The 54,560-nt window shown below is 71.1% G+C and carries 57 protein-coding genes (2 of these 57 only partly in view); 20 read left to right on the top strand and 37 right to left on the bottom strand.

Annotated elements, in window-relative coordinates:
- From C2L59_RS31945 to C2L59_RS31920, 6 genes are all read right to left on the bottom strand, one after another.
- Nucleotides 1-1,052, bottom strand: partial view of an FAD-dependent oxidoreductase gene (locus C2L59_RS31945; RefSeq protein WP_103353251.1) — the 5' portion only. Its footprint begins 376 nt before the window's first position; the window shows 1,052 of its 1,428 coding nt (coding positions 1-1,052); its start codon is at nt 1,050-1,052; its stop codon lies off the left edge, out of view.
- Nucleotides 1,049-3,097: a molybdopterin oxidoreductase family protein gene (locus C2L59_RS31940; protein WP_103353250.1), complete on the bottom strand. Its 2,049-nt coding sequence runs from the start codon at nt 3,095-3,097 to the stop codon at nt 1,049-1,051. Before C2L59_RS31940 ends, C2L59_RS31945 begins: the two co-directional genes overlap by 4 nt.
- A gap of 195 nt (nt 3,098-3,292) precedes the next feature.
- Nucleotides 3,293-4,090 carry a TIGR02569 family protein gene (locus C2L59_RS31935; protein WP_103353249.1) on the bottom strand — a complete coding sequence of 266 codons (798 nt, stop codon included), beginning with the start codon at nt 4,088-4,090 and terminating at the stop codon, nt 3,293-3,295.
- A gap of 87 nt (nt 4,091-4,177) precedes the next feature.
- A complete protein-coding gene (moeZ, locus tag C2L59_RS31930) occupies nt 4,178-5,353 on the bottom strand; it encodes an adenylyltransferase/sulfurtransferase MoeZ (RefSeq protein WP_103353248.1) in 1,176 nt (391 codons plus the stop codon).
- Nucleotides 5,354-5,447: 94 nt separating this feature from the next.
- Complete coding sequence (locus C2L59_RS31925) at nt 5,448-6,620, bottom strand: DUF3152 domain-containing protein (RefSeq protein WP_103353247.1); 1,173 nt, start codon at nt 6,618-6,620, stop codon at nt 5,448-5,450.
- Nucleotides 6,621-6,701: 81 nt separating this feature from the next.
- Nucleotides 6,702-7,715 (bottom strand): alpha/beta fold hydrolase, encoded by a 1,014-nt coding sequence (locus tag C2L59_RS31920; RefSeq protein WP_103353246.1) that lies wholly within the window; start codon nt 7,713-7,715, stop codon nt 6,702-6,704.
- Nucleotides 7,716-7,792: 77 nt separating this feature from the next.
- On the opposite strand from C2L59_RS31920, the gene C2L59_RS31915 reads away from it, so the two are divergent.
- Nucleotides 7,793-8,419: a TetR/AcrR family transcriptional regulator gene (locus C2L59_RS31915; protein WP_103353245.1), complete on the top strand. Its 627-nt coding sequence runs from the start codon at nt 7,793-7,795 to the stop codon at nt 8,417-8,419.
- Between the two features lie 85 nt (nt 8,420-8,504).
- Here C2L59_RS31915 and C2L59_RS31910 read toward each other — a convergent pair whose 3' ends face one another.
- Together C2L59_RS31910 and C2L59_RS31905 are read right to left on the bottom strand one after the other, a co-directional pair.
- Nucleotides 8,505-9,398, bottom strand: coding sequence for an alpha/beta fold hydrolase (locus C2L59_RS31910; protein ID WP_103353244.1), 894 nt, complete (start codon nt 9,396-9,398; stop codon nt 8,505-8,507).
- On the bottom strand, nt 9,395-10,303 hold the full coding sequence (locus C2L59_RS31905; RefSeq protein ID WP_199199352.1) for a diiron oxygenase: 909 nt from the start codon (nt 10,301-10,303) through the stop codon (nt 9,395-9,397). The genes C2L59_RS31910 and C2L59_RS31905 overlap by 4 nt, the downstream gene beginning before the upstream one ends.
- Before the next feature lie 54 nt (nt 10,304-10,357).
- On the opposite strand from C2L59_RS31905, the gene C2L59_RS31900 reads away from it, so the two are divergent.
- Both C2L59_RS31900 and C2L59_RS31895 read left to right on the top strand, forming a co-directional pair.
- The gene (locus C2L59_RS31900) at nt 10,358-11,125 is read left to right on the top strand and encodes a TetR/AcrR family transcriptional regulator (protein ID WP_103353242.1); all 768 of its coding nucleotides are present in this window, start codon (nt 10,358-10,360) and stop codon (nt 11,123-11,125) included.
- The gene (locus tag C2L59_RS31895; RefSeq protein ID WP_103353241.1) at nt 11,122-11,439 is read left to right on the top strand and encodes a DUF4873 domain-containing protein; all 318 of its coding nucleotides are present in this window, start codon (nt 11,122-11,124) and stop codon (nt 11,437-11,439) included. Before C2L59_RS31900 ends, C2L59_RS31895 begins: the two co-directional genes overlap by 4 nt.
- 2 nt (nt 11,440-11,441) lie before the next feature.
- On the opposite strand, the gene C2L59_RS31890 is transcribed toward C2L59_RS31895, so the two are convergent.
- The 3 genes from C2L59_RS31890 to C2L59_RS31880 all read right to left on the bottom strand — a co-directional run bounded on the left by C2L59_RS31890 (nt 11,442) and on the right by C2L59_RS31880 (nt 12,999).
- Nucleotides 11,442-11,891, bottom strand: a complete 450-nt coding sequence (locus C2L59_RS31890) for a pyridoxamine 5'-phosphate oxidase family protein (RefSeq protein ID WP_233223792.1) — start codon at nt 11,889-11,891, stop codon at nt 11,442-11,444.
- A 122-nt stretch (nt 11,892-12,013) separates the two neighbouring features.
- Entirely contained in the window at nt 12,014-12,244 is a 231-nt protein-coding gene (locus C2L59_RS31885) for a DUF3107 domain-containing protein (RefSeq protein WP_013223016.1), read from the bottom strand.
- A 119-nt stretch (nt 12,245-12,363) separates the two neighbouring features.
- Nucleotides 12,364-12,999, bottom strand: a complete 636-nt coding sequence (locus tag C2L59_RS31880; protein WP_199199361.1) for a ferritin-like fold-containing protein — start codon at nt 12,997-12,999, stop codon at nt 12,364-12,366.
- Nucleotides 13,000-13,247: 248 nt separating this feature from the next.
- On the opposite strand from C2L59_RS31880, the gene C2L59_RS31875 reads away from it, so the two are divergent.
- The gene (locus C2L59_RS31875) at nt 13,248-15,032 is read left to right on the top strand and encodes a DEAD/DEAH box helicase (protein ID WP_103353239.1); all 1,785 of its coding nucleotides are present in this window, start codon (nt 13,248-13,250) and stop codon (nt 15,030-15,032) included.
- Nucleotides 15,033-15,057: 25 nt separating this feature from the next.
- Nucleotides 15,058-16,371: a hypothetical protein gene (locus tag C2L59_RS31870; RefSeq protein ID WP_199199351.1), complete on the top strand. Its 1,314-nt coding sequence runs from the start codon at nt 15,058-15,060 to the stop codon at nt 16,369-16,371.
- Nucleotides 16,372-16,677: 306 nt separating this feature from the next.
- Here the strand turns inward: C2L59_RS31870 and C2L59_RS50470 are convergent, their stop codons facing one another.
- From C2L59_RS50470 to C2L59_RS31835, 7 genes are all read right to left on the bottom strand, one after another.
- Nucleotides 16,678-17,496, bottom strand: a complete 819-nt coding sequence (locus C2L59_RS50470) for a hypothetical protein (RefSeq protein ID WP_370444800.1) — start codon at nt 17,494-17,496, stop codon at nt 16,678-16,680.
- Nucleotides 17,497-17,508: 12 nt separating this feature from the next.
- A complete protein-coding gene (locus tag C2L59_RS31860) occupies nt 17,509-18,360 on the bottom strand; it encodes a PD-(D/E)XK nuclease family protein (protein ID WP_199199360.1) in 852 nt (283 codons plus the stop codon).
- Between the two features lie 146 nt (nt 18,361-18,506).
- Nucleotides 18,507-20,969: an alpha-L-rhamnosidase C-terminal domain-containing protein gene (locus tag C2L59_RS31855; protein WP_103353238.1), complete on the bottom strand. Its 2,463-nt coding sequence runs from the start codon at nt 20,967-20,969 to the stop codon at nt 18,507-18,509.
- 123 nt (nt 20,970-21,092) lie between these two features.
- Nucleotides 21,093-21,713 carry a MarC family protein gene (locus C2L59_RS31850; RefSeq protein WP_103353237.1) on the bottom strand — a complete coding sequence of 207 codons (621 nt, stop codon included), beginning with the start codon at nt 21,711-21,713 and terminating at the stop codon, nt 21,093-21,095.
- Nucleotide 21,714: 1 nt separating this feature from the next.
- The gene (locus C2L59_RS31845; protein ID WP_103353236.1) at nt 21,715-22,587 is read right to left on the bottom strand and encodes a PHP domain-containing protein; all 873 of its coding nucleotides are present in this window, start codon (nt 22,585-22,587) and stop codon (nt 21,715-21,717) included.
- Nucleotides 22,588-22,625: 38 nt separating this feature from the next.
- Nucleotides 22,626-23,186 (bottom strand): PH domain-containing protein, encoded by a 561-nt coding sequence (locus tag C2L59_RS31840; protein WP_003095467.1) that lies wholly within the window; start codon nt 23,184-23,186, stop codon nt 22,626-22,628.
- Between the two features lie 20 nt (nt 23,187-23,206).
- Nucleotides 23,207-23,380 (bottom strand): hypothetical protein, encoded by a 174-nt coding sequence (locus C2L59_RS31835; RefSeq protein ID WP_003095463.1) that lies wholly within the window; start codon nt 23,378-23,380, stop codon nt 23,207-23,209.
- Between the two features lie 187 nt (nt 23,381-23,567).
- On the opposite strand from C2L59_RS31835, the gene C2L59_RS31830 reads away from it, so the two are divergent.
- Nucleotides 23,568-23,981, top strand: a complete 414-nt coding sequence (locus C2L59_RS31830; protein WP_103353235.1) for an NUDIX hydrolase — start codon at nt 23,568-23,570, stop codon at nt 23,979-23,981.
- On the opposite strand, the gene C2L59_RS31825 is transcribed toward C2L59_RS31830, so the two are convergent.
- A complete protein-coding gene (locus tag C2L59_RS31825) occupies nt 23,982-25,076 on the bottom strand; it encodes a DUF2332 domain-containing protein (protein ID WP_103353234.1) in 1,095 nt (364 codons plus the stop codon).
- Between the two features lie 7 nt (nt 25,077-25,083).
- Nucleotides 25,084-25,587: a MaoC family dehydratase gene (locus C2L59_RS31820; protein WP_103353233.1), complete on the bottom strand. Its 504-nt coding sequence runs from the start codon at nt 25,585-25,587 to the stop codon at nt 25,084-25,086.
- A 417-nt stretch (nt 25,588-26,004) separates the two neighbouring features.
- Here C2L59_RS31820 and corA point away from each other — a divergent pair, with 417 nt between their 5' ends.
- The 3 genes from corA (at nt 26,005) to C2L59_RS31805 (ending at nt 28,756) form a co-directional block, all read left to right on the top strand.
- On the top strand, nt 26,005-27,087 hold the full coding sequence (gene corA, locus C2L59_RS31815) for a magnesium/cobalt transporter CorA (RefSeq protein ID WP_103353232.1): 1,083 nt from the start codon (nt 26,005-26,007) through the stop codon (nt 27,085-27,087).
- Nucleotides 27,088-27,269: 182 nt separating this feature from the next.
- Nucleotides 27,270-27,917, top strand: a complete 648-nt coding sequence (locus C2L59_RS31810) for a metallophosphoesterase (RefSeq protein ID WP_103353231.1) — start codon at nt 27,270-27,272, stop codon at nt 27,915-27,917.
- Nucleotides 27,917-28,756, top strand: coding sequence for a chromosome partitioning protein ParB (locus C2L59_RS31805; RefSeq protein WP_103353230.1), 840 nt, complete (start codon nt 27,917-27,919; stop codon nt 28,754-28,756). Before C2L59_RS31810 ends, C2L59_RS31805 begins: the two co-directional genes overlap by 1 nt.
- On the opposite strand, the gene C2L59_RS31800 is transcribed toward C2L59_RS31805, so the two are convergent.
- Entirely contained in the window at nt 28,753-29,496 is a 744-nt protein-coding gene (locus C2L59_RS31800; protein WP_103353229.1) for a hypothetical protein, read from the bottom strand. The genes C2L59_RS31805 and C2L59_RS31800 overlap by 4 nt on opposite strands.
- Entirely contained in the window at nt 29,496-29,978 is a 483-nt protein-coding gene (locus C2L59_RS31795) for a SigE family RNA polymerase sigma factor (protein WP_103353228.1), read from the bottom strand. Before C2L59_RS31795 ends, C2L59_RS31800 begins: the two co-directional genes overlap by 1 nt.
- Nucleotides 29,979-30,158: 180 nt before the next feature.
- Between C2L59_RS31795 and C2L59_RS31790 the strand changes: the two genes are divergently transcribed.
- From C2L59_RS31790 to C2L59_RS31780, 3 genes are read left to right on the top strand one after another with little or no spacing between them, the layout of a single operon-like run.
- Entirely contained in the window at nt 30,159-30,995 is an 837-nt protein-coding gene (locus C2L59_RS31790) for a CPBP family intramembrane glutamic endopeptidase (protein WP_103353227.1), read from the top strand.
- Nucleotides 30,992-32,143 (top strand): sensor histidine kinase, encoded by a 1,152-nt coding sequence (locus tag C2L59_RS31785; protein WP_103353226.1) that lies wholly within the window; start codon nt 30,992-30,994, stop codon nt 32,141-32,143. The genes C2L59_RS31790 and C2L59_RS31785 overlap by 4 nt, the downstream gene beginning before the upstream one ends.
- Entirely contained in the window at nt 32,140-32,799 is a 660-nt protein-coding gene (locus C2L59_RS31780; protein ID WP_103353225.1) for a response regulator transcription factor, read from the top strand. The genes C2L59_RS31785 and C2L59_RS31780 overlap by 4 nt, the downstream gene beginning before the upstream one ends.
- A 37-nt stretch (nt 32,800-32,836) precedes the next feature.
- On the opposite strand, the gene C2L59_RS31775 is transcribed toward C2L59_RS31780, so the two are convergent.
- Nucleotides 32,837-34,336 carry an MFS transporter gene (locus tag C2L59_RS31775; protein ID WP_103353224.1) on the bottom strand — a complete coding sequence of 500 codons (1,500 nt, stop codon included), beginning with the start codon at nt 34,334-34,336 and terminating at the stop codon, nt 32,837-32,839.
- A gap of 118 nt (nt 34,337-34,454) precedes the next feature.
- On the opposite strand from C2L59_RS31775, the gene C2L59_RS31770 reads away from it, so the two are divergent.
- Complete coding sequence (locus C2L59_RS31770) at nt 34,455-35,120, top strand: TetR/AcrR family transcriptional regulator (protein WP_103353223.1); 666 nt, start codon at nt 34,455-34,457, stop codon at nt 35,118-35,120.
- 75 nt (nt 35,121-35,195) lie between these two features.
- Here C2L59_RS31770 and C2L59_RS31765 read toward each other — a convergent pair whose 3' ends face one another.
- Entirely contained in the window at nt 35,196-35,390 is a 195-nt protein-coding gene (locus C2L59_RS31765) for a PspC domain-containing protein (protein ID WP_003095420.1), read from the bottom strand.
- A 286-nt stretch (nt 35,391-35,676) separates the two neighbouring features.
- On the opposite strand from C2L59_RS31765, the gene C2L59_RS31760 reads away from it, so the two are divergent.
- A complete protein-coding gene (locus C2L59_RS31760) occupies nt 35,677-36,540 on the top strand; it encodes a hypothetical protein (protein ID WP_103353222.1) in 864 nt (287 codons plus the stop codon).
- Nucleotides 36,541-36,547: 7 nt separating this feature from the next.
- Here C2L59_RS31760 and C2L59_RS31755 read toward each other — a convergent pair whose 3' ends face one another.
- The 6 genes from C2L59_RS31755 to C2L59_RS31730 all read right to left on the bottom strand — a co-directional run bounded on the left by C2L59_RS31755 (nt 36,548) and on the right by C2L59_RS31730 (nt 42,938).
- A complete protein-coding gene (locus tag C2L59_RS31755) occupies nt 36,548-37,723 on the bottom strand; it encodes an ABC transporter ATP-binding protein (protein WP_103353221.1) in 1,176 nt (391 codons plus the stop codon).
- 2 nt (nt 37,724-37,725) lie between these two features.
- Nucleotides 37,726-38,565: a carbohydrate ABC transporter permease gene (locus C2L59_RS31750; protein WP_103353220.1), complete on the bottom strand. Its 840-nt coding sequence runs from the start codon at nt 38,563-38,565 to the stop codon at nt 37,726-37,728.
- Complete coding sequence (locus C2L59_RS31745; RefSeq protein WP_103353219.1) at nt 38,565-39,536, bottom strand: carbohydrate ABC transporter permease; 972 nt, start codon at nt 39,534-39,536, stop codon at nt 38,565-38,567. Before C2L59_RS31745 ends, C2L59_RS31750 begins: the two co-directional genes overlap by 1 nt.
- Nucleotides 39,533-40,855 (bottom strand): ABC transporter substrate-binding protein, encoded by a 1,323-nt coding sequence (locus tag C2L59_RS31740; RefSeq protein ID WP_103353218.1) that lies wholly within the window; start codon nt 40,853-40,855, stop codon nt 39,533-39,535. The genes C2L59_RS31745 and C2L59_RS31740 overlap by 4 nt, the downstream gene beginning before the upstream one ends.
- 245 nt (nt 40,856-41,100) lie before the next feature.
- Complete coding sequence (locus C2L59_RS31735) at nt 41,101-41,628, bottom strand: general stress protein (protein WP_199199359.1); 528 nt, start codon at nt 41,626-41,628, stop codon at nt 41,101-41,103.
- Nucleotides 41,629-41,741: 113 nt separating this feature from the next.
- Nucleotides 41,742-42,938: an acyl-CoA dehydrogenase family protein gene (locus tag C2L59_RS31730; RefSeq protein ID WP_103353216.1), complete on the bottom strand. Its 1,197-nt coding sequence runs from the start codon at nt 42,936-42,938 to the stop codon at nt 41,742-41,744.
- 175 nt (nt 42,939-43,113) lie between these two features.
- Between C2L59_RS31730 and C2L59_RS31725 the strand changes: the two genes are divergently transcribed.
- Nucleotides 43,114-43,836 (top strand): DUF4190 domain-containing protein, encoded by a 723-nt coding sequence (locus tag C2L59_RS31725; RefSeq protein WP_103353215.1) that lies wholly within the window; start codon nt 43,114-43,116, stop codon nt 43,834-43,836.
- Here C2L59_RS31725 and C2L59_RS31720 read toward each other — a convergent pair.
- Complete coding sequence (locus C2L59_RS31720; RefSeq protein ID WP_103353214.1) at nt 43,833-44,705, bottom strand: SPFH domain-containing protein; 873 nt, start codon at nt 44,703-44,705, stop codon at nt 43,833-43,835. The two genes, C2L59_RS31725 and C2L59_RS31720, sit on opposite strands and share 4 nt — an antisense overlap.
- A 92-nt stretch (nt 44,706-44,797) precedes the next feature.
- Between C2L59_RS31720 and C2L59_RS31715 the strand changes: the two genes are divergently transcribed.
- Genes C2L59_RS31715 through C2L59_RS31700 form a run of 4 tightly spaced genes read left to right on the top strand, consistent with a single transcriptional unit; the run spans nt 44,798 to nt 48,646 of the window.
- Nucleotides 44,798-45,709 (top strand): aminoglycoside phosphotransferase family protein, encoded by a 912-nt coding sequence (locus C2L59_RS31715; RefSeq protein WP_103353213.1) that lies wholly within the window; start codon nt 44,798-44,800, stop codon nt 45,707-45,709.
- A 10-nt stretch (nt 45,710-45,719) separates the two neighbouring features.
- Nucleotides 45,720-46,997: a magnesium transporter MgtE N-terminal domain-containing protein gene (locus tag C2L59_RS31710; protein WP_103353212.1), complete on the top strand. Its 1,278-nt coding sequence runs from the start codon at nt 45,720-45,722 to the stop codon at nt 46,995-46,997.
- Nucleotides 46,990-47,490 carry a DUF1003 domain-containing protein gene (locus C2L59_RS31705; RefSeq protein ID WP_103353211.1) on the top strand — a complete coding sequence of 167 codons (501 nt, stop codon included), beginning with the start codon at nt 46,990-46,992 and terminating at the stop codon, nt 47,488-47,490. The genes C2L59_RS31710 and C2L59_RS31705 overlap by 8 nt, the downstream gene beginning before the upstream one ends.
- Nucleotides 47,491-47,500: 10 nt before the next feature.
- Nucleotides 47,501-48,646 (top strand): Mrp/NBP35 family ATP-binding protein, encoded by a 1,146-nt coding sequence (locus C2L59_RS31700; protein WP_199199350.1) that lies wholly within the window; start codon nt 47,501-47,503, stop codon nt 48,644-48,646.
- 255 nt (nt 48,647-48,901) lie between these two features.
- Here the strand turns inward: C2L59_RS31700 and C2L59_RS31695 are convergent, their stop codons facing one another.
- The 5 genes from C2L59_RS31695 to sigE all read right to left on the bottom strand — a co-directional run bounded on the left by C2L59_RS31695 (nt 48,902) and on the right by sigE (nt 52,881).
- Nucleotides 48,902-49,351, bottom strand: a complete 450-nt coding sequence (locus tag C2L59_RS31695; protein WP_103353209.1) for a GNAT family N-acetyltransferase — start codon at nt 49,349-49,351, stop codon at nt 48,902-48,904.
- A gap of 1 nt (nt 49,352) precedes the next feature.
- On the bottom strand, nt 49,353-49,790 hold the full coding sequence (gene tatB, locus C2L59_RS31690) for a Sec-independent protein translocase protein TatB (protein ID WP_103353208.1): 438 nt from the start codon (nt 49,788-49,790) through the stop codon (nt 49,353-49,355).
- Nucleotides 49,791-49,867: 77 nt separating this feature from the next.
- Nucleotides 49,868-51,385 carry a S1C family serine protease gene (locus tag C2L59_RS31685; RefSeq protein WP_199199349.1) on the bottom strand — a complete coding sequence of 506 codons (1,518 nt, stop codon included), beginning with the start codon at nt 51,383-51,385 and terminating at the stop codon, nt 49,868-49,870.
- A 237-nt stretch (nt 51,386-51,622) separates the two neighbouring features.
- Entirely contained in the window at nt 51,623-52,273 is a 651-nt protein-coding gene (locus C2L59_RS31680; protein ID WP_103353206.1) for an anti-sigma factor, read from the bottom strand.
- Nucleotides 52,270-52,881 (bottom strand): RNA polymerase sigma factor SigE, encoded by a 612-nt coding sequence (sigE, locus tag C2L59_RS31675; RefSeq protein ID WP_103353205.1) that lies wholly within the window; start codon nt 52,879-52,881, stop codon nt 52,270-52,272. Before sigE ends, C2L59_RS31680 begins: the two co-directional genes overlap by 4 nt.
- A gap of 190 nt (nt 52,882-53,071) precedes the next feature.
- Here sigE and C2L59_RS31670 point away from each other — a divergent pair, with 190 nt between their 5' ends.
- A complete protein-coding gene (locus tag C2L59_RS31670; protein WP_103353204.1) occupies nt 53,072-53,716 on the top strand; it encodes an O-methyltransferase in 645 nt (214 codons plus the stop codon).
- 18 nt (nt 53,717-53,734) lie between these two features.
- On the opposite strand, the gene C2L59_RS31665 is transcribed toward C2L59_RS31670, so the two are convergent.
- On the bottom strand, nt 53,735-54,560 hold the 3' portion of the coding sequence (locus C2L59_RS31665) for an MFS transporter (RefSeq protein ID WP_103353203.1). 353 nt of this gene lie beyond the right edge of the window; the window shows 826 of its 1,179 coding nt (coding positions 354-1,179); the start codon falls outside the window, past its right edge; it ends in the stop codon at nt 53,735-53,737.

Here is a 54,560-nt window from a genome sequence, read left to right as displayed (position 1 = left end):
GGGTCGTTGAACGTCAGCACCTCGGCGCCGCCGTCGGACGCTTCGAGCTGCGTCTCGCCCAGCGCGGCGAGGTCGATGCCGCGGGCCTTGAGCCGGGTGACCGCCGTCGTGCCGCGGTAGCGGGCGGCGGCGTTGGTGCCGGTCAGGACGTCGGCGAGGACCTCGGCCTGCTCCCAGGCGGGCTGGATCAGCCCGGCCGGGGCGCCGGGGTGGCGGGCGCAGTCGCCGAGGGCGTGGATGCGGCCGTCGCTGGTGCGCAGGACGTCGTCGACGAGGATCCCCATGTCGACGTCGAGGCCGGCTTCGGCGGCCAGGCTCGTCTCGGCGCGGACACCGGCGGCGACCACGACCAGGTCGGCCGGGACGAGGCTGCCGTCGTCGAGCTTGAGCCCGTCGCCGGGCAGGTAGCGGGCGGCGGTGGCGCCGAACCGGAACGTCACGCCCATGCCGGTCAGCTGGCGGGCGAGCACGTGCCCGGCGGCCGGGTCGAGCTGGCGTTCCATGACGTGGCCGAGCGGGTGCACGACGGTCACCTGGTTGCCGCGCCCGGCCAGGCCGCGGGCGGCTTCGAGGCCGAGCAGGCCGCCGCCGAGCACCGCGACCGGCGCGCCGAAGCGGGCGGCGTCGAGGATCTTGGCGCAGTCGTCGAGACTGCGGAAGGCAACCACGCCGGGTCCGGCTTCGAGGCCCTCCACCGGCGGGATCCACGGGTTGGCGCCGGTGGCGAGGACCAGGGCGTCGTAGTCGACGGCGGAGCCGTCGGCCAGCTCGACACAGCGCTTCTCGCGGTCGATGCGGCCGACGTCGACACCGAGCCGCAGGTCGATGTTGTGCCGCTGCGCCCATTCGTCGTCGTGCAGGCGGACGCTCTCGGCGCTCATCCCGCCGGCGACGACGGCGGACAGCAGCACCCGGTTGTAGGCGGCGTGCTTTTCGGCGCCGAGGACGGTCAGCCGCACCCGCTCGGCGATCGGGTCGCGGCGGCGGATTTCGTCGGCGAGCCGGGCCCCGGCCATGCCGTAGCCGACGATGACGACTTCACGAGGGCTCACGCGGCACCATCCACTGTAGACAAGGACACGGCACACACCTTGAACTCCGGCATCCGGGAGACCGGGTCGAGCGCCGGGTTGGTGAACAGGTTGGCGCGCTGCTCACCCGGGAAGTGGAACGGCAGGAAGACGAGGTCGGGTTTCAACGACTGGACGAATCGCACTTTTGCCACGGTTTCGCCGCGACGCGACCGGACCAGCGCCCGATCGCCTTCTTCGAGCCCGGCACGCTTGGCGGTGTCCGGGTGGACCTCGACGAACGCCTCGGGGACGACCTCGTTGAGCTCGCTGATCAGCCGCGTCTGCGTGCCCGACTGGTAGTGCTGCAGCACGCGGCCGGTGGTGGCCTGCAACGGGAATTCGTCGTCCGGCAGCTCGGCCGGACCGGTGTGCTCGACCGGCACGAACCGCGCGCGGCCGTCCGGGTGGGCGAACGTGTCGAGGAACATCCGCGGCGTACCGGGGTGGTCGCTCTCCGGCACCGGCCAGTGCAGGGCCTCACCGTCGCGCAGCCGGTCGTAGCTGACGCCGGAGTAGTCGGCGATGCCGCCCTTCGACGCGATCCGCAGCTCCTCGAACACCGTCTCGGCGTCGGCCGGGAACCGGCCGTCCGGCTGGCCGAGCCGCCCGGCGAGTCCGCTGAGGACGTCCAAATCGGACCGGACACCCGGCGGCGGTGTCAACGCCCGGCGCCGCAGCAGGATCCGGCCTTCGAGGTTGGTGAGCGTGCCGTCCTCTTCGGCCCACTGCGTGACCGGCAGGACGACGTCGGCGAGCGCCGCGGTTTCCGACAGCACGAAGTCGGCGACGACCAGGAAGTCCAGCGACGTCAGGCGGTCCTGGACACGCTGCGAGCGCGGCGCCGAGACGACCACGTTGCTGCCGAAGACCATCAGTGCCTTCGGGCCGTCCTCCTGGCCGAGCGCGTCGAGCAGTTCGGTCGCCGAGCGGCCGGGGCCGGGCAGGCTGTCCGCGTCGACGCCCCAGACGCCGGCGACGTACTCGCGTGCGACGGGGTCGTCGAGCTTGCGGTAGCCGGGCAGCTGGTCGGCCTTCTGGCCGTGCTCGCGGCCGCCCTGGCCGTTGCCCTGGCCGGTGAGGCAGCCGTAGCCGGAACCCTGGCGACCGGGCAGGCCGAGGGCCAGCGCGAGGTTGATCCAGGCGCCGACGGTCGCGGTGCCGGTGGCGTGCTGCTCGGTGCCGCGCGCGGTGAGGACGTAGGCGTTGCGGGCGTTGGCGAGCTTCTCGGCGGCGAGTCGCATGTCGGCGGCCGAGACACCGGTGACGCGCTCGGCACGCTCCGGCCACCAGCTCGCGGCGATCCGCCACATCTCGGCGAAGCCGCTCGTCCGGTCGTCCACATAGGACCAATCGAGGTGGCCGCCTTCGACGACGGCGTGCAGGATGCCCAGCGCCAGCGCGAGGTCCGTGCCGGGCGCGGGGGCCAGGTGCAGACTGGCCAGCTCGGCGGTCGGGGTGCGCCGCGGGTCGACGACGATCAGGTCGCTGCCGCGCAGGTGCTGGGTGAACGGCGGCATCGTCTCGGCCGGGTTCGCCCCGGCCAGCAGCACGACGTCGGCGTCCTTGAGGTCGGTGACGGGGAACGGCATCCCCCGGTCGGCCCCGAACGCCTTCATCCCCGCGGCGGCGGCCGACGACATGCACCACCGGCCGTTGTAGTCGATCTGCGAGGTACCGAGCGCGACCCGGGCGAACTTGCCCAGCAGGTACGCCTTTTCGTTGGTCAGCCCGCCGCCGCCGAAGATCGCGACCCCGTCCGGACCGTGTGCGTCCTGGATTTCGGCCAGCTTGCGGGCGACGTAGTCGAGGGCGAAGTCCCAGCTGACCGGCTCGAGTGCACCGTTCACGCGCAGCATCGGCGTGGTCAGCCGCTTCGGGCTGGTGAGGAGCGAGCCGGACGTCCAGCCCTTCTGGCACAGGCCGCCGGCGTTGACCGGGAAGTCCCGCGGCGTGACGCGGGTGCCGTCGAGGCTCATCCCGCACTGCAGGGCGCAGTACGGGCAGTGGGTGTCGACCTGCGGCATCGGGCACCTCCTCGGCGTTTCGGGCTTGCCCTGACGCTAAGGAGGCCTTGTTAACCGGATTCGACCGAATGTTTCAGGCAGTTGACATTACGGCTGTGTGTCCGGCGGTCAGCCGGTGAGATCGCTGTCCACCTGGCGGGAGTGCGGAGGTCAGCGCCGCATTGCCGGGATGACCCGTGGGCTTTGCGATGTGGGTCACAAGACGCCGGACACCTCGCGCGCCGCCGCGCGCAGGCCGTCCAACGATGCCTGCGTCGAGCGGGGGTTCAGTGCGTTCGACGCCAGTCGGAACAACACCGCGCGCAGCAGCAGCTGTGGCCACTCCGGCAGGTGCGCCCAGCGTTCCAGCAGGTCGCGGCCCGCTCCGCCCCATGCGAGCGCGTCCACCGCGACGATTGCCGCGCCGTACTCGCCCGGGCGGTAGTACGGCACGAAGTCGACCAGACCCGGGCCGGCATCGCCGTCGAACAGCAGGCCCGCCAGCAGCTCGCCGTGGGCCACCTGTGCTGGGAGGCCGATCGGCCGGCGCGCGCCGGCGAGGACCTCGAACCAGCGGCCGCCCTTCGTCTCCTCCAGGGGGACCTCGAATTCCTCCCACGCCACGCGGTCGGCCACCGCGTCGACGTCCTTGCGGGCGTCGAGGAAGTCCGGCCGGGGCAGGCCCACCGTCGCGCGGTGCAGCTTGACCGCCGCCAGCACCGAGGCGTCGCCGCGGTGCTCCGGCGTGCCGGGGATGAACCTGGATGCCGTCCAGCCGCCGACGATCCAGCGGCCGTCCGTCGAGCGGGCCGGCTTGCCGACCCGCAAGTCCGGCTCGCGGACGTAGTCGAGCGCGTGCGCGGTCCACAGCGTCCGGACCTTGTCCGTGACCGGCTTGAGCACGAGGTCGCCGACGCGCCACGCCGTCGAGTCCGGCAGCCGCTCGGCGACGCCGGCGGGGCCGCCGAAGGCCGCGCAGACGTGCGCCGGAGGACGTTCGAGGGTTGACCGCACGAGCGTGACGTTACCCGGCCGGGGGGTTCCACGAATGAGAAGACGCGCTGCTCACACACGGTTTCCCGGCCGGGCGAACACCCACTGTCAGTAGGTCGGCAGGCTCGGGTCGATCTGCTTCGCCCAGGCGAGCACGCCGCCGCCGAGGTGCGTCGCGTCCTTGAAACCGGCCGCGTGCAGGGCGGCGAGGGCCTCGGCGGACCGGGCACCCGACTTGCAGTGCAGGACGATCGGCTTGTCCTGCGGCAGCTCGGCCAGCGCCTCACCCGAAAGGATCCGGTCCTTCGGGATCAGCGTTGCGCCCTTGATGTTGACGATCTCGTACTCGTGCAACTCGCGGACGTCGATCAGCGCGAAATTCTCGCCGCTGTCGAACTTGGCCTTGAGCTCCGCCGGCGTGATCGTGCTGCCCGACGCGGCCGAAGCAGCCTCGTCGGACACGACCCCGCAGAACGCCTCGTAGTCGATCAGCTCGGTGATCTTCGGCGTGTCCGGGTCCTTGCGGATCTTGACCTCGCGGTACTTCATCTCCAGCGCGTCGTAGCTGATCAGCCGCCCGAGCAGGGTCTCGCCGATGCCGGTGATGAGCTTGATCGCCTCGGTCACCATGATCGAGCCGATGGACGCGCACAGCACGCCCAGCACGCCACCCTCGGCGCAGGAGGGGACCATGCCCGGGGGCGGCGGCTCCGGGTAGAGGTCGCGGTAGTTGAGGCCCTTGCCGTTCGGCGCGTCCTCCCAGAACACGCTGACCTGGCCTTCGAACCGGAAGATCGAGCCCCAGACGTACGGCTTGCCCAGCAGCACCGCGGCGTCGTTCACCAGGTAGCGCGTGGCGAAGTTGTCGGTGCCGTCGACGATCAGGTCGTACTGCCCGAAGATCTCCAGCGCGTTCGAGGAGTCCAGCCGGTCGGTGTGCAGGTGCACCTTGACCAGCGGGTTGATCTCCGCGATCGACTCCTGCGCGGACGCGGCCTTGAGCTTGCCGACGTCGGACTGGCCGTGGATGACCTGGCGCTGCAGGTTCGACTCGTCCACGACGTCGAAGTCGACGATGCCGAGCGTGCCGACCCCGGCGGCGGCCAGGTACAGCAGCGCGGGGCTGCCGAGGCCGCCGGCCCCGATCACCAGGACCTTCGCGTTCTTCAGCCGCTTCTGCCCGTTCACCCCGACGTCGGGGATGATCAGGTGACGGCTGTACCGGGCCACCTCTTCCTTGGTGAGCTCGGCAGCCGGCTCGACGAGCGGCGGCAGTGCTGACATGGGTCCTCCATCTCGCGCGCGTATCGCGTCCATCCCACTATGCACAACGCGCGCAGGCAAATAAGCCTTCCCGGTTCCACATTGCGGGACAGCGCTACTGCTGCGGCTGCGGGGTGGGGTTCGGCCAGGAGTTCGTCTTGCAGATGCGGCCGTCCTTGGCCACCTTGCCCTTGTCGCCGCCGGGGATGTCGTTGAGCATCGACACGTAGTCGTCGGAGACGCCGAACGACTGCTGCATCATCACCGGCGCCGGCTGGTCGGTGCCGGGGCAGCCGACGTGCTGGTTGCCCAGGGCGTGCCCGACCTCGTGGTTGATGGCGTACTGCCGGTACCCGGTCATGTCGGGGCCGTACGCCTTGGCGCCGCGCACCCAGCGGGCCAGGTTGATCAGCACCCGGCCGAGGCTCTTGCGGTAGCAGGAGGCTTCGAACTTGATCTGGAACCCGCAGGCGTTCGGCCGGTGGGTGGTCTCCGGCGTGGTGAGGCTCACCCTGAACGACGGGTTCGGGAAGTTGACGTCCACCCGCTGGAACGCGATCTTGCCGTCCCAGGTCCAGCCCTGGGTGGGGTTCGACAGCGTGCCCTGGACGGCCGTGGCGAAGGCGTCGTCACCGGCGTAGCTCGCCGGGTCGATGCCGTCCTCGACCTCGACGGTGTAGGTGTACAGCTTCCCGTTGCCGATCTTCGGGCCGGTGCCCGGAACGACGTGCCACTTGCCCGCGCCCGCCTGCGTGAACGGGATGCCCTCCGGCAGGTCCGCGGTCGGCACCTTGAGGTCGACCGGGGTGGCTGGGTTCTCCGGGATGGGCTGCTCGCCGTTGCCGTCGATGGCGCCGCCGGAGCCGTCGCCGCCCGCCGGGTCGACGCCGGTCGCGGACTCGCCGGCCCCCTGCTCGGCGATCGGCTGGGCCGGGCTGTTGGCCGTGTTGACCACGACGAGCACGGTCAGCACGACCAGGATCGGCAGGGCGTAGACGCGCCAGCCGTAGGTCTTCGTCAGCTTCGCGATGCCCGACTTCGACGGCTCCTCGGCCGGCTCCTTCGGCCGCGGCTCGACCTTCGGCTTCCAGGACGCGCTCAGCGGCTCGGCGCTGGTCCGGCGACCGCCGGGGCGGTAGCGGTCCTCGTCGACGCGCTGCGCCGGCGCCTTGGCCGGGCGGTACTGGCCGGTGCGGGGGTGGTCCTCGGCGTCCGGCGTCCGGCGGGCCGACGCGCGGTGCGGCGTCCGCCGATCTTCGCCTCGCGCGTCCTGCTTCACCCGGTCCACCGCACCAGAGTGCCACAGCGCCACCGAACCGTTATCGGCGACTGGCGCATCATCGGGTGAACCCGCCGTCACCCGATCGGCCTACCAAGTGCCCGCTTCGACGTGCTCCCACATGCCCAGGACGGCCTTCGCGACGACGACCGGGCGCTCCATCTGCGCCACGTGCCCGGTCCGCGGGAGCACCAGCAACCGGGCCCGCGGGATCGCCCGCGCGGTCCGCGCGGCGCGCTTCACCGAGATGACGCGGTCCTGCCGGCCCCAGACGACCAGCGTCGGCGCCTTGACGAGCGGCGCGACCGACCACAGCGACGCCTTCCCCAGCGTCGACCACGCCCGGAAGATCGCGAACGTGCTGCGCGCCATCGCGGGCGCGGCCCAGGCGAATCCGGCGCGGGCGCCGTGTTCCTCGGTCAGCTCGTCGAGCCGGCTCTGCGGGAACCGCGACGGATCGGCGAAGCACAGCTTGATGACCTGCGCGGCGCGTTCCCGCGGTCCGAGCGCGGCCAGCTGGGCCCGCACGCGCGCGCCGACCAGCGGCAGGTAGGCGAACGCCATCCGCGGGTCCGACAGCCGCCGCGGGTCGAGACGCAGGTCCGGCACCGCCGGCGAGATCAGCGTCAGCGTCTTGACCAGCTCCGGCTTCTGGGCCGCGACCAGCAGCGCGATCGCGCCGCCCATCGAGTTGCCGAACAGGTGCACCGGCCCGCCGACGGCCTCGATGTGCCTCACGACGACGTCGGCGTGCGCCTGGAGCGTGAAGTCGAAGCCTTCTTCGGGTTCGGAGTAGCCGAAGCCGGGCAGGTCGATCGCCGTGCCGCCGGCGACGGGGGCGAGCAGCGCGGCCAGGTCGGTCCAGTTCGTCGACGAGCCGCCGAGGCCGTGGACGTAGACGGCGGGCACGCCGTCCGGGCCCGGCGTGCGGCGGACGTGGAGCCGGGCGGTGCCGGCCTCTTCGAAGGCCGCAGGCCACGGCGGTGGGACCGGGTCGAGCGAAGGCAACGCCCTGGTCGAGAGCGGCACGTGGGTCAGCGGCGGCCGCGCCGGAGCGGGGGTGTTCACAGGTCCAGAATGCCCGACCCGTGGCACGGCATACATACCGGCGAGTAATCTTCAGGGCGACTTCACGCGGTGGCGACCCCGCCCGTCGAAGAAGCGATGACGGGAGGACGAGCATGACGGAGATGACGCGGGTGCAGCAACGTGGGGTGCGGCTGCCCCGGACCGAGCGCCGGGCCCAGCTCCTCGCCGCGGCGCAGCGGGTCTTCGCCGAGAACGGCTACCACGCCGCCGCGATGGACGAGATCGCCGAGGTCGCGGGCGTGTCGAAGCCCGTGCTGTACCAGCACTTCCCCGGCAAGCTCGATCTGTACATCGCGCTGCTGGAGAGCCACGTCGACGAGCTGGTCAAGCGCGTGCAGACGGCACTGGACTCGACCACGGAGAACCGCCAGCGCGTCCCGGCGACGGTCGGGGCGTTCTTCGACTTCGTCAGCAACGACGCGGGCGCGTTCCGGATGGTGTTCGAGTCGGACCTGCGCGGCGAGCCGGCGGTCCAGGAAGCGGTCGACCGGGCGACGACGGCGAGCGTGGACGCGATCACCGAGACGATCACGGCGGACGCGGGCCTCGACGAGGACAAGGCACGGCTGCTGGCGGTCGGGCTGGTCGGGATGAGCCAGGTCAGCGCGCGGTTCTGGCTGGCCCACCACCAGTCGATGAGCCGCGAGGAAGCGGTTGCGCTGACGGCCAACCTGGCCTGGCGCGGCATCGGCGGCGGCTTCCCCCTCAAGGACTCCTGACCCCGCCGAGGCGGCACTTTCACGTGAAAGTGCCGCCTTGGCGCCGCCTTGGTCAGCGGACGGCGGCCTTGGTGCCGCCTCGGGGTCAGCGGGCGGCGGCGCGGACCAGCGCGGAAATCCGGCGGGCCACCTCGAACGGGCGCTCCTGCGGCAGCATGTGGCCGGCGCCCGGGTAGCGCACGAACTCCGCGTGCGGCAGCTCGTCCGCGATCACCTTGGCGTGCGCCAGCGGGCACAGCCGGTCCTTCTCCCCCGCCAGGACCACCGACGGCACGTCGCACAACGCGCCCAGGCCGCCGACGCCGCGGTGGGCCGCGATCGCGTCCAGGAACCTCCCGGCGCTCGCCGGGTGTGCGGCCAGCAGCTGCTCGACGACGCTGTCCACCTGCGCACGTCCGGGGCGAACGCCGAACACGAGCCGCCGGGCGCCCGAGCGGACCAGGCCCGGCCGCAGCCGGAGCGTGTCCGACCGCAACCCGGCCAGCAGCTTCGCCACCCGCGGCTCGAACCGCGTCACGCTCCGGCCGACCAGGCCCGGGAACCCCAGCGTCAGCTGGTCCATGTCCCCCGACGACGTCGCCACGAACGCCGCGCCCGCCAGCCGGGACGAGACCAGCTGCGGGTGCCGCTCGGCGAGCACCATCAGCGTCATGCCGCCCATCGAGTGCCCGGCCAGCACCAGCGGCCCTTCCGGGACGCGGCCGGCGATCACCTCGGCCAGGTCGTCGGCCAGCCGGGCGATCGTGGCGCCACCGGGCCGGGCGGGCGCCGAGCCGCCGTGGCCGCGCAGGTCGTAGCGCAGCACGCGCAGGCCGGGGTCGAGGTGCGGCAGCACGAAGTCCCACGTCCGGTGGTCCTGCGTCCAGCCGTGGACGAGCACCAGCGTCACGGCGGAGTCCGCGGGCCCCGAGGTCACGACGTTCAGCGCGGCGCCGTCGCTCGCCACGAACCGCTGCCCGGGCGAGAGGACGGCGGTCATCGGGCCGCCGGGAGCAGGAACGACTTGCGCCAGAAGTACTTCCCGGGCAGCCCGACCAGGCCGGACTCCTGCAGGAACGGCATGATCTTCTCCCCGGCCCAGGCGATCGTCCCCTGCCAGTGCGGGTTGTTCAGCGCCGCCTCGACGCCGTCGCGTGGGCGGATGCCGACCGCTTTGTAGACGTTCGGGTTGATGAACGCCCGCGTCACGAAGTACGAGATGACCGCGATGATGAACTGCTGGTAGGCGATTTCGGCCTTCGACAGCTTCGCCATCCCGCGCGTGACCTCTTCGCGGGCGAAGGTGACGTGCCGGGCCTCTTCGAGGACGTGGATCCGGTTCACCATCCGGACCAGCGGCTGCACGCCTTCGTCGTTCATCTGCTCGCGCTGCAGCCGGTCCAGGACCTCCTCGGCGACCAGGATCGCGCCGTAGCGCGCCGGGCCGTAGGAGATCGTCGGCATCAGCTTCGCGAGCTTTCGCAGCCACGGCACCGGGCCGTAGGCGGGGCAGCCGATCCGCGACGCCATCCGCGCGAACATCGTCGAGTGCCGGCATTCGTCGGCGATTTCGGTGAGCGCGAACTGGGCGTGCGCGGATGTCGGGTCCTGCTCGTAGACCTCCTTGAGCAGCATCTGCATCAGCAGGATCTCGAACCACAGCCCGGTGGTCGCGACGCTCGCGACCTCGTGCTTGCCCAGCTCGATGCGCTGTTCCGGAGTCAGCTTTTCCCAGAGTTCGGTGCCGTAGAGCGACGAGCGCTCGTCGAGGATGAACCGCTTGCCCTCGACCAGCGGCGCGGTCCAATCGATGTCGACGTCGGGGTCGTAGAACTTGTTCGCCGACGACTTCAGCAGGCGGTCCGCGGTCTTTTCGCGGTCCGGTTCCTTCAGCGTCCGCGTCATTGCCGACACCCCTTCCGGATGTGTAACTTGAGGTAACAGTTACCTGTGCGTAGCATGACCCTCGTGATCGAACGTGTCAAGCGCACCAAGCAGCCCGGAAAGCCCTCCCGCGGCGAGGAGGCGACCGGCGACGCCCGGCGCGACCGCTGGCGCAAGCACCGGATCGCCCGGCGCAAGGAGTTCGTCGAAGCGGCGCTGCGGGCCCTCGACACGCACGGCCCGGACCTCGGCATGGAGGACGTCGCCGCGGAGGCCGGCGTCACGAAACCGGTGCTGTACCGGCACTTCGACGACAAGGCCGACCTGTACGTGGCGCTCGGCCAGCGCGGCACGGAGATCCTCTTCGAGCGGCTGATCCCGGCGATCAACGCCGAACTCGCGCCGGTGCCGCGGATCCGGATGGCCCTCGACGCGTTCTTCACCGTGATCGAGGAGCACCCGAACCTGTACCGGCTGCTGGCGCACGGGCGGCCGGAGAAGCCGGTGTCGTCGGACGTCGTGGCCGAGGACAAGGAACTGATCGCGTCGGCGCTGACCGCGCTGCTCGGCGACTACATGCGGATGTTCACCATGGACTCCGGCGCGGCCGAGCCGTGGGCGCACGGCATCGTCGGCATGGTCCAGAACACCGGCGAGTGGTGGCTGGCCCGCCGGTCGATGAGCCGCGACGCGGTCGTGGAGTACCTGACCCAGATCATCTGGGCGGCGATCGACGGGCTGACCCGCCAGAACGGCGTGGTCATCGACCCGAACCAGCCCCTGGAAGCCAACAAGGTGGTCCAGCTGGGCCGCGCCGCGGAGTCGTTGGAGGAAACATCATGAGCGAGCACGACGAAGACGGCTACAGCGGTCCGGCCACGCTGGAGCTGGACGGCGTTTCCGTACCGGTGACGGTCGAGCTGCGCGGCTACTTCCAGCCGATCGACGGCTACTACCGCTGGTACGGCCGGGTGGCGGTGAACGAGGAGCTGACCAAGCTGGCGGGCGGCAAGAAGAAGGCCGTCTCGATCCAGGCGGGCGAGCACTCGGCGACCGGGGAGCTTGCGGACCCGGACCCGTGGGGCCGGTACCGGATCACGGGCACGAGCACACCGCCGTTCCACGTCCCCACGACCCTGGAAGAGCTGAACGCCTGAGGTCAGGGCAGGCGCGGGCCCGGCAGTTCCACGCCGGGCAGCAGGCCGTTCACGATGTCCGTGGCCCGCCACTTCGGCACGGTCAGCCGGACCGCCGTGACCGGTGCGCCCAGGAACGCCGCGGCCTCCGGGACCTTGGCGACGAGCAGCTCGCGCACCCGCGCGTCCTCGTCACCGCCGACGAGCTCGGCGAACGCCTGGGCCTGCAGGAACGGCTGCATCGGCGAGCCCGTCGAGACGACGACCGAGACCACCGGGTTCTCCCGGATCGCGGCCAGCGTCCGGCCGCGGTCCTCGAGCACGAGGTCCAGGGTGAACTCGCCGCGTTCGGCGAAGTAGACCCCGCCGACCCACGGCCCGGTGCTGCCCGAAGTGGCGAGGAACAGCGACTTGTGCGCGGCGAGGGTGTTCCGCACGAGATCCGCGACGGCGGCCGGTTCGAGAGTGGTCACCGGCCGAAGCTAGGCGGCGGAAAAGCGACACTCCAAGCAGAACACCACGATCCGGTGAAACCGCCGGGCACGCGAAAGCCACCCCGGGAACCCGTCCCGAGGTGGCTCTTGCGGGCTACGAGTCAGTCGCCGACGCCGAAGCCGACCTTGCGGACGTCCGAGGGGGCGATCTCGACGTACGCGATGCGGTCGGAGGGGACGATGTACTTGCGCCCCTTCTCGTCGTTGATGCGGAAGAGCCCGTCACCGGCCGTCAGGGCCTCGGCGACCAGCTTCTCCACCTCTTCGGGAGACTGGCCACTGGACACCACCAGCTCGCGCGGCGTGTCCTTGATGCCGATCTTGACCTCCACGTGGGACCTCCGCTGGAAATTCGTAAGGGATGTGCCGGCCAAGGCTAACCGAACCGGCTCGTTCCGGTGGCGCATGTCCGCGCCCGACCGCGTCGTCACTTCCGGGTACTCCATCGGGTTCAGCCCAGGCCGAGCGCCTGCATGCGCTTGGTGTGCCCCTGTTGCAACCGCCGGAACAGCGCCGCAATTCCGGAGAGGTCGCCCGAGCCGGCGATGATGAGCTCCGCCAGCCCGTCGCGCTCGGCGACGACGTACTGGGCCTGGGTCAGCGCCTCGCCGAGCAGCCGGCGCCCCCACAGGGCGAGCTTGTCGCGGGTCTTGGGGTCCGCCTCGATGCCGGCCGCGACCTCGCGTTCGGCGAACGCCGAGTGGCCGGTGTCGGCCAGCACGGTCAGCACCAGGTCCTTGGTCTCCGGGTCGAGCCAGCTGGCGATCTCCCGGTACAGGTCGGCGGCCAGCCCGTCGCCCACGTAGGCCTTGACCAGCGACTCCAGGTACGACTTCGGGGGCGTCGAGGCGTGCCAGGCGTCGACCTGGGCCACGAACGGCGCCATCGCGTCCTCGATCTTGACGTCCTGGGCGGCCAGGTGCTGGGCGAGCAGGCCGTAGTGACCGATCTCGGCGGCCGCCATGGTCGCCAGCGCGGCGCGGCCGGTCAGCGTGGGCGCGCTGCGCGCGTCCTCCGCCAGCCGGTCGAACGCGGACAGTTCGAGGTAGGCGATCACACCCAGAAGGTCGACTACGCCCTCGGACATCTCTTTCGGCTCGGTCACCGGGGCAGGGTATCGCCGAAGCACCCGGGCGTGTCGGGACGAGACCGATCACACTGGTTCCGGCGCGGCGGGTACTGTCGAAAAACGGCTGACCAGGTACACTGGCGTCCGATATCAAGCTTCCGTACGCCATACCGGCGTCGGGAACAGGCAGGTCACGTGGCCTGCCGACGTACTGCAATGTGCGTGCACGCCTCTTCCGGCATTCCCGGGGCGGACCGGTTCCGCGCTTGAAAACCAGCGCCAGGGACCAGGGTTTACTCCCGGTCGAGTGTCGAGCGGACCCACGGCTGTGCGCGCTGGTCACGAGAGAGGCGATCACCCTGACCGCAGAAATTCCCACAACCGAACAGACCCCCGCCGTCGCGCTGGAGCACAGCGAGACCGGCCCGGCCGCGCTCGACACCTCGCACCCGCTCCAGGCGGGCGTCGAGGTCGAGCCCGAAGCCCCGACCTTCGCGTCCTTCGGCGTCAAGCCGGAGATCGTCAAGGCCCTCGGCGAGGCCGGCATCGAGCGGACGTTCGCCATCCAGGCGCTCACCCTGCCCCTGGCCATGGCCGGCGACGACCTCATCGGCCAGGCCCGCACCGGCATGGGCAAGACCCTCGGCTTCGGCGTCCCGCTGCTGCACCGCGTGCAGGTCCCCGGCGACGGCACCCCGCAGGTGCTCGTCGTGGTCCCGACCCGCGAGCTGTGCATCCAGGTCGCGAACGACCTCAAGGGCGCCGGCAAGCACCTCGGCATCCGCACCCTGGCCATCTACGGCGGCCGTCCGTACGAGCCGCAGATCGAGGCGCTCCGCAAGGGCATCGACGTCGTGATCGGCACCCCGGGCCGCCTGCTCGACCTGGCCGAGCAGCAGCACCTGGTGCTGGGCAAGGTCCGCGGCCTGGTGCTCGACGAGGCCGACGAGATGCTCGACCTGGGCTTCCTGCCCGACATCGAGCGCATCCTCCGGATGGTGCCGGACGAGCGGCAGACCATGCTGTTCTCGGCCACCATGCCCGGCCCGATCATCACGCTGGCCCGCACGTTCCTGAAGCAGCCGACGCACATCCGCGCCGAAGAGAACGACGCGAGCGCCATCCACGAGCGCACCACCCAGTTCGTCTACCGGGCGCACTCGATGGACAAGCCCGAGGTCATCGCCCGCGTCCTGCAGGCGAAGGACCGCGGCCTCACGATGATCTTCAGCCGCACCAAGCGCACCGCGCAGAAGGTGGCCGACGACCTGGTCGAGCGCGGCTTCGCGGCCGCCGCCGTGCACGGCGACCTGGGCCAGGGCGCCCGCGAGCAGGCGCTGCGCGCGTTCCGCTCCGGCAAGGTCGACGTGCTGGTCGCCACCGACGTCGCGGCCCGCGGCATCGACATCGACGACGTCACGCACGTGATCAACTACCAGTGCCCGGACGACGAGAAGACCTACGTCCACCGCATCGGCCGCACCGGCCGCGCGGGCCGGACCGGCGTCGCCGTCACCCTGGTCGACTGGGACGAAGAGCCGCGCTGGAAGCTGATCTCGGACACCCTCGGCCTCGACAAGCCGGAGCCGGTGGAGACGTACTCGTCGTCGCCGCACCTGTTCGAGGACCTGGGCATCCCCGAGGGCACGAAGGGCCGGCTGCCGCTGGCCAACCGCACCCGCGCGGGCCTGGCCGCCGAGGAGGAAGAGGACCTGGGCGGCAAGAAGCGCGGCCGTCGTCGCGACGAGCCCGCCTCGGAAGAAGCCCCGCGCAAGCGCGCCCGGAGCCCGCGCAAGCGGACCCGCGGCGGCTCGCGGTCGGCCGAAGCGATCGAGGCGGCGGACAACGCGGCCGCTTCCGGTGCTTCGGAGGAGGCGCCGGCTTCGGAAGCCCGCACCCGGACGCGCCGGCGCACCCGCACCGGCAACGCCCCGGAGGCGACCGGTCCGGCCGTCGAGAAGGAGGCCGGCGAGAACGCCGAGCGCCCGGCTCGCCGACGCCGCCGTCGCCGTCCGGCCGCCACGTCTGATACACCTGCGTCGGCAGACTGAGGCTTCTCCATCGGGGGTCGGGTACGTGAGCGACGGCGAAAAGGCGGCTGAAGAGCCGGCTGCCTACGGGTCCGAGGACGTACTCGAGGACGCTCCGGAGAGCACGCCGCCCGCCCCGCGGGTCAAGGCACGGCGTTCGCCGTGGAACCGCGGGCGGGATCGGCTGGTCGCGGCGCTGATCGCGGTCGGGGTGGTGGCCGTCGCGCTGGTCATCGGCGTGACCAGCGACAGCGCGGCCACCGACCGGACGGAGGCGGGGCCGCCCCCGCCGTTGCCCGCGGCCCCGGACAAGGTGCCGGGGTCGGTGGCGGAGATCTGGAGCGCGCCCAGCGGCGTGACGCCGGTCCCGGTGGTGGCGGGCGACTCGGTCGCCACCGCGGACGGCGGCGAGGTCGCCGTCCGCGACCCGCTCACCGGCCAGATCCGCTGGCACTACTCGCGTGACCTGCCGTTGTGCACCCTGGACTCGGTGTGGGGGCGGCTGAACGCCGTCTACCACAAGTCGCGGAACTGCAGCGAGGTCACGCAGCTGGACCCGGCCACGGGCCGGATCACGGCCCAGCGCAACGGCAACGCGGAGCTGGGCACCCAGCTGGTCGACGACGGCTCCCACGTGACGGCCACGGGCAAGACCCTCCTCACGACCTGGCGCGACGACCTGGTGCAGAGCGCCGAGTACGGCCAGGTCCCGGCCCTGGTCAACGCGGGCAAGCAGCCGCGCACGGGCTGCACGTACGGCACGGTGGCGACGGCGTCGGGCAAGGTCGGCGTGATCGAGCGCTGCCCGGGCGACCCGGCGGACCGCCTGACGGTGTACAAGGCGGCGCCGGAGAAGGACGACGAGCCGCAGGTGGCGTTCAGTTCGGTGCTGGCGGGCAAGCGAGCCCGCGTGGTGGCGATGTCGGGCGACCTGACGGCGGTGGCCCTCCCGGACCAGAAGCTCCTGGTGGTCTACAACGGCGACGGAACCCAGCGGGCGGCGTACCCCCTGGACGTCCCGGCGGCCGACCTGGCGGCCGACCCGCCGACGGGAGCCGAAGCAACCACCCAGACGGCGGCGAACCTGTACTGGTTCAGCGGCTCGAAGGTGGTGGCGCTGTCCCGCGACGACCTGGCGCCGCGCTGGACGTTGAGCAGCGCGTTGGGCCCGGGAGCGACGTTCGCGCAGCAGCTGGTGATCCCGATCAAGGGCGGCCTGGCGGTCCTGAACGAGACCGACGGATCGACGGTCCGGACGGTCGGGGTGGACCGCCGCGGGTACACGGGGATGGTCCGGTTGGCGGCGGCGGGTCCGGTACTGCTGGAGCAACGCGGCGGGACACTGGCGGCGCTGAAGTAGCGCTGGCCCGTGATGCCCCCCGAATCACGCGAGATGCCCGCCTGATCACGCGAGTTCCGCCCCCAATCACGCGAGTTCCGGCCTTGGTCACGCGAGACTCGGCCCCGATCACGCGAGATCCGGTTCCGGCCACGCGAGATCCGGCCTTGATCACGCGAGTTCCGGTTCCGGTCACGCGGTTGGGGTGGCCCGGCGGGCGGGAAGAGGCTTTTCGCGTGATCGCCGGGGCATCGCTCGCGATCAGAGGGGCATCTCGCGTGATTGGGCGGGCATCACTCGTGATTGCGGGGTAGCTCGCGATCGGGGTCAGGTGAGCCAGAAGAGAACCAGCGCGGAGACCGTGAACAGCACCACCGCCACGCCGGCTCCCAGGGCGGCGGGCCCGTTGCGGCGGTCGGCGACCCGCTGAGCCAGCAGGGCCAGCACTGCGGCCACCGGGTGGCCGATCAGCAGGGTCGGGCCGGGGCCCGGCGCGCCCGTGAACAGGCAGATGCCCGCCACCGCCAGCACGCCGACCGCGAGGACCGCGAGGCCGGCCGCCAGCGAGCCGGTGAACCCGCGCCACCAGCGACCGCCCGGCCGGGTAGCGGTGGGAGGGGCAGTGCCGTCCGGCTCGATCCGCTCGGGTTCGGCCCGCTCCTGGGGTGCGGTCTCCGCCGCAGCCTCGGCGAGGGGCGCAGCCGCCGCCTCGCCAGGCTTGGTCCCCCCAGCCTCGGCAAGGAGCGCAGCCGCCGCCTCGCCAGGCTTGGTCCCCGCAGCCTCGGCAAGGAGCGCAGCCGCCACCTGGCCAGGCTTGGTCCCCGCAGCCTCGGCAAGGAGCGCAGCCGCCGCCTCGCCAGGCTTGGTCCCCGCAGCCTCGGCAAGGAGCGCAGCCGCCACCTGGCCAGGTTCGGTGCGCGCCGCCGGTACGGCCGATGCTGAGCCGGCCTCGGCGCCCGAACCGTCCTGTCGGGTAGCGGCCGGAGGGGCAGCGCCGTCGAGGTCGGCCTCCTGCTCAGTGGTCCGTGCCGCTGGTACGGCCGAACCTGGGCCGGCGTCGGTCTGCGGTGTCTTGGGCTTTCCCTCCTGCGGGCTCCCTGCAGGCAGCGGGATCGTTGCCAGTTCGTCGGTGTCCGGTGAAGCCACGTTCCCTCCCGTTCAGGGCGCGAGCAGGTCCCACGGCTGCGCCGCCGGTGCTGCCTCCTGACCCGCCGCGCAGCTCGGCCGGAAGTCGCACCATGCGCAGCGGCGGTCTGGGCGGGGTGGGAACAGTGCGTCCTCGGCTCCGCCCGCCTCCAGGGTATCCGTGGCCAACCTCAAGTCGGAGGCGGTCTCTCCGGCGCGTTGGAGGTGCCTCTGCAGGCTCTCCGGCGTGTGCTCCGCCGCCGCTATCGTGCCTGTCGGGAGGTGGTGCAGCTCCACCGTTGTGCACGGCATCCGCAACGTGCGCGCCCCCGCCACCGCGTACAGCGCCAGTGCTTGCGACGCACGGGCCTCGTACTCGTCCGGTGGGCGCCGTCCCGTTTTGTAGTCCACGATGACCAGTGCGCCGTCGCGGGCGTCGATGCGGTCCGCGCGGCCCTCGATGATCATCGACGGCCGCTCGCCCGGTGTGGCGCTGACCGGGGCCGACACCCACCGCTCGAGCCCGACCGGGTCGTGCGAGACGTCGTTGTCCTCGACGTACTCCGCCACCCAGCCCTTGGCGCGCGCCCGGTAACGCGCCGCCTGCTCCTCGGTCTCGAAGCCCGCGTCCTTCCAGAACTCCGCCACCAAGGCCACCGCCCGCTGCGGCACGCGCTTGAGCACCGGCAGGTCGAACAGCGCCCGCAACGCGTTGTGCACCACCGCCCCGAGCGTGCTGTGCGCCCACGGCCCGGTGCGCTGCGGGGTCGGCCGCTGCAGGTACGCGAGGCGGTACCGGCGCGGGCAGTCGTCGAAGGTGGCCAGCCGCGCCGGCGAAACCTTCATGAGCCGCACTGGTTGCTCGACGCCGAAGTCGAAGCCCATCTGCTCCTTCACTCCGCCCACGCTACGCACCACCACCGACACTTTTTTCGGGGGTTCGGGTGGCGGAGCCCCCGACCTGGGGCGAAGCCCCGGATGTCACCGACACTTTCCGCGCGGGGCGACGCCGCCCCGCGCGGAAAGCCGGCTCACCGCACGACCAAAACCGTGTGCGTGCCACCGGAAACGGTCAGCGGGCCCGCCGCGCGCAGCGGACGCCCGTCCAGCAGCACCAGACGACCCGCAGGCACCGCCAGCGAGCCCGACGTCCCCCGCGGCGCGGAAACCGTCAGCGAGAACACCGAACCCTGCTGAGACCACGAAGCCGACAACGCACCCTTCGGCGTCGGCACCGCTCCTCGCGCCCACGAAACCGTCCCCGGGTGCGGCGCGACCGTCCAGGTCGCGAAGCCCGGCGACGTCGGCGAGACACCCAGCAGCTCGTTCGTCAGCGCCGGCACGACGCCGGTCGACCAGCCGTGCGCGGCCGAGGTGTACCCCTGCTCGTAGTGCGAACCGCCCTCGCCGATGCCCTCCCACGCCGTGATGCCCGGGTCGTGCGTGGCCATCCAGCCGTACATCCGCTTGATCTGGTCGATCGCCGACGCCGCCTGCCCGCTCCGGAACCGCGCCTGCAGCTCCGGGAACGACGTGAACGCGTACACGCGCTTCGTGCCGTCGCCCACCAGGGTGTCGTTGTCCATGAACGGGTTCCCGTACGGCAACGCACCCGCCGCGAGCCGCACCAACGCCGAAGCCGCCTGCGCGGGAGACGCGATACCAGCCAGAACCGCGTGGCTGTTGCCGTCCTGTCCGTGCCGCACCGCACCCGTCGCCGAGTCGAGGTACGCGCCGGCCGCCGGATCCCACAGATACTGGTTCACCGCCGTGGAGACGCCCGAAGCGCGCGAGAGCCACCGCTCCGCGTCGGCCGCGTGTCCCGTCGCCCGCGCCAGACCGGCAGCGCCCTGAAGCGCCCGGACGTACAACGCGTTGTAGTACGTCACTTCGCCCGTACGCGGCAGGAACGCGTAGTCGCCGTAGCCGCCGGTGCCGTTGAGCCCCTTCGCGAGCAACCCGCGCGAATCGGTGACCGACGGGTACCAGTTGTCGAGCGTCTTCACCAGGTGCGGGTAGTACGAAGACGCGTACGCGGTGTCGCCCGAGTAGAGGACGTAGTCCCAGCTCGACGTCACCCACCAGAGCGGATAGTCGAACAGCGGCAGCGTGTAGTCGTTGATCGACGCGGGCGGGATCCAGCCGTCTGCGCGCTGGTGGTCGGCCAGGTCGGCGAGCACGTTCCGAGCCGCCGTCCCGTCCTGGTGGGTCAGGTACTGGGTCAGGCCGGACACCGCGACGTCGCCGACGTACGGGTCACGGTCGCGCTTCGCGCCGTCGTGCAGCACCAGCTTCCCGTCCAGCGAAGGCGAGAACGCGCCGCGAGGGTCCACATCGGACTCGCGGAACGTGTCCATGCCGAGCTCGTTCGTGTAGGACGCCGCGTACCAGTAGCGGTTCAGCTCGGCGTCCGACGACTCGAACCAGCCGCGGTAGGTGTCCGGCGTGCCGAGGAACGGCGTGAAGCCGAGCGAGACGCCGCTGATCCGCACCTCACCGGACGGCTGGGTCAACGGCGCGTCCGAGGCCAGCGCGTCGAGGCTGATCCGCAGGTAGCGGAAGCCGCGCAGGCCGTCCGCGCACACCTGGGTGCCGGCCGCGCAGCCCTTCGTGTCCCGCCAGGCCGTCGGGGTCGTGGGCACGGCGATCTGGTCGCTGCCCGGGCCGCCCGAGAAGTCCGAGCGCGAGAAGTCGGAGCGCTCGCCGAGGTACTGCTGGGTCTCCGAGGTCGACACCCGGATGCCGGGGTGGTTCGCCGACGCGCCCGCGAACGCGATCTTCGGGTACCCGGCGACGACCTTGCCGAAGTCGACGACGGCGGTGGGCATCGGCGGATCGGCGACCACGCCGGGCCACACCTCGGCGACCCGGCTGAACTCGCCGGAGGGCGTGTTCTGGTCCTTGGTCACGGTGATCCGGACCTGCGCGGTCGTCACCGGCCGGTCGAACGCCACCGCGCGCTGCACGGCGGTGTTCCCGCTCACGGACGCCGCCACCCGCCACGCGCCCGCGTCCAGCACCTCGACCGTGAAGTCCTGCGGCACGCCGTCCACATTGGACAGCACGGTGACACCGGGTAGCGCGACCGGCGCGCCCGCGGTGATCGTCAGGACGTCGGGGTACGCGCCGATCGTGTCGTCGTTCCAGAACGTCCCCGGGTTGCCGTCGACGGCGTTGCCGGGGTCGTACGTCCGGGGCTGGCCGTTCCCGCCGTTGTTCGGCGCGTGGAACGAGGACGCGGCCGCCGTGGTCCCCGCCGGCCACCCCGGCTTCGGCGGCGGCGCCTGCCGCTTCAGCACCGCGACACCCCGGCCGAGCAGGCCGTCCGGGTCGGTGACGTCCCCGGTGGTGGACAGCACCCGCACCGGGGGGACGTCCCGGCTCGAGGGCGCGACGACGTACTTCTGCCAGCCGGGCGCCGCGTCCGCGGGCGCGGCGACCACACCGCTCGCCACCAGGACCGTGACCGGCAGGACTGCTCTGAGCCACTTCATCGAGGCCTCCGCACGAAGTTGAATCGTTTCAACCGCTGAGCTGAGCTCCAGGCTGCGGGAGCGGTGCCAACGATGTCAACGAACCGCACGGATCCTGTCCGGCAGGACAACCCGGGTGGCGGGTCAGTTCCCGCCGGCGATGAACCCGCGGACGGAGTTCGCGACGAGCTCGACGGCGATGGCCGCGAGCAGCAGGCCGGCCACCTTGGCCAGCAGCGTGATGCCGCTTTCCTTGATCAGCCGGATGACGAGCCCGGAGTAGCGCATGCAGAGGTAGATCACGAGGTGCGTCGTGACGATGGCCAGCGCCAGCGCGATGTACGCGCCGACGTGCCCGTCCGCCTGCCGGACGAACACGATGGTCGCGGCGATCGCGCCGGGCCCGGCCAGCAGCGGCGTGCCGAGCGGCACGAGCGCGACGTTGACGTCCTCGGCCGCCGCTTCGGGCTCGTGGCCGTTGCTGGTGAGCAGCTGCAGCGCGATCAGCAGGAGCAGCAGCCCGCCCGCGCCCTGCAGGGCCGGGATGCCGATGCCGAGGTAGGCCAGGATCGCCTGGCCCGCGACCGCGAACAGGCTGATGACCAGCAGCGACACCAGGACGGCCTGCCGGGCGGCGCGCGCCCGGGTCGCCATCGGCTTGCGGCCGACGAGGCTGAGGAACACCGGCACGGTGCCGGGCGGGTCCATGATGACGATCAGGGTGATCGTCGCGCTCATGAACAGTTTCGCGTCGAAGAGCGCCATGTCAGCCCTTCACGACCTGGAACCCCGTCGCCCGCGAGACGAGTTCCTCGAGCTGCCCGGGGTCGGTGGTGCACTCGCCGAGCGCGATCGTCTTGTTCGTGCCGTGGTAGTCGCTGGACCCGGTGAAGACGAGCCCGAGCTCGGCGGCCAGCTCGCGGACGCGGGCCCGCGTCGGCTCGTCGTGGTTCGGGTGGTCGGCCTCGACGCCGGTGAGCCCCCGCGCGGCCAGGCCGGCGAGGGTGTCTTCGCTGATCGTGGCGCCACGGCTGAAGGCGAAGGGGTGCGCGACGACGGTGACGCCGCCGGCCGCGGTGATCATGTCGATCGCCTCTTCGACCGGCGTGTCCCGGCGGGCGACGTAGTAGCCGCGACGGGGGCTCAGGTAGTCGGCGAAGGCCTCGTCGACGGACTTGACCAGCCCGGCCCGGACCAGGGCCTGGGCCAGGTGGGGGCGTCCGGGCGGGGAATCTTCGGGCAGCAGGCCGAAGATCTCGTCGATGTCGATGGGCAGGCCGTCGGCGGCCATCCGCTCGGCCATCCGGCGCAGCCGCGTGCGGCGCTCGACGCGCAACCGGGTCTGCTCGGTGACGATGGGCTCGGACGTCGGGTCAAAGAGGTAGCCGAGCAGGTGGACGCTGATCTGGCGGCCGGTTCCGGGGTCGATCGACACCGTGGACAGCTCGGCGCCGGGGACCAGCGTCAGGCCTGGTGACACCGCTTCGGAGGCGGGCGCCCAGCCCGCGGTGGTGTCGTGGTCGGTGATCGCGACGACGTCGAGCCCGGCTTTCGCGGCCGCGGCGACGAGCCCGGCCGGCGAGTCGGTGCCGTCGGAAGCGGTGGAGTGGGCGTGCAGGTCGATGCGCATCGCGTCCATTGTCGACGATGCGCTGCGTCACACGCGCGGCGGGACTCTTACCCGACGGGCTTCTTGCCCCGGGCGGCCCGCTGGGCCTTGATCATGGAGAAGCGTTCGGCCTGCTTCTGCTTGTCGCCGAAGACGAGCTCCGAGATCGTGTCGTAGAACTCCTCGGGCCGCGGCAGGAAGTCGATCTTGTTCAGCGCCTGGATCTGCCCGGCCGACTCGACCACCATCGTGCCGTAGCCCATCATGCGGCCGGTGGCCGTGCGGACGTAGCTGAGGTCGGTGACCTTGCTGATCGGCATCATCAGCACCTTGGTGGTGAACACCCCGGTGGTCATGACGAACCGCTTGTCGGTGACCACCAGGCGCTCGACCCACCACTCCATCACCACGTAGGCGAACCGCAGGACGACGAGCAGCGCGACGTACCAGAGGATGTTCTGGCCGATGTACAGCGCCGGCGGCAGCAGGTAGGACACCAGCACACAGACGGCCAGGAGCGCGGCCGCCTCGAAGGTGTCCCACAGGAGCACCGCCCAGTGGCGGCGGATCCGGATGACCCGCCGCTCGGTGTCGAGGAGGTACTCGTCGGGGTCGCGTGGCGCGAACATGGTTCGAGGGTAACCCCGGATCAGCCCTTGAACACGTTGCTGACGAAGGTGATCACCGATTCGGCCGAGCTGCGGAGGAAGTCGATGATGTTGCCGACGAGGCCGGCGGCCTGCCCAGGCTGGGCGATGACGAAGAACAGCACCAACGCGATGCCGGCGAGGCCCGCAATCTTCTTCACGTTCACCGCGATCAAATCCCGTCTCTTACGGTGACACCGGACAACAGCAGAGATCCTGACTTTTTACGTTGTACCGCACTGAACAGGCGCGCGGGAGGAAAGTCCCGCGCTTGGGTCAGCACGCGGTCCGAAGTGTACCGTACGGCTACTCTCCGTGTACAGGACAGCGGTTTTCCAGCCGGTCACGTCTACCCTTCGGGACATGGACGGCCTCACCAGCGCCACGATCCGCTGCGTCGGCGGGATCGCGCACGACCCGTACGGCCGTTTGCTGCTCATCCGGCGCCGGAACGACCCCGGTTCGGGGCAGTGGTCGCTGCCGGGTGGCCGAGTCGAACCGGGCGAATCGGACGAAACGGCCGTGGTCCGGGAGCTGCGGGAGGAGACCGGCCTGGACGTGATTCCGGGCACACTGGTCGGCTCGGTGCGGCGGGGCCCGTACGAGATTTTCGACTACGCCTGCGAAGTCGAGGGCGGCGTCCTCACGGCCGGTGACGACGCGTCGGAGGCTCGTTGGTCCGATGCGGCAGACCTTGCGGCCTTGGAAGCGGCCGGTGCGCTGGTCGAGCTCCTTTACGTGACGCTACGTGGGTGGAACGCCCTGCCGAGGGCCTGACTACAGCGGCAACCAGGTCATCCGCTGCCCGTGCGGCGCCGTCCGGGCCAGCGCGTGCGCCTCCGGCTTGCCGTCTTCCCACCGCACGACGCCCAACGTCGCCAGCCCGTCGGAGCCGGCCAGCTCCGCGCGTCCCGGCAGCACCGTCTCCAGCCCGGCCCCGTAGAACTCCTCCGAAACCCACCACAGCGGCCGCGACCCGGCCAGCCCGGCCAGCGTCGCGACGAACTCCGCCCGCTTCTCCGCCGGGAAGTACGCCAGCGCGTGGCTGGTGATCACCACCAGCGGCCCCTCCAGCGACGCCGCCGCCGACGCGAGGTCGTCGACCCCGTCCCCGGCGATCAGCCGCGGCCGGTGCTTCGCCTGCTCGGCCGCCGCCGTGCGCAGCAGCCGGATGCGGTCCGGCTGGTCCGCCCAGACGCACGCCTCCAGCCACGCCAGCTCGTCCTCGTCCGCCAGGTCCACCGGGGCCCGGTCGAGACCCGCCCGGTCGAGCACGGCCAGCTTCTTCGGCAGCTTGGGCACCACCGCGCCCGCGGCCAGGTCCAGCGCGCAGTGCAGCCCGACCGCCGACTTCGCCGGGCCCGCCGTCAGCTGGTCGCCGCCGTCGCACTGGTAGCGGTAGCCGAACCGGTCGAGGCCCAGCAGCAGGCCCGCGCTGCAGCCCACCTCCAGCAACGAGACCTTCCCGCCCGCTTCGCGAGCCGCCCGCGCGACACCCGGGTAGAGCAGCGCCGCCCGCCGGACCTCGTTCGTCTGCGTGTACCGCGACGAAATCAGCGCACGGGCCTTGTCCGCGCGCTCCAGCAGGAACGAGCGGAACAGCGGCCAGGTCTCGGAGTCGACGCCGTCGAAGCCACCCAGCGACGGGTAGTACCGCGACAGCGGGTGGATCGGGTCCGCCTGCACGAGCCGGTGCGCAGCCGCCATCAGCAGGGTGCCCCGCACCTCGCCGTCGCGGGCCGCGGCGAGCAGCCCGGCGACGTCGTCGTCCGCCGCCGCCTGCAGCGCGAGGTGTTCGTACAGCGGCGAGACCCCGCGGGCCTCGACTTCCGCGAACGTGCGGAGAATTCCCTTGATCCCGTCCAGGTCCATCAGAGCCTCATTCGTGCGGCACCGGCCGGCCCGGCTGCTCCCCGCCCCGAGTCTCCCCGTACGAGCGCTTCGGCACCATCACCTTCCGCCGGAAGGTGCACACGATCAGGCCGTCCTGCTTGTAGCCGCGCGTCTCGACGTACACGACGCCGCGGTCGTCCTTGGACTTCGACGGCGTCTTGTCGAGGACCTCGGTCTCGCCGTAGATGGTGTCGCCGTGGAAGGTCGGCTTGACGTGCTTGAGCGATTCGACCTCGAGGTTCGCGATCGCCTTGCCGGAAACGTCCGGCACGGACATCCCGAGCAGCAGCGAGTAGACGTAGTTGCCGACGACGACGTTCTTGCCGAAGTCGGTGGTCTCCTCCGCGTAGTGCGAGTCGAGGTGCAGCGGGTGGTGGTTCATGGTGATCAGGCAGAATAGGTGGTCGTCGTATTCGGTGACCGTTTTGCCCGGCCAGTGCTTGTAGACCGCACCGACCTCGAACTCCTCGTAGTACCGGCCGAACTGCACTCGTCTCTCCCTTGCCCGCGTACTGCGCCGTTGGTTACCGATCCGACCACAGCCACGGCCATCCGGTCGTGTGACGACGGTTACGTGCCGCTGCGGGGCGGCCTGCTTTCGGCCGGATCGGTAACACCGCGTGAGGCTGGTACGACACGCATCCGTAGTGAGGAGTACCCTCAACCATCGGTGTTCGCGCGTCAACGCGAGCCCCGCCACGTTGCACCGGCCGGAGGAGGTGAGGAACTCGATGAGTAGTGGCGATAGTCCGCTCCCTAGTAGTCCCAGCGTTCCCACCACACCCGCCGGCCGGCTCATCTCCTGGTAGGCCTTCTCTTCCCGGGAACGCTGGTGCGTCGCCGGGCGGACGCATTTCCGCCCCTGGTCCGTCGTCTCGCACGACCACGCACGACACCAGGAGAACCCATGCCTGCCATTCCCTCGCTCGGCGGCCTGCGCGGCCGCGGCAACAAGGGCACCGTGCCGGTCCGCCCGGTCCCGGTGCCCCTGTCGGCGTACGTCGTCGACTGCGCCGTGTACGTCGCCGGCGAACGCCTGCCCGGCCGCTGGACGCACTCCGAGGCGATCAAGGAGGTCCGGAAGCGGCACGAGGGCTTCGTCTGGATCGGGCTGCACGAGCCGGACGCCCAGCAGATCCAGGGGGTCGCGGACACGTTCGGGCTGCACGAGCTGGCGGTCGAGGACGCGCTCGAAGCGCACCAGCGGCCGAAGCTGGAGCGCTACGACGACACGCTCTTCCTGGTGGTCAAGACGGTCCGGTACGTCGAGCACGAGTCGCCGACGACGGCGAACGAGATCGTCGAGACCGGTGAGCTGATGGTGTTCCTGGGCCGCGACTTCGTGATCACCGTGCGGCACGGGAACCACTCGGGCCTGGCGCGCCTGCGCCGCGAGCTCGACGACGACCCGGAGCGGCTGCACCTGGGCCCGTCCGCGGTCGTGCACGCGATCGCCGACCACGTCGTCGACCACTACCTCGACGTCACGGGCCGGATCGAGAACGACATCGACGAGATGGAGGCGCAGGTCTTCGCGCCCCGGTCGCAGATCAGCGCCGAGCAGATCTACCTCATGAAGCGCGAAGTGCTCGAGCTGCGCCGCGCGGTGATGCCACTGGCGACGCCGGTCCAGCGCCTGGCCGAGGGCTACACGCGGCTGGTGCCGGACGAGGTGCGCTCGTACTTCCGCGACGTCGCCGACCACCTCACGACCGTGTCCGAACGGGTCGCGGCGTTCGACGAACTGCTGTCGACCCTGGTGGACGCGACGGTGGCGAAGATTTCGCTGCAGCAGAACACCGATATGCGCAAGATCACGTCGTGGGCGGCGATCATCACCGTGCCGACGATGATCGCGGGCATCTACGGGATGAACTTCGACTACCTGCCCGAACTGCACTGGAAGTTCGGGTACCCGCTGGTGATCACCGTGATCCTGGCGATCTGCCTGTTGCTGTACCGAATATTCCGGAAGAACGGCTGGCTCTAGGTCCCCTTTCTTTTTCCACCGGATTCCTTCGGAGAACCGTCATGTCCAGGATGCTGTCCAACCTGAAGTTCTGGGCGCTCGCGCTCAGCCTCGTGTGGATCTTCGTGATCACTTTCGTCATCGTCGCCGACCCGGGGTTCGCGCACGGGATGAAATAGCGCCCGGCGTCGTACCCTGGGCGCATGCCGAAAGCGCTGGTCGTCTCGGACGAGGTCGAGGAGCGGTTGTGGACCGACGCGGTCCGCGCCGTCTCCGTCGACCTCGTCATCGGCGCCGGCGACCTCCCGTACGACTACCTCGCGTTCCTGGCCAGTGCGCTCGACGCACCGTGCGTGTTCGTGCCGGGCAACCACGACCCGGACCTGAGCGGCTACACGCGCTACGGCGGACTGTCCATGAAGGACGGTTTCCCGACGGTCTGGCCGGGCCCGGCGGGCGGCGTCAACGCCGACGGCCGGGTCGTCGACGTCGCCGGCCTGCGGTTCGCCGGGCTCGGCGGCTCGGTCCGCTACAACGAGGGGCCGAACCAGTGGACGCAGCGCCAGCAGGCCCGCCGCGCCCGCGGGCTGGTCCGGCGCGCCCGCTTCCGGCGGTGGCGCGACGGGCGCGACGTCGACGTCCTGCTGACGCACGCGCCGCCGCGGCACCTGGGCGATCGCGAGGACCCGCCGCACCGCGGGTTCGCCTGCCTGCACCGCACGATCGAGGTGCTGCGCCCGAAGTGGCTGCTGCACGGGCACATCCACCCGCACGGCGAGCCGGTGCCGGACCGGGTCGCCGGCGGCACGCGCATCCGCAACGTGGTCGGTCACCGGATCATGGAGTTCTGATGAAGGAAACGGGATTCCCCCGCGCCGACGCGGAGAACGACTTCCTCCGCGCCCGCCGGGGCCAGGTGCTCTCGCGGCTTTCGACGTGGCTGCGCCGCGAGCCCGACGACGTCAACATCATGCTGCCGTTCCACGAGGTGGTGGAGGCGCTCGGCTACGCGGGCGAGCACCGGATCGGCCCGCGGGTGATCAAACTGGACTCGATCGTGGGCACGGTCGACCGCAGCCGCGACTTCGACCGCCGCTTCCGCCCGACCTCGGCCCGCGTCCGCGAGCGCTGGGAGCGCCTGGCCCTGGCGTCCCGCCGCGGCGAGGAGATTCCCCCGATCGAGGTCTACCGCATCGGCGAGCTCCACTTCATCATCGACGGCCACCACCGCGTCTCGGTCGCCCTCGCCCAGGGACTGTCCACAATAGAGGCCGTGGTGACGGTGGTCCGCACCAAACTGGCCCCGGGCGGCATCCGCCACCGCGGCGACCTGATCGTCAAGGACTACCGCCGGCTGTTCCTGGAGCGCGTGCCGCTGACGGGGCACGCGCGGGCGTCGGTGATCGTGTCGGACCCGTGGGACTACGCGAAGCTGGGTGAACACGTGGAGGCGTGGGGTTTCCGGCTGATGCAGGACGAAGGCCGGTTCTGCGACCGGGCGAGCGTGGCACAGCGCTGGTTCGAGGAGGAGTTCGGGCCGGTGGTGGGAATGCTGCGGCAGGCGGGCCTGATCGGCGACCGGACGGACGCCGAGGCGTACATGTGGGTGGCGGCGGAGCGGTACCGGCTGATCCGGACCCACCGCTGGGACGACGAGGTCATCGAGACGCTGCGGTCGCGGCAGCACTAGAACGACAACCCCGGCGTCAACGCCAGCTCCCGCACCTCCTCCAGCGTCAAAGTCGGCTCCGGGCGCTGCTTCGGCAGCGGAACCCCCGCCTGCTCCAGCGCCCCGCTGTCGTTCGACCGGAACTGCACGACCGCGTCCGGTGTGGCCAGGGCCACGCGGTGGGTCAGGATGTCGCCGGAACGCAGCGTCGACAGCCACAGCAAGCCCTGCGGGGTCGGTTCCGTGCGGCAGACGATCTCGCCCGGTTCCTTGCACGGCGGGCCGCCCGAGTTGCGGCTGGGCACCATCACGACGTACACCGACCCGGAGCCCCGGGCGTCGGTCACCCGGACCCCCATGTGGAACAACGCGTCCCGGGGCGCGTCGCCCGCCGGGTCGGCGATCAGGTGGAACGGGTCCGCCGGCGGCACTTCGCCCGGGATCGTCAACCGGGTGATCTGCGCGTCCGGGGGCAGCAGCGAGCGCACCGCGCGACCCACCACGCAGCTCAGCCGGTCGACCAGGGCCGCGCGCGTGTCCGAAGCCGCCGGGCAGGGCGCGGTCGCGACGCCGCTCCGGTGCGGCAGCACCACCACCGCCAGGCTCAGGGCCAGCACCACCACGGCCAGCGCCGCCGCGCCCGTCAGCAGGTGGCGACGGCGGGAAAGCCGGGCCGCCGCGAGGACCTTTTCGCCGGACAGGCCGATCGGGGGCTCGTCTTCCGTCACGTACGCCGTCAGCAACGACCGGATTTCCTCCATCACCACTCCTCGCCGGTCGGCGCCGGGAGCGCCGCGCGCAGGGCCTCGACCCCGCGGGCCGTCTGGGACTTCACCGTGCCTTCGGCGACGCCGAGCAGCGCGGCGACCTCCCGCACCGGGAGGTCTTCGAGGAACCGCAACACCACCATCGCGCGCTGCCTCGGCGTCAACGCCGCCAGCGCGCGCTCCACGTCCAAGCGCAACGGCGTGTCCCGCCCCGGTGCCGGCTGCGCCTCCGGTACCGACGACGTCACGTACTCCCGCCCGGACTTCCGGCGCCCGGCCAGGAACAGGTTCAGCAGGATGCGGCGCGCGTACGCGTCCGCCGTGTCCGGGCGCACCCGCCGCCAGCGGCGGTACAGCTGGACGAACATCGCCTGCACCAGGTCCTCCGCGCTGTGCCAGTCGCCGCAGAGGGCGAACGCCACCCGGCGGAACCGCTGGGCCCGTGCCGCGAAGTACTCGCTGAAATCGCCCCCCACCGGCCCTCCCTTCGCCCGTCGTCAGTGTCTCTAGTGCGCGGGGGCCCGGAAAGGTTCAACTGTCCCCCGTGCGAGCTACTCGCAGGTGTCCACCGCGAGGGGACGCTTCGCGGCCGCCGGATCCCTAGCGTTCGTCGCAGCCGCGGCACACCGGCCGCGCCATCGACGAAGGAGCTCTTCATGAGGCTGGTCTGGCAGCTGCTGGCGGTCGCGGCGGTCGCGTTCGCAGGCAGTCAAGGCGTCGCCGCGGCGGACGGGAACCCGTGGCTCACGGTCGTTCTCGGCGCCGTGACCGCGGTGCTCACCGTGGTCGTCTACCGCTGGGTGGTGCGGCGGACCGAACAGCGGCCGGTCACCGAGCTGGGCCGCCCGGGCGCCGGGCTCGCCGTCGGGCGCGGCGTGCTGATCGGGGTGGTCCTGTTCGCCGTCGTCATCGCGAACATCGCCCTGCTCGGGGCCTACGAGATTCGCGGCTGGGGCTCGGTGCCGGGTGCGGTCGGGCTGATCGGCTTCATGGCCGCCGCCGCGGTGACCGAGGAACTGCTGTTCCGCGGCGTCCTGTTCCGGATCGTCGAGGAACGCACCGGCACCGCTATCGCGCTGGTGCTGACCGCGGTGGTGTTCGGCGCTTCGCACCTGTTCAACCCGCACGCCAGCCTCTGGGGGGCGCTCGCCATCGGGATCGAAGCCGGCGGCCTGCTGACCGCCGCGTACGTCGCGACGCGCAAGCTGTGGCTGCCGATCGGCGTGCATTTCGGCTGGAACTTCGCCGCGGCCGGGCTCTTCAGCACCGAGGTCTCGGGCAACGGCACCCCGCAGGGCCTGCTGGACGCGGTGACGTCGGGCCCGGCGGTCATCACCGGCGGCAGCTTCGGCCCGGAAGGCAGCCTGTACTCGGTGCTGTTCTGCCTCCTGGGCACGGGCGCGTTCCTGTGGCTGGCCCGCCGGCGCGGCAACCTGGTGCCCCGCCGCAAGCACGCTGGGCAGGTCGACACCGTCGCTACGCTCTCCCGGTGATCGATCACCGGGCGCTCCTGGCGCGCTGGCGCCGGCTCGACGTCGTGGTCCGGGACCTCCCGCTCGGGCTGCTGTTCCTCACGGCGGCGTTCCTGCCGGCGCTGCGGAGCCACGGGACGGAGCTCGGCGGCCTGCCGGTGCGGCCCTTCGACGCGGTGGCCGTCGGGATGCTCCTGCTCGAAGCCCTCCCGCTCGGGATCCGGCGGCGGTGGCCGGCGCTGTGCCTCGCCCTGGTGTCGCTCGGCTTCGCCGTCGACCAGCTTCGCGGCTACCACTCGGTCGCGGGCACCGCACTGGCCGTGGCGCTGGTGAGCGCGGGCGCCCACCTGGACCGGTACCGGCGCACCGCCGCGGTGGCGTTTTCCGTGGCCTACGCCGTGCTGGCGGTCGCGCTCTTCCGCCTCGGTTCCGAACCCGTGGCCGAGTACGTGACGTTCTACCTGCTGCTGGTGTTCGCGTGGGGCATCGGCGCGTGGCTGCGCTCGACCCGGGTGGCGGAGGCCGGCCGCCGCCGCCGCGTCGCCGAGGACACCCTCGCCGCGGAACGCACCCGCATCGCCCGCGAACTCCACGACGTCGTCACCCACCACGTGACGGCGATGGTCGTGCAGGCCGAAGCCGCCAAGTACCTCACCGCCGCGCCCGAGCGCCTGTCCGAGACGCTGACCGCGATCACCGGCACCGGCCGCCGGGCCATCACCGACCTGCGGCACCTGCTGGACCTGCTCAACCCCGACCACGGCCCGCGAGTCAGCACGCCGCCGCCGGGCGGGCTCCGGCCGCTCGTCGAGCACGCGCGCGAGGCCGGGCAGCCGGTCGAGTTCACCGAAGAGGGTTCGCCGGCGGAGGCCACCGGCAGCGCCGACCTGGTCGCCTACCGGGTCGTGCAGGAAGCTTTGACGAACGCCCTCAAGCACGCCCACGGCAGCCGCACCGCGGTCCGGGTGCGCCACGGGGAACAGGAGATCGAGGTGGAGATCAGCACGGCCGGGTCCGGTGCGCGCGGCAGGACGCCCGAAGGGAGCGGACGCGGCCTCGCCGGGCTGCGCGAACGGGTCGGCGTGCTGGGCGGGGACTTCAGCGCGGACGCCCACGACGGCGCCGGCTTCGTCGTGCGGGCCCGGATCCCGACGGGGAGCCGGTCGTGACCGCGCCGATCCGGGTCCTCGTCTGCGACGACCAGATGCTGATCCGCACCGGCCTGGTGACGATCATCGGCGCCCAGCCCGACTTCGAGGTGGCCGGCGAGTGCGGGGACGGGCGCGCCGCGGTCGACCTCGCCGGCCGGCTGCACCCGGACGTCGTCGTGATGGACGTGCGGATGCCGGTGCTCGACGGCATCGAGGCCACCCGCCTGCTGGCCGGGGCCGGCGTCCCGCACCCGGTCAAGGTGCTGGTGCTGACGACGTTCAACCTCGACGAGTACGTCTACGAGGCCCTGCGCGCCGGGGCGAGCGGGTTCCTGCTCAAGGACGCGCCGCCGGACCGGCTGCTGCACGGGATCCGGACCGTGGCCACCGGCGCGGCCCTGCTGGACCCCGAGGTGACGCGCCAGCTGGTGGGCCGGCACGCCGCCCGGATCCGGCCCACCCCGGGCGGGGCGCCCGAGGTGCCGCTGACGCCCCGCGAACTGGAGGTCCTCCGCCTGATCGCGGACGGCCTGTCCAACAGCGAAATCGCCGCGCGGCTGGTGATCAGCCAGGAGACGGTGAAGACGTTCGTTTCGCGCATCCTCGCCAAGCTGCAGCTGCGCGACCGCGTCCAAGCCGTCGTCTACGCCTACCGCCACGGCCTGGTGACGTGAGACGGGCCTCCCCGGACGAGGAGGCCCGTCCGACGGGCTAGATGTGCACGACGCCCGGCGCCGCCTCACCCTTCGGGGCGCCCGGGCGCAGCAGCAGGCCGGTGAGCACCGCGCCCGCCACGTAGATCACCGCGGCCCAGGTGAACGCCGTCGTGTAGCTCTCGATGGCCGCCTCGGCCGCCAGCTGCGGCGTCGGGGCCTTGCCCGCGAGGTAGGCCACGGCCGCGTTGCCGGCCAGCGTCGAAAGCAGCGCCGTGCCGATCGAGCCGCCGACCTGCTGCATCGTGTTCACCGCCGCCGACGCGACACCCGCGTCGTGCGCCTCGACGCCGAACGTCGCGACGCTCATCGCCGGCGCCATCGCCAGCCCGATGCCGAAGCCCATCACCAGCAGCGGGCCGAGCACGCCCGAGGCGTAGGTGCTGTCGAGGCCGATCCCGCTCAGCCAGAACAGGCCGCCGGCGGCGATCGCCATGCCGGTCGGCACCAGCGGCCGGGGGCCGAACCGCGGCAGCAGCACGGCCGTCGCCGAGGTGGCGGCCAGCATCAGCGTCGCCACCATTGGCAGGAACCCGAGGCCGCTCTGGATCGGCGTGAACTGCAGGTTCTGCTGCACGTAGAACGTCAGGAACAGGAAGATCGCGAACATCCCGATGGCGAGCAGGAACATCGCCAGGTACGAGCCGCCGCGGTCCCGGTCGAGCAGCACGCGCAGCGGCAGCAGCGGGTGCTCGACGCGCTGCTGCAGCCACACGAACACGCCCAGCAGCACCACGCCGGCGGCCAGGAAGCCCCAGACGGACACCGCGGACCACGAGTCCGACTCGGCGTTCGCGAAGCCGTAGACCAGGGCGAACAGGCCGGCCGACGCCGTCACCGTGCCGGGCAGGTCGAGCTTCGGCCGCGGGCCTTCGTCACGCTGGTTGCGCAGCAGGACCGAGCTGCCCACGAACGCGATGACCGCGAAGACGATGTTCACGAACATGCACCAGCGCCAGTCGAGGTACTCGGTGAGCACGCCGCCGAGCAGCAGGCCGACCGCCGCGCCGCCACCGCCGATGGCGCCGAACACGCCGAACGCGCGGCCGCGTTCCTTCGGGTCGGTGAACGTCGTGGTCAGCAGCGAAAGCGTGGCGGGCGCGAGCAGCGCGCCGAACACGCCCTGTGCCGCCCGGGCGACCAGCAGCATCTCGATGTTGGTCGCGAAGCCGCCGAGCGCGGACACGGCGGCGAAGCCGGCCAGGCCGACGAGGAGGGCGTTCTTGCGGCCGAAGAGGTCCGCGAGCCGCCCGCCGAGCAGCAGCAGGCTGCCGAACGCGAGCGCGTACGCCGTGACGACCCACTGCCGGGCGTCGTTGGAAAAACCGAGGTCGACTTGGGCGGAGGGCAGCGCGATGTTCACGACGGTCGCGTCCAGCACGACCATCAGCTGCGCGATGCCGATCATCACCAGGATCAGCCAGCGTCTGGCGTGGTGCGGGTTTTCGACGGCGCGCGTGTCCCCCGACGGCGCGACGGCGAGCGTGGACTCGGACATGAAGGGTCCTCACAGAACGTGATCAGAAGATTATGTGGAGTAGGTATCTCCCCTTACTCGCCCCAAGGTACACAAGAACCGGAGAGAGCGCCTCTACTTCTCGGGTTAGACTGGACGCATGGCACGGGACGCTGGTCCCGCCGCACCGGCGCGGCCGCTGCGGCGTGACGCTGAACTCAACCGCCGTCGCATCCTCGCGTCGGCCCGCGAGGTGTTCGGCCGGCGCGGGCTCGACGCCACGCTGGACGACATCGCCCACCACGCCGGCCTCGGCGTCGGCACGGTGTACCGCCGCTTCCCCAGCAAGGAACACCTGGTGGAGGCGATGTTCGCCGAGCGGATGGAGGAAATCGGCACGCTCGCCGAAGAGGCGCTGAAGGCCGAGGACGCCTGGCAGGCGTTCGTCGACTTCACCTGGAAGTCGATCGAACTCCACTCGGGCGACCGCGGGCTGCGCGAGATCATGCTGTCGAACAAGTTCGGCCACGAGCACGTGGCCGAGGAAAAAGCCCGCCTGGTGCCGTTGATCACACGGCTCGTCGAGCGGGCCCAGGAGGCGGGCGGCCTGCGCGCCGACTTCTCCCCGACGGACACCCCGCTGCTGCACATGATGATCGGCTCGGTGATCGAGTTCACGTCGGCGGTGGAGCCGGACCTGTGGCGCCGCTGCCTCGCGATGCTCCTGGACGGCTTGCGGGCCCAGCCCGGCAAGCCGTCGAAGCTGCCCCGGCCCCCGCTGGGTGTGGACGAGGTCGACGAAGCGATGTCCTGCTGGCGTCCCTGACGCACGGCAGCGCGCCGGTGACCACCTTCGGATCACCGGCGCCGCGAAACGATTTCCCCCTGCGTGCCAAGCCGGCTACTCGGCCGGGATGACCGCCCACAGGATCAGGTAGGCCACGAACTGCGGCCCGGGCAGCAGGCAGGACAGCACGGCCAGCAGCCGGACCGTGCCGGGCTTCATGCCGTACCGCTGGGCCAGGCCCGCGCAGACGCCGCCGATCATGCGGCCGTGGCGCGGGCGGGACAGCCGTCGTGTGACCGGTGCGCTCATCGTCGTTTCCCTTTCCTCGAAGTTCCGATAGCTCCACTTCACCACCGGAGTACCCGCTTCCGCATCGCTCGCGGGAAGGATCGCTCCCTTAGGGGACGACAAATCCGAAAAACGTTCAGGACTGCCCCGAAAGCCGGGCGCGCTCTCCGAAATCCGCCTGAACAGCGGGTTCGTCCGGAGCGATCCGGAGAATATTGAGAGATGTCCCCGTCAGGGCTGGTTTTTCCGCGCGATGTGGTGATACTTGCACCCCGTGTACCCGCGTCCGAAAAGCTTGGCCGTTGCGATGCTCTGCGCCCTCCTCGCGAGCGGCTGCGCCACCACCCAGGCCGCGCCCGAGCAGAATTCCGGGCCCACGCCGCTGACCGCCGCCGACGCGCTCGGCGACTTCGGCACCGTCGACTACTGCAGCCTGCTCGACGTGCCCGCGGTGGCGCCCGGCGCGGTCGCCGTCCCGACGTTCGAAAGCTGCCACGCCCAGGCCGGCCCGCGAACGATCCTCGTCGGGCCGCTGGCCTTCGACTCCGACCCGAACATCAAGCCCTACGACTACGCGGGACCGGTGCCCGACGGCGTCGCGATCCAGCAGTCGATGTTCAACGACCGCAGCGCGTGCACCCGCGCGATCACCTTCGCCGACGGCAACCGGCTCGACCTGTCGGTCACCGACGACGGCGGCGACCAGGACGGCCGCTGCGACGTCGCGGACGCCGCCGTCGGCTCGGCGCTGGCCGCGATCACCGCGCACAAGGTCGGCCGGCTGAACTTCCCGGACCGTTCGTGGGGCCGCGTGGCGCCCTGCGTCCTGCTCGACCACCACGACGTCGATGCGGCCGCCGGTCCCGCCAGCCGGCCCGCGACCGGCCTGTCCGGGCACAGCTGCATCCGCGGCAAGGTGAGCCTGAAGCTGACGGTGCAGACGGCGGAGCCGGCCGGCCCGGCCGAGAAGCTCGGCGGCCGCGACGCCCACGTCCGGCCATCCGGCGCGTTCTGCCTGGTCGACACCACCCAGCCGGCTCCCGGCCTGCCGGGCCACCGCGAGCTGGCGGAGATCAGCGTGGTCGAGACGGCAGGCACCGCGGGCGACGGCACGTGCGCCCTCGCCCGCGGTGCGGCCGGCTCGATCTTCCCCCGCCTCCCGGCGGCTTGACGCGGACTCAGTCCTCGTAGGTGAGGTTCTTGCCGTTGGACGGGTCGAACAGCTTGATCTTGTCGGCGTCGTAGAAGACCTCGAGGTCGGCGTTCTCGGACGCCGACGACTCCGCCGACAACCGCGCCACGATCTGGGACTCCGCGCCCGGCACGTCGGAGGAACCGCTGTCCGCGGCCAGCTCGGCCAGCTCCGCGGCGGTGGCCGCTTCGCCCTCCAGCGTGAAGTGGGCGAACTTCTCCGAGCCCATCGACTCGAGCACGTCGATGTGCGCGGTGAACGTCCCCCCGCCGGTCTTGTCGGCGACGAGACCGGCGTCCTCGAAGTGCTCCGGCCGGATGCCGACGATGACGTCGCGGGGCGCGTTCGCCCGCTCCACCAGCTGCCGGACCCGGTCGGTCAGCGGCGTCGTGCCCAGTGCACTGCGCAGCTCGTTGTTCTCCAGCGTCGCCGGGACGAAGTTCATCGACGGCGAGCCGATGAACCCGGCCACGAACAGGTTCGCCGGGTTGTCGTAGAGGAACTGCGGCGAGCCGATCTGCTGCACGTACCCGGCCCGCAGCACCACGACCCGGTCGCCCAGGGTCATGGCCTCGGTCTGGTCGTGCGTCACGTACAGCGTCGTCGTGCCGAGCTGCTTCTGGATCTTCGACACCGACGTCCGCATCTGGCCGCGCAGCTTGGCGTCCAGGTTGGACAGCGGCTCGTCCATCAGGAACGCCTTCGGGCTCCGCACGATCGCCCGGCCCATCGCGACGCGCTGGCGCTGGCCACCGGAGAGGTTGGCCGGCTTGCGGTCCAGGTGCGGGGTCAGGTCGAGGATCGTCGCCGCTTCCTCCACCTTCGCCCGCACGATCTTGTCGTCGACCTTGGCCAGCCGCAGGGGGAAGGCCATGTTCTCCCGGACGCTCATGTGCGGGTAGAGCGCGTAGGACTGGAACACCATCGCGATGTCCCGGTCCTTCGGCGCCTTTTCGTTGACGCGCTGCCCGTCGATCCGCAGCTCGCCGGCGGAGATGTCCTCCAGGCCGGCCACCATGTTCAGCGTCGTCGACTTCCCGCAGCCGGACGGGCCGACCAGGATGATGAACTCGCCGTCGGCGATCGTGATGTCCACTTCGGACACGGCGAGCGCGCCGTCGGGGTACTTCTTCGACACCTTGTCGAGGACGATTTCTGCCATGACTACCCCTTCACCGCACCGGAGGTCAGCCCCGCCACGATGCGACGCTGGAAGAACAACACGAACACAATGATCGGGACGGTGATCACGACCGCGGCCGCGCTCACCTGCCCGGTCGGGTCCTCGAACTGCGAGGACCCGGTGAAGAACGACAGCGCCGCCGGCACCGTGCGCGACGCCGTGGTCGACGTCAGCGAGATGGCGAACAGGAAGTCGTTCCAGCAGAAAATGAACACCAGGATCGCCGTGGTGAACACACCCGGCGCGGCCAGCGGCGCGATCACCTTCCGGAACGCCTGCGCCGGGGTGGCGCCGTCCATCTTCGCCGCCTTTTCCAGCTCCCACGGGATTTCCCGGAAGAACGCCGACAGCGTGTAGATCGACAGCGGCAGCGCGAACGTGATGTAGGGCAGGATCAGCCCCGGCCAGGTGTCGAACAGCCCGATGTTCCGCTCGATGTTGAACAACGGCGTCACCAGCGACACCTGCGGGAACATCGCGATCAGCAGCGACAGCCCGACGAGGACCTGCTTGCCGGGGAAGTCGAGCCGGGCGACCGCGTACGCGGCCATCGTGCCCAGCACCACCGCGATCACGGTCGAGATGATCGCGATGCCGATCGAGTTGACCAGCGCCAGCAGGAACTCCGAGGTCTGGAAGATGTCGGCGTAGTTCTGCCAGGTCCACGACTGCGGGATGAACGACCCGTCGGTGATCGTGTCCTTGGTCTTGAACGACAGCGAAACCACCCAGAGCACCGGCACCAGCGCGAACACCAGCACGAGGATGTCGACCAGGCCCCACCTGACCTTGCGGCCCGTCGTGACGGTTCCCATCGTCATCAGCGCTTACCCCCGTTGTCCGAACCAGGTGCGGCGGTGCCGAACACCTTGATGAAGAGGAACGCGATGATCGCCACCGTGATGAAGATCAGCACGGCCATCGTCGACCCGATGCCGAGGTTGAGGCCCTTGACGAGGTTGTCGTAGGTCTGCATCGACACCGACCCGGTGTCCTGCGCGCCGTTGGTGAGCACGTAGATGTTGTCGAAGATGCGGAACGCGTCGAGCGTGCGGAACAGCAGCGCCACCAGGATCGCCGGCTTCATCACCGGCAGCATCACCTTGGTGAACCGCTGCCACGCGCTCGCGCCGTCCATCGCCGCCGCCTTGAGCAGGTCGTCCGGCACCAGCGCCAGGCCGGCCATCAGCAGCAGCGCCATGAACGGCGTGGTCTTCCACACCTCGGCGCCGATGATGATGAACAGCGACGGCCACTGTTCGGTCAGCGGGGCGGCGTCCGAGGCGAGCATGTTCGCCAGGTAGCCGGTCTTCGGCGTCCACGCGTAGTACCACGAGAACGCCGCGACGACCGTGACGATGCCGTACGGGATCAGCGCGACGGTGCGGACCAGGCCGCGGCCGACGAGCGTCCGGTGCATGATCAGCGCCAGCGCCATGCCGAGCACGAACTCGATGGCCACCGACACCACGGTCAGGAACATCGTGGTGCCGAACGCCGTCCACCAGTACGAACTGGACAGCACGGCGCCGTAGTTGTCGAAGCCGACGAACTGCTGCTGCGCCGGGAACCGCAGGTCGTACCGCTGCAGCGACAGCCAGATCGAGTAGAGGATCGGGTAGCCGGTGACCGCGATCATCACGATGAACGCGGGCGCGCACAGCCACAGCCCGAGCCGCCGCTCGGCCCGCTTCCCTTCGGAGAGGGCGGGTTTGCCCTTCTGACGGGAGGTCGCCTCGCCGGCGACCGTGGCCCCGGTGGTTTCCGCCGGGGTCGAGTCCTGGACGGTCACGGGATCACTCCCTTCGACTGGAGCGCGTCACCGAGCTGCTCGCGCAGCTTGGCCGCGGTGGCCTGCGGGTCGATGTCCGACGGCGGCGAAAGCACCTTGGACATGACCGTCGAGGCGTTCTGGTACGCCGGGGTCAGCGGCCGGACCGCGGCGGTCTTGAGCGCGGCGAGGATGGCGTCGCGCATCGGGTACTGGGTCGCCATGTTCGGGTTGTCGGCCGAGGCCGGCTTGCCCGGGTCGAGCGGAACGTCGTTGTGGTACACCGATTCGATGCTCGGCGGCACGCCGTCGTTGATGGCGGAGATCTTCTGGCTTTCCGGGCTGCGCAGGCACAGCGCCGCTTCGAACGCCTCCGGCTTGTGCTGCGAGTACGTGCTCACCGCCAGGTCGAACCCGCCGATCGTGGTCCGCGCGGGCATCCCGGCCTGGGCCGCCGGGTAGACCGCCCACTTGAAGTGCGGCAGATCGGCCTTCTTGTCCTTGGCGTAGGCGGCGTAGACATACGGCCAGTTCAGCTGAAACGCGGCCTGGCCACGCTGGAACGCCTGCCGGATGTCGTCTTCCTTCATGTTGCTCAGCGACGGGTCGGTGAGCCCGGACGTCGAGACCTTCTTGAGCAGCTCCAACGCCTTCACGGCGCCGTCGTCCATCACCACGGACTTGCCGTCGTCGGACAGGATGTGCCCGCCCATCGACGCGACCAGCGTGTTGTAGAAGACGACCAGGCCTTCGTACTGCGCGCCGGTGAACACGATTTCGTAGGGCTTGCCCTGCCCCTTGAGCTCCTGGGCCTTCTGCATCATCTCGTCCCAGGTCGCCGGCGGCTTCGGCGTGACCCGGTCGTCGTACCAGAGCAGCTGGACGTTGGTGTTCTTGGTGGCCGCGTACAGCTTCCCGTTGTGGGTCGCGGTGTCCAGCGGTCCCTGCAGGACGCCCTGCGACGCCTCGGCTTTGTTCTGGCCGGTCCATTCCTCGGCCCAGCCGGCTTCGGCGAACTCCGAGACCCACGTGACGTCGAGTCCCAGGATGTCCATGGCGGTGTCGCCCGCGGCCAGCCGGCGCGCCATCTGCAGCCGCTGGTCGTCGGCCCCGCGCGGCAGCTTGTTGTAGACGATCTCGTACTTCCCGGCCGCCTTGGCGTTGCAGCCGTCGACGACTTTCTGGAAGTTGTCCTCCGGCGACATGTAGATGTTGATCTTCAGTCCGGAACTCGTCCCGCACCCGGCCAGCATGCCGGTCACCAATGCCCCTGCCCCCAGCAGGACTGCGGTGCGGCCGGGCGAGCGTCCCCGTTTGCCCGCGCCGATCCTCTTCCCCATAAGGCCTCCTCACCCGCGTGCACGCCGGTTACCGCGGTACCCGGTGGGCACCGCGACGCGATGAAGGCGAAACCGCGCCAGCACCCCGACGTGCTAGTGCTCGGGCCGCCGCGCTGGTTGGGCGAGGCCGCCCGACTGGTGTCGGACAACTTATGCCGGGCGATCACACCCCGCAAGCAGTATCGGTAACGATTCAGCCCACCGCGCGCCGAATCGTGATCCTTGCCTGGTAAGACAGGGGTTTTTCAGGGGTTCACGGACGGCGGCTTGAGGGCCAGCTTGGCGAGCAGCTCGCGCCCCTGCTCGGCCGAACGTGGCTGGCACAGGACGTCGTAGCGGCCGGCGACGAGCTGGCTCGCCGAAGAGAAGTCCCGGCGGCGGCCCCGCGACATGCTGTAGCCGATCGCGGAGAACATCAGCCCCGACAACACCCCGAGCACGACCCCGGTCAGCACCTGCAACGCGAAGCCCTGGTTGACGAACAACCCCAGCAGCAGCCCCGCGAACAGGCCGAACCACGCGCCGGACACCGCGCCGGTGCCGAGCACGCGGCCCCAGGTGAGCCGCCCGATCACGCGCTCGACGAGCATCAGGTCGACGCCGACGATCGTGACGTCGCCGACGGAGAACTCGCTCTCGGCGAGGAAGTCGACCGCCTTCTGCGCCTCGCCGTAAGTCGCGTACGACCCGATCGGCCAGCCGGTCGGCGGGGTCGGCAGCCGCGGCAGGCCACCGGGCGCCCGGCCCCCGCCAAAGGGACTACTCACCATCATCACCTGCGCACTCGTGGGTCCTGGGTGTCCATCTTGTCAAGAACACCCGGACCGTGCGAGCCGCTTACCCCGAAAGGCCCGAGCGCGGTTTGTCGACAGGGCGACAAACGCGCTCAGGAGCGGGACTTGTACTCCCGCAGCAGGCCGCGGCTGATGATCGTCTTCTGGATTTCGCTGGTGCCTTCGCCGATGAGCAGGAACGGCGCCTCGCGCATGAGCCGCTCGATCTCGTACTCCTTCGAGTAGCCGTAACCGCCGTGGATCCGGAACGCGTCCTGCGTGACTTCCGCGCAGTACTCCGACGCGATGAGTTTCGCCATGCCGGCCTCGACGTCGTTGCGCGCGCCGGAGTCCTTGAGCCGGGCCGCGTTCACCATCATCAGGTGCGCCGCCTCGACCTTGGTCGCCATCTCGGCCAGCTTGAACGCGACGGCCTGGTGCTCGGCGATCGCCTTGCCGAAGGTCTTGCGCTGCTGGGCGTACTCGACGGCCAGCTCGAACGCCCGGATGGCGATGCCGCACGCGCGCGCGGCGACGTTCACGCGGCCGACCTCGACACCGTCCATCATGTACGCGAAGCCCTTGCCGGGCGCCTCCCCGAGCACCATGTCGGCACCGATCCCAAAGCCGTCGAAGACCGCTTCGGTCGTGTCGACGCCCTTGTAGCCCATCTTGTCGATCTTGCCGGGGATGGTCAGCCCGGGCGCCACCTCGCCGAAGCCCTCCGGCTTCTCGACCAGGAACGTGGTCAGGTTCTGGTGCGGCTTCTCGGCGCCCTCGTCGGTCTTGACGAGCAGCGCGATCAGGTTCGACGAGCCGCCGTTGGTCAGCCACATCTTCGAACCGTCGATGACGTAACCGTCGCCGGACTTCTTCGCCCTCGTCTTGATCGCGGCGACGTCCGAGCCGAGGTCGGGTTCCGACATCGAGAACGAGCCGCGGACCTCGCCGGTGGCCATCCGCGGCAGGAAGTGCTGCTTCTGCGCGTCCGTGCCGTGGCGGGTGATCATGTGCGCGACGATGAAGTGGGTGTTGATCACGCCGGACACGCTCATCCAGCCCCGCGCGATCTCCTCGACGACCAGCGCGTAGGTCAGCAGCGACTCGCCGAGCCCGCCGTACTCCTCCGGGATGGTGATCCCGAACAGGCCCATTTCCTTCATGCCCTCGACGATGTCGGCGGGGTAGGTGTCGGCGTGTTCGAGCTCCTGCGCGTGCGGGATGACCTCCTTGTCCACGAACTGGCGGACGGTCGCGAGGATCTCCGACTGCACGTCGGTCAGGCCGGCGGTCTGGGCGAGACGGGCCATCACGGCTCCCTTTCCGGAGTACGACGCCGCTCCCGGCGCTGGGTTACCGGTGAGTATGACCCGAAACGCCCGACGCTGCTATGAGGGCGCTCACGCTCCGGCGAACCGCGCCGGGCCGGGCCGGTCCCGGTGGACCCCGGCTAACGTGGTCCCCACACGCACGAGGGGACTCGCCATGACCGACCCGTCCGGGGACAAGGACCGTCCGGCCACCGACCCGACCACGGCGTACGACCCGCCGCCGGCCGCGGATACGGCGTCGTACCAGCCGGAGACGTACGACCCGCCGGCCGCCGACGCCACCATCGCCGAGACACCCCCGACGGCCACGGCGGACACGTCCGGCACGACCGTCGCCGCGGAGCAGCCCGGGCCGGCCGGCGAGTACGAACCGCCCGCCGCGGACTTCCCCGGCGCATACGGAACGCCCACCGCGGTGCCGCCCGGCGCCTACGGAACGCCCGCGGGCTATCCCGGTCAGCTGCCGCCCGGGGCGTACGAAACCCCGGCCGCCCACATCCCCGGCACGCCCTACGCGCAGCCCGGCCAGCCCTACCAGCAGCAGCCGTACCCGCCGGCCTACGGCCAGCCCTACGGAGCGCCGTACGCGCAGCCCCTGCCGTACGGACAGCCGTACGCGACCGCCCCGCGCGGGCAGGACAACTCGCTGGCGATCGGCGCCCTGGTGTGCTCGATCCTCGGCTTCTGCTCCATCATCACCGCGGTCGCCGGGATCATCTTGGGCCACATCGCGCTGGGCAAGACGAACCGCGGCGAAGCGGGCGGCCGCGGGCTGGCCACGGGCGCCGTGATCGTCGGCTACATCGTCCTCGCGCTCTGGGTCGGCTTCTTCACCACCATGATCATCCTGGGCGCCCACGGCGACCTCGGCGGCTAGTCCGCCGGCAGCACCGCGTCGCCGGGGCTGCGCGGCGACGGCGTCGCGTGCCCGTTGACCTCCGGTTTCGGCTCGGCGGCGGGCTCGGCGGCGGGCTCGGGCGGCGGCGGGGCCGCCTTCGGCGTCTGCGCGTCGAGGAACCGCAGCAGCTCCACCGGGAACGGCAGCACCAGCGTCGAGTTCTTCTCCGACGACACCTGCACCACGGTCTCCAGCAGCCGCAGCTGCAGCGCGGCCGGGGTGTCGGCCATCTGCGCGGCGGCCTGCGAGAGCTTGTACGACGCCTGCAGCTCACCGTCGGCCGAGATGACGCGCGCGCGTCGTTCCCGCTCCGCCTCGGCCTGCCGCGACATCGAGCGCTTCATCGCCTCCGGCAGGGCGACGTCCTTGATCTCGACGCGGTCGATGTGGATGCCCCAGTCCAGCGCCGGGCTGTCGATCATCAGCTCCAGGCCCTCGTTGAGGCGTTCGCGGTTGGAGAGCAGGTCATCGAGGTCGCTCTTGCCGATGATCGAGCGCAGCGACGTCTGCGCGACCTGGCCGACCGCCGACCGGTAGTCCTGGACGTTGACCGCCGCGACGACCGGGTCGATGACCTTGAAGTAGACGACCGCGTCGACCCGGACCGTGACGTTGTCCCTGGTGATGCCGTCCTGGGCCGGGACCGGCATGGTCACGATCTGCATGTTGACCTTCTGGATCCGGTCGGCGAACGGCACGAGCACCGCCAGGCCCGGCTCCCGCACCTTCGACCGCACGCGGCCGAACCGGAAGACGAGTCCGCGTTCGTACTGCTTCACCACGCGCACGCTCGACGCGAGCCAGGCCCCGCCCGCGATGACGACAGCGCTGAGGATTTCCACCACCATGGCTGCTCCCGGGGTTGCGTTTTCCCCTGAAAGCCCAGCGTACGCCCGTGCGGACCAGCGGGAAAAGCGCTGGACGCCGCCGCCATCCTGGAGTGGTGAACGACCTTCGGGTACCGCCGCTGTTCGCCGCCAGGGCGCCACAGGTGCTCGGTCTCGGGGCCGCCGGGTGGGTGGCCTCGTTGCCGAAGCTCGCCGCGGCGTACGCGCGGAAGTGGGAGCTGACGTTCGAGGGCGAAGCGATGCACGGCTACGTCGGCGTCGTGCAGCCCGCGCGCCGCGCCGACGGCACGCCGGTGGTGCTGAAACTGTTCTGGCGCGACCGGGAATCGGCCGGCGAGTCGCTCGCACTGTCCACATGGGCCGGCCGGGGTGCGGTGCTGCTGCTGGAATCCGCGCCGGAGGACAGCGTCCTGCTGCTCGAACGCCTGGACGCCGGCCGCACCCTCGACGACCTGCCGCTGCGCGAGGCGATCCCGCTCATCAGCTCGCTGGCGCGGCGCTTGGCCGTGCCCGCACCACCGTTGTTGCGGCGGCGGCTGCGTGCCGACGCCTTCTTCCTCGTGGAAGAGCTGCCGCGACGGTGGCGGGACCTCGGCGAGCCGTTCGACCGGCGGCTGGTCGACGACGCCGTCGCGATCTGCCGGGAACTGGGGCCCAGCGCCGGTGGCCTGCTGGTCAACGAAGACCTGCACTTCCAGAACGTCCTGGCGGGCACCCGCGAGCCGTGGCTGGTGATCGACCCGAAGCCACTGGCGGGCGACCTCGAATGGGGCGTTATCCCGTTGCTCTGGAACCGCTTCACCGAGTCCACACTGGACGACCGGTTCGCGATGGTCGTCGCGGCACAGGAGCTGGACGCCGAGAAGGCCCGCGCCTGGACGCTCGTGCGGGCCGTGCTGAACTGGATCTGGATGGTCGAGGAGCACCTCGAATCCGGCGAGGACAGCGACGACCCGGCCTTTCTCACAGTGGCGGAAATCGCTCCCTGGGCAGCCAGCCGATAGTGTCAGCGCCATGGCCGCGGTCAACAGGGTTTTCGCAGCTCAGCTGTCCGGGTTGCCGGTGTTCGGCCCCGACGGCGAGTCGATCGGCCGGGTCCGCGACCTGGTCGCCGGGCTGCGGCTGGACGCCCAGCCGCCGCGCATCCTCGGCCTGGTCGTCGAGCTGAGTACCCGGCGGCGCGTCTTCGTGCCGATGCTGCGGGTCACCTCGATCGAGCCGTCCGCCGTCACGCTCGCGACCGGCTCGGTCAACATGCGCCAGTTCAACCAGCGGCCCAACGAGGTATTGGTGCTCGGCCAGCTGCTCGACGCACACGCGTCCTTGGCCGGGTCCGGGACCCGGATCACCGTCGTCGACGCCGGGATGGAACCGACCCGCACCCGCGACTGGGTGCTGGCCAAGCTCGCCATCCGGGAGCGGCGGGTCGGGCTGGGCCGCCGCCGGTCGGCGATGCAGGTGCTGCCGTGGTCGGAAGTGGCCGGGCTCGGGCTGTCCGACCTCGCGGTCCAGCCCCAGGGCGCCGGGCAGCTGCTCATGCTGTTCGACACCATGCGCCCGGCCGACATCGCCGCGACCGTGCGCGACCTGCCGCTCAAGCGGCGCCACGAGGTCGCCGACGCGATGGACGACGAGCGCCTCGCCGACCTCATCGAGGAACTGCCGGACGACGACCAGAAGGAGCTGCTGGCCTACCTGGCCGAGGAGCGCGCGGCCGACGTCCTGGAGGCGATGAACCCCGACGACGCGGCCGACCTGCTGGCCGAGCTCGCGCCGGCCGACCAGAGCCGGCTGCTGGAGCTGATGGAGCCGGAGGAGTCGGCGCCGGTCCGGCGGCTGCTGGAGTACTCGTCCGACACCGCGGGCGGCCTGATGACACCGGAGCCGGTGGTGCTGACCCCGGACACGACGATCGCCGAGGCGCTGGCCCACATCCGCAACGCCGAGCTGCCGCCGGCGCTGGCCAGCATGGTGTTCGTCTGCCGCCCGCCGACCGCGACGCCGACCGGGCGCTACGTCGGCGTCGTCCACTTCCAGCGGCTGCTGCGGGAGCCGCCGGCGGAGCTGGTCGCCAGCGCCGTCGACACCGGGCTGCCCCCGCTGAAACCGGGCGCGTCGCTGGCCGAGGTCACCCGGTACTTCGCGGCCTACAACCTGACCTGCGGGCCGGTCATCGACGCCGAGGACCACCTGATCGGCGCGGTGACCGTCGACGACATCCTCGACCACCTGCTGCCCGAGGACTGGCGCGAGACCGGGCTCCACGACACCTTGGAGGAAGACCGTGCCTGAGCTGACTTCGGGACGGCGGCTGGACCAGCCCCGCGGCCAGAACCGGTTCAGGCTGAACATCGACCCCGACACGTTCGGCCGGTTCACCGAGCGGATCGCGCGGTTCCTGGGCACGGGCAAGTACCTGTTCTGGCAGACGCTGCTTGTCGTCGTCTGGGTCGTGCTGAACATCACGGCCGTGTCGCTGCAGTGGGACCCGTACCCGTTCATCCTGCTCAACCTGGCCTTTTCGACGCAGGCGGCGTACGCGGCGCCGCTGATCCTGCTGGCCCAGAACCGGCAGGACGACCGCGACCGCGTCTCCCTGGAGGAGGACCGGAACCGGGCTCTGCAGACGAAAGCCGACACGGAGTACCTGGCCCGCGAGCTGGCGGCGCTGCGCCTGGCGATCGGCGAGGTGGCGACGCGCGACTACCTGCGCAGCGAGCTGGACCGGCTCCGGGACGACCTCGACGTCAAGCCCAGGAAGTCCCGCACCCCTACCAGTACGTAACATGGACGGGGTGACCAGTACGCAGCAGCTCCCCAGCGTCGACGACGTCCGCAGCGCGCTGAAGAGCGTGCAAGACCCGGAGATCCGCAAACCCATCACGGACCTGGGGATGGTCAAGGACGTTTCGGTCGCTTCCGACGGTGTCGTCACCGTCGGGATCTACCTGACGGTGGCCGGCTGCCCGCTGAAGGCGACGCTCACGAACGACACCCGCGAGGCCGTTTCGAAGCTGCCCGGCGTGGTGGACGTGCGCGTCGAGCTGGACGTGATGAGCGACGAGCAGCGCTCCGAGCTGCGCAAGTCCCTGCGCGGCGACGCGGCGGAGCCGGTGATCCCGTTCGCCCAGCCGGGCTCGATGACCCGGGTGTACTGCGTGGCCTCGGGCAAGGGCGGCGTGGGCAAGTCGTCGGTGACGGTGAACCTGGCGGCGGCGATGGCCGCCCGCGGGCTGTCGGTGGGTGTCGTGGACGCGGACATCTACGGCCACTCGATCCCCCGCATGCTGGGCGCGCGCGAGAAGCCGACCAAGGTCGACACGATGATCATGCCGCCGCAGTCCCACGGCGTGAAGGTGATCTCGATCGGCATGTTCACCCCGGGCAACACCCCGGTGGTCTGGCGCGGCCCGATGCTGCACCGCGCGTTGCAGCAGTTCCTGGCGGACGTCTTCTGGGGCGACCTGGACATCCTCCTGCTGGACCTCCCCCCGGGCACGGGCGACATCGCGATCTCGGTGGCCCAGCTGATCCCCAACGCGGAGATCCTGGTGGTGACCACACCCCAGCAGGCCGCGGCCGAGGTGGCCGAGCGCGCGGGCGCGATCGCGTTGCAGACGCGCCAGCGCGTGGCGGGCGTCATCGAGAACATGTCGTGGCTGGAGACGCCGTCCGGAGAGCGCATGGAGATCTTCGGTTCGGGCGGCGGCGAGGCGGTGGCTTCGTCACTGACGAAGTCGATCGGATCGGAGGTCCCGCTGCTGGGCCAGATCCCGATGGACCCCCGGATGGTTTCCCAGGGCGACGCGGGCGAGCCGCTGGTACTGGCCGAGCCGGAGGCCCCGGCGTCGGTGGTGCTGAAGGAAGCGGCGAAGAAGCTGACGGTGAAGGCGCGCGGGCTGGCGGGGATGATGCTGAACGTGACCCCGGCGGGGCGCTGAGGTTTCCCGGGTTCGGTCGGGCCGGCCGGGTCGCTTGGGTTCGGTGTTCCCTGTCAGCGGTCCCTCGATGCCACCGAACCCGGCGACACCACCCCCGGATCATGGGTCGACTGGGGCGCTGGTCATGCCGGGGTTGGTGACCATAACTCCCTGATGAGAGCCACGAAAAAGGTAACCAAGCGTTCCCAAGTCCAGTCTATCGGCGCTGCCCGACGAAAACCTCGGAACGGCCGTCGGCAGGCCGCCTTGTCCACATCACGGCCGGGGTGTGGAAGGCCGATACGCGTAGTGGATGAGCCCCGGGTGCAGCTTCCCCACCCGGTCGTAAAGCGCACGCGCCGGCGCATCTTCCAGCGTGTTCCAGTAGAGGCTCGGGTATCCCTGTGCCTCCGCGTCCCGCGCCACCCACTCGATCATCGCCGTCGCGACGCCCTGCCGGCGAACCGAAGCGTCCACGAACAGGTCCGCCAGATAGCACTTCGCGGCGTACCAGACACTTGCGTGGAACAGGTAATGCGCGACCCCCACCAGCTCGCCGTCCAGGCGGGCGGCGATTCCGCGGATCCGGTCGTCGTCGTGCAGGCGCCGCCACGTGCGTTCGTAGGCGTCGTCGGTGCGTTCGACGTCGAAGTACGCGTCCTTGCCCCGGGCCAGGACTTCCCAGCGGGCGCAGTCGGGCTCCGTCAGGAAACCGATCGACAGCAAGTTACGTGGCGTCCGGGTCGATCGGCGGGCGCTCGCCCGGCTTGAGCGGCTCGGGCGCCGACTGCGTCTGGGCGACCGGGTGGCCGTTCGAGCCGTTCGTCCCGTTCGTGCCGTTGGATCCGCTCAGGTTCGGGCTGCCGTTCGTGATGCCCTTCAACCCCAGCGGATCGGCGTCGCCGTCGAAGAGGTGCTGCGTCACCACCCGTTTCGGGTCGAAGTTCCGCAGTCCGCGCAGGTCTTCCAGCGGCTTGCGCAGCTGGTCGAACTCCGGGCCCATCTCCTCGCGGAGCTGCTCCTTCGCACCGGTCGCGAAGTCGCGGACCTTCTTCACGCTCTTCGCGAGCCAGGACGCCGCCTCCGGCAGCCGTTCCGGGCCGAGAATGAAGAGACCGGCGATGATGAGGACGAGGATTTCCCCCCATCCGACACTGTCGAACACCCGTCTACCTCCGCTCGGAACCTACCCGCCCAGGGTACCCGCCACCCGCCACGCTCCGGGAGGCCGAACGCGGGAACTCAGTCGGAAGCCAGGGTTACGTCGACGACGAAGCTGGCGCCGTCGCGTGCCAGCTGCACCGGGACGACCTCGCCGACGTCGTGCGCGCGCACCGCGACCGTCAGTTCGGCGGAGTCGCGCACCAGCCGGTTGCCGATCTTGGTGATCACGTCGCCCTCCTTGATGCCCGCGTTCGCGGCCGGGCCGCCGGGGGCGACGTTCTTCACCTGCGCGCCCATCGTGGACGAACCCGCGACCGTCGACGACGCGTTGATGCCGATGTCGGCGTGCTGGACCTTGCCGTCCTTGATCAGCGCCTTCGCGATCTTGATCGCGTAGTCGCTCGGGATGGCGAAGCCGATACCGATGCTGCCGCCGTCCGCGCCGGCGGAGCGGATCGACGAGTTGATCCCGACCAGCGCGCCGGTGGAGTCGACGAGCGCGCCGCCCGAGTTGCCGTGGTTGATCGCGGCGTCGGTCTGGATGGCCTCGTAGGTGACCGGCGGGGCGCCGTTGTCGCCGCCGGCGGTGATCGGCCGGTTCAGCGCGCTGACGATCCCGGCGGTGACGGAGTTCTGCAGCGCCAGCGGCGAGCCGATCGCCATCACGGTGTCGCCGACCTGCAGGTCCGCGGACTTGCCGACCTGCAGCACGGTCGGGTTGGTGACGTTCACCTTCACGACGGCGAGGTCGGTCTTCTGGTCGGCGCCGACGAGCTTGGCCTCGGTGCGGGTGCCGTCGATGAAGACGGCGGTGACCTTGACGCCCGGGTCCGCGGCGGCGGAGGAGATGACGTGCTCGTTGGTGAGGATGTAGCCCTGCGGGTCGATCATGACGCCGGAGCCCTGCTCGCCGGATTCGGCGCCGGGCTTGTAGACCTCGAGCGAGACGACGGCGGGCGCGACGCGCTTGGCGATCTCGGCGACCGACCCGGCGGGGCGTTCCTTGCCGGCCTCGGCTTCGGCGATGGTGGCGGAGCCGGTGAGCTCGGTGCCGGTGTCGCCGACCCACCAGCCGACGAACCCCCCGACGGCCCCGACGAGCAGCGCGACGACGCCGAGCACCGCGAGGGCTTTCGGCTGCACGCGCCGCCCGAAAAGCACTTCGGGCAGGCTGAGCAGCGCCCCGGGCGGCCGTTTGGCGGGCTTTTCGTCGTCTTCGGCGGGCATCGCGGGCCCGGCGAGTACGGCGGCGGCCGCGGGATCACGCCACGGATCCCGGGTTCCGGTCCACAGCGGCGGCTCGACATCCGGAGCATCGCCGGTGGCTTCCCGAGGACGTTCGAGCAGCACACCTTCGGCCCCGGGCGGCCGCCGGAAGGCCTCGGCCAGCGACTCGGGCGCGGGCGGCGCGAGGTTGACGCCGTTGGCCTTCTGCGGGGTGTAGAGCTGGTCGAACGCCCCGTCGACACCGTGCGGCCGGCCGAAAACGGCAGCCTGCGCGGGATCGACGGCGGGCCGCGCGAGCGGCCGCGGCCCCAGCCGGTCGGCATCACGCGCGCCGGGCTGCTCGGGATTCACGTTCGGCTCGGTCATCATTCCCCGGTGCATAAGATCAGGTGGCTGGGCGCGACGATACCCAAGCCCGATGCTCCGAGTCTGCCGGTCGGTGGGTGAAGTGGCTGTTTCTTGGGCGGTTGTCCGCAGCTCGGGCGTGCCGGGCGATCAGACGCCCCGGACACACCCAAGGCCGCCATGATCGCGCGCGCAACCCCCGTGCCCCGGACACACCGAAGGCCGCCGCGAAAAGGATTCGCAGCGGCCTTCAGAATCCACTCAGCGGATGCCCGCCGGCACCGCCACCGGGGTGGTGCTCGGCGCCGTCGATACCGGTGCCGGGTGCTGGGGTACCGCCATCTGGGCCGGCAGCAGGTTCGCCGGCTGCGGGGCCCCGCCGCCCGTCTCCGGGGCTCCGTCGCCGTCCGCCGAGGTGCCCACCAGGGCCAGTGCACTCAGGACCAGGCCCGACACCACGACACCCGCTCCCTGGGCCGCGCGGCGCTTGAAGCGGCCGCCGCCCAGGACGTTCGGGGACTGGCCCAACGGGGCCGATGATCCCAACGGGGCCACGCCGCCCAGGACGCCTGAATCGCGCAGGCCCGCCACCCGGTCGGGGCGCTGGACCGCGACCAGCTGGCCGTCCGCCGTGATGGCCAGGTTGTCCGGGCTGCTCGGCAGCTCCGTGTGCTGCGGGATGGACTGCAGGCTCGCCAGGAACCCCGCCGACATCGACGGCGCGCCGGCGCGCCGGATCGTCTCGCCCGTCTGGCGCTGGGCGCGCACCTCGGCGGCGCACGCCGGGCAGCGGGTGATGTGCGACGCCGCGCGGTCGCGGGCGCCGTGGGTCAGTTCGCCGTCGACGAACGCCACCACGACGTCCGGCAGCAGGTGCGACTCGGGGAGTCCCCAGCCTCGCGGTGCGGTCATACCGTCACCTTCGCAGACTGCGGCGCGTAGGTGCGACGGCGCTCCAGCGAAGCGCGCAGCGCCTGACGTCCGCGGTGAATGCGGCTGCGGACGGTGCCCAGCTTGACACCGAGGGTCGCGCCGATCTCCTCGTACGACAGCCCCTCGACGTCACACAGCACGACGGCCGCGCGGAACTCGGGGGGCAGCTCGTCGAGCGCCGCCTGCAGGTCCGGGTCCAAGTGGGTGTCCGAGTAGACCTGCTCGGGGCTCGGGTCGTCGCCCACGATGCGGTCGGTGTCGTCGGGCAGGCCTTCCATCCGCACGCGCGAGCGGCGGCGGGCCATGTCCAGGAACAGGTTGGTGGTGATCCGGTGCAGCCAGCCCTCGAACGTGCCGGGCTTGTACGACGCCAGCGAGCGGAACACCCGGATGAACGTCTCCTGCGTCAGGTCCTCGGCGTCGTGGGTGTTGCCGGTGAGGCGGTAGGCGAGCCGGTAGACGCGGTCACCGTGTTCGCGCACGACCTCGTCCCAGGACGGCGGCGTCCAGGCCGCCTCGTCCAGGGTCACCGGCTGGGCCCCGGCGTCGGCAACGGCGTTCTGCATAGCGGGAGCAGGCACCTCCATCTGCGTTTCTCCTGTCTGCTCCACCCAACGCGGGTCGTCGGCACGGTGTTCCCGTGTGATCGGATTTCAGTCTCTCCGGGTTCCTTATGGTTCTAGTGAGACTGGACTGAGAGCAGGCTGAGAACTTCTTCCGGGGTGCTTACCAGGGAGCCTGCGCGGATTTATCGACAACCAACGCTAACCTCCGTGCGTGAACACGCCCACCCCTGCGGCCGCGCCGGCCGATTCCGGGTTCGTCGACGGGTACCTGCCCGACGACGAGGTGCTGGCCACGGCCCGGGCGAGGGCCGAGGACCTGGGCTGCACCCCGCTCAGCGCGGGTGCGGGCGCGACGCTGCGCTTCCTGGCCGCGACGCTGTGCGCGAAGGCGGTCGTCGAGGTCGGCACCGGCGCGGGGGTCAGCGGGCTGAGCCTGCTGCGCGGCATGGCCCCCGACGGCGTCCTGACCTCGATCGACGTCGAGCCGGAGTACCAGCGGGCGGCGCGCGCGACGTTCCGCGAAGCCGGGTTCGCCCCGGGCCGGACGCGGCTGATCATCGGCCGCGCGCTGGACGTGCTGCAGCGGCTCACCCCGGGCGGCTACGACCTGGTGTTCGTCGACTCCGCGCACATCGAGTACCCGGGCTGCTACGAGCTGGGGGTTTCGCTGCTGCGGCGCGGCGGGATCATCGCGTTCCACAACGTGCTGGCCGGCGGCCGGGTGATCGACCCGTCGCACCGGGACCCGGAGACGCTGGCCCTGCGCGAGGTGGCGCGGGCCTTCCGGGAGGACGAACGCCTGGTCCCGGCGCTGCTGCCGGTGGGCGGCGGGCTGCTGGTCGGGGCCGCTACCTGAGCTTCGAGCCGGCCGGGTTCAGCCGGCGTTGACCAGCTCCAGCCGCTCCCCCCGCACCCGGGTCCCGGCCACCACCGCCGCGACCGCCAGCAGCAGCCACGCCGCCACCACCGCGATCAGCCACGACCACCCGGCGTGCCCGTACACCCACGCCCCCGCGGCCCCGCCCACGCTGCTCCCGAGGTAGTACGTCGCCGTGTACATGCCGCCCACCTGGCCGCGTGCGCCCTCGGGAGCGTCCGCCGCCGCCCAGCCGTTCGCCACCGCGTGGGCCGCGAAGAACGCGCACGTCAGCACCAAGAACCCGGCGATGACCAGCGGCAACGCGTCCGGCAGCGTCAGGGCCGCGCCGGCCGCCGTCAGCAGCAGCGCGCCGATCAGCGCGCGCCGGCGCCCGGCTCGCGCCACCAGGCGGCCCGCCGCCGCCGAGGACACCGAGCCCGTCGCGTACGCCAGGAACACCAGGGACGCGATCGCCGGTGACAGGCGCAGCGGGTCGCCGGTGAGGCGGAAGCCCGCCGCGTTGTAGAGGGCGACGAACGAGCCCATCGCCAGCAACGCCACCGCGTACTGGGCCAGCAGCACCGGCTTGCGGACCGCCGTCAAGAGCCCGCGCCCGACACCGCCGGCCCGGCCCGGACGCCCACCCGGCGGCAGCGTCACCACCGTCACCGCCGAACACACCGCTCCCACCGCCGCGACGACCAGGAGCGCGCCACGCCAGCCGAGGGGGCCTGCGGTGAAGCCGCTGGCCAGCCGGCCGAGCATGCCGCCCACCGTGTTGCCCGCGATCATCGCGCCGACCGCCGCCGCGACACCCGCGCGGCCGAGGCGTTCGGCCAGG

The sequence above is a fragment of the Amycolatopsis sp. CA-128772 genome (assembly GCF_002904295.1).
In the GTDB taxonomy this organism is placed as follows: Bacteria; Actinomycetota; Actinomycetes; order Mycobacteriales; family Pseudonocardiaceae; genus Amycolatopsis.
Note: the sequence above shows the minus strand (reverse complement) of the source record. Positions and strands in the feature narration are given on the sequence as shown.

What these genes read in the sequence shown, in the direction of transcription:
- C2L59_RS31725 (WP_103353215.1), top strand. Translation starts at nt 43,114, where the DNA reads ATGACCGACCCGTCCGGGGACAAGGACCGTCCGGCCACCGACCCGACC.
- C2L59_RS31845 (WP_103353236.1), bottom strand. Translation starts at nt 22,587, where the DNA reads ATGGACGCGATGCGCATCGACCTGCACGCCCACTCCACCGCTTCCGAC.
- C2L59_RS31830 (WP_103353235.1), top strand. Translation starts at nt 23,568, where the DNA reads ATGGACGGCCTCACCAGCGCCACGATCCGCTGCGTCGGCGGGATCGCG.
- C2L59_RS31750 (WP_103353220.1), bottom strand. Translation starts at nt 38,565, where the DNA reads ATGACGATGGGAACCGTCACGACGGGCCGCAAGGTCAGGTGGGGCCTG.
- C2L59_RS31710 (WP_103353212.1), top strand. Translation starts at nt 45,720, where the DNA reads ATGGCCGCGGTCAACAGGGTTTTCGCAGCTCAGCTGTCCGGGTTGCCG.
- C2L59_RS31900 (WP_103353242.1), top strand. Translation starts at nt 10,358, where the DNA reads ATGACCCTCGTGATCGAACGTGTCAAGCGCACCAAGCAGCCCGGAAAG.
- C2L59_RS31735 (WP_199199359.1), bottom strand. Translation starts at nt 41,628, where the DNA reads ATGATGGTGAGTAGTCCCTTTGGCGGGGGCCGGGCGCCCGGTGGCCTG.
- C2L59_RS31860 (WP_199199360.1), bottom strand. Translation starts at nt 18,360, where the DNA reads ATGGGCTTCGACTTCGGCGTCGAGCAACCAGTGCGGCTCATGAAGGTT.
- C2L59_RS31910 (WP_103353244.1), bottom strand. Translation starts at nt 9,398, where the DNA reads ATGACCGCCGTCCTCTCGCCCGGGCAGCGGTTCGTGGCGAGCGACGGC.
- C2L59_RS31840 (WP_003095467.1), bottom strand. Translation starts at nt 23,186, where the DNA reads ATGTTCGCGCCACGCGACCCCGACGAGTACCTCCTCGACACCGAGCGG.
- C2L59_RS31755 (WP_103353221.1), bottom strand. Translation starts at nt 37,723, where the DNA reads ATGGCAGAAATCGTCCTCGACAAGGTGTCGAAGAAGTACCCCGACGGC.
- C2L59_RS31760 (WP_103353222.1), top strand. Translation starts at nt 35,677, where the DNA reads ATGCTCTGCGCCCTCCTCGCGAGCGGCTGCGCCACCACCCAGGCCGCG.
- C2L59_RS31855 (WP_103353238.1), bottom strand. Translation starts at nt 20,969, where the DNA reads ATGAAGTGGCTCAGAGCAGTCCTGCCGGTCACGGTCCTGGTGGCGAGC.
- C2L59_RS31790 (WP_103353227.1), top strand. Translation starts at nt 30,159, where the DNA reads ATGAGGCTGGTCTGGCAGCTGCTGGCGGTCGCGGCGGTCGCGTTCGCA.
- C2L59_RS31895 (WP_103353241.1), top strand. Translation starts at nt 11,122, where the DNA reads ATGAGCGAGCACGACGAAGACGGCTACAGCGGTCCGGCCACGCTGGAG.
- C2L59_RS31920 (WP_103353246.1), bottom strand. Translation starts at nt 7,715, where the DNA reads ATGTATGCCGTGCCACGGGTCGGGCATTCTGGACCTGTGAACACCCCC.
- C2L59_RS31740 (WP_103353218.1), bottom strand. Translation starts at nt 40,855, where the DNA reads ATGGGGAAGAGGATCGGCGCGGGCAAACGGGGACGCTCGCCCGGCCGC.
- C2L59_RS31810 (WP_103353231.1), top strand. Translation starts at nt 27,270, where the DNA reads ATGCCGAAAGCGCTGGTCGTCTCGGACGAGGTCGAGGAGCGGTTGTGG.
- C2L59_RS31805 (WP_103353230.1), top strand. Translation starts at nt 27,917, where the DNA reads ATGAAGGAAACGGGATTCCCCCGCGCCGACGCGGAGAACGACTTCCTC.
- C2L59_RS31880 (WP_199199361.1), bottom strand. Translation starts at nt 12,999, where the DNA reads ATGTCCGAGGGCGTAGTCGACCTTCTGGGTGTGATCGCCTACCTCGAA.
- sigE (WP_103353205.1), bottom strand. Translation starts at nt 52,881, where the DNA reads ATGGAGGTGCCTGCTCCCGCTATGCAGAACGCCGTTGCCGACGCCGGG.
- moeZ (WP_103353248.1), bottom strand. Translation starts at nt 5,353, where the DNA reads ATGTCAGCACTGCCGCCGCTCGTCGAGCCGGCTGCCGAGCTCACCAAG.
- corA (WP_103353232.1), top strand. Translation starts at nt 26,005, where the DNA reads ATGCCTGCCATTCCCTCGCTCGGCGGCCTGCGCGGCCGCGGCAACAAG.
- C2L59_RS31825 (WP_103353234.1), bottom strand. Translation starts at nt 25,076, where the DNA reads ATGGACCTGGACGGGATCAAGGGAATTCTCCGCACGTTCGCGGAAGTC.
- C2L59_RS31685 (WP_199199349.1), bottom strand. Translation starts at nt 51,385, where the DNA reads ATGATGACCGAGCCGAACGTGAATCCCGAGCAGCCCGGCGCGCGTGAT.
- C2L59_RS31730 (WP_103353216.1), bottom strand. Translation starts at nt 42,938, where the DNA reads ATGGCCCGTCTCGCCCAGACCGCCGGCCTGACCGACGTGCAGTCGGAG.
- C2L59_RS31915 (WP_103353245.1), top strand. Translation starts at nt 7,793, where the DNA reads ATGACGGAGATGACGCGGGTGCAGCAACGTGGGGTGCGGCTGCCCCGG.
- C2L59_RS31850 (WP_103353237.1), bottom strand. Translation starts at nt 21,713, where the DNA reads ATGGCGCTCTTCGACGCGAAACTGTTCATGAGCGCGACGATCACCCTG.
- C2L59_RS31775 (WP_103353224.1), bottom strand. Translation starts at nt 34,336, where the DNA reads ATGTCCGAGTCCACGCTCGCCGTCGCGCCGTCGGGGGACACGCGCGCC.
- C2L59_RS31770 (WP_103353223.1), top strand. Translation starts at nt 34,455, where the DNA reads ATGGCACGGGACGCTGGTCCCGCCGCACCGGCGCGGCCGCTGCGGCGT.
- C2L59_RS31905 (WP_199199352.1), bottom strand. Translation starts at nt 10,303, where the DNA reads ATGACGCGGACGCTGAAGGAACCGGACCGCGAAAAGACCGCGGACCGC.
- C2L59_RS31680 (WP_103353206.1), bottom strand. Translation starts at nt 52,273, where the DNA reads ATGACCGCACCGCGAGGCTGGGGACTCCCCGAGTCGCACCTGCTGCCG.
- C2L59_RS31800 (WP_103353229.1), bottom strand. Translation starts at nt 29,496, where the DNA reads ATGGAGGAAATCCGGTCGTTGCTGACGGCGTACGTGACGGAAGACGAG.
- C2L59_RS31765 (WP_003095420.1), bottom strand. Translation starts at nt 35,390, where the DNA reads ATGAGCGCACCGGTCACACGACGGCTGTCCCGCCCGCGCCACGGCCGC.
- C2L59_RS31720 (WP_103353214.1), bottom strand. Translation starts at nt 44,705, where the DNA reads ATGGTGGTGGAAATCCTCAGCGCTGTCGTCATCGCGGGCGGGGCCTGG.
- C2L59_RS31940 (WP_103353250.1), bottom strand. Translation starts at nt 3,097, where the DNA reads ATGCCGCAGGTCGACACCCACTGCCCGTACTGCGCCCTGCAGTGCGGG.